At 72.6% G+C, this 56190-nt stretch carries 52 protein-coding genes (1 of these 52 only partly in view); 34 read left to right on the top strand and 18 right to left on the bottom strand.

Annotated elements, in window-relative coordinates:
- Positions 1 to 19: the 3' portion of an MFS transporter gene (locus ACZ4MU_RS26915; protein ID WP_467881492.1), read on the top strand. The gene continues 1484 nt to the left of window position 1, outside the view; the window shows 19 of its 1503 coding nt (coding positions 1485-1503); its start codon lies beyond the left edge, outside the window; the stop codon is at positions 17 to 19.
- 71 nt (positions 20 to 90) lie between these two features.
- Here ACZ4MU_RS26915 and ACZ4MU_RS26910 read toward each other — a convergent pair whose 3' ends face one another.
- Complete coding sequence (locus ACZ4MU_RS26910) at positions 91 to 1935, bottom strand: phosphatidylglycerol lysyltransferase domain-containing protein (RefSeq protein ID WP_467881490.1); 1845 nt, start codon at positions 1933 to 1935, stop codon at positions 91 to 93.
- 152 nt (positions 1936 to 2087) lie between these two features.
- Between ACZ4MU_RS26910 and ACZ4MU_RS26905 the strand changes: the two genes are divergently transcribed.
- Entirely contained in the window at positions 2088 to 3200 is a 1113-nt protein-coding gene (locus ACZ4MU_RS26905) for an alpha/beta hydrolase (protein WP_467881488.1), read from the top strand.
- Here ACZ4MU_RS26905 and ACZ4MU_RS26900 read toward each other — a convergent pair.
- Positions 3187 to 4338: an ABC transporter ATP-binding protein gene (locus ACZ4MU_RS26900; protein WP_467881487.1), complete on the bottom strand. Its 1152-nt coding sequence runs from the start codon at positions 4336 to 4338 to the stop codon at positions 3187 to 3189. The genes ACZ4MU_RS26905 and ACZ4MU_RS26900 overlap by 14 nt on opposite strands.
- 176 nt (positions 4339 to 4514) lie before the next feature.
- Here ACZ4MU_RS26900 and ACZ4MU_RS26895 point away from each other — a divergent pair, with 176 nt between their 5' ends.
- From ACZ4MU_RS26895 to ACZ4MU_RS26880, 4 genes are all read left to right on the top strand, one after another.
- The gene (locus ACZ4MU_RS26895; protein ID WP_467881486.1) at positions 4515 to 5201 is read left to right on the top strand and encodes an ABC transporter permease; all 687 of its coding nucleotides are present in this window, start codon (positions 4515 to 4517) and stop codon (positions 5199 to 5201) included.
- Positions 5201 to 5887, top strand: coding sequence for an ABC transporter permease (locus ACZ4MU_RS26890; protein WP_467881484.1), 687 nt, complete (start codon positions 5201 to 5203; stop codon positions 5885 to 5887). The genes ACZ4MU_RS26895 and ACZ4MU_RS26890 overlap by 1 nt, the downstream gene beginning before the upstream one ends.
- Before the next feature lie 64 nt (positions 5888 to 5951).
- On the top strand, positions 5952 to 6938 hold the full coding sequence (locus ACZ4MU_RS26885; protein WP_467881482.1) for an ABC transporter substrate-binding protein: 987 nt from the start codon (positions 5952 to 5954) through the stop codon (positions 6936 to 6938).
- 96 nt (positions 6939 to 7034) lie between these two features.
- Positions 7035 to 8045 carry a hypothetical protein gene (locus ACZ4MU_RS26880; protein WP_467881481.1) on the top strand — a complete coding sequence of 337 codons (1011 nt, stop codon included), beginning with the start codon at positions 7035 to 7037 and terminating at the stop codon, positions 8043 to 8045.
- Between the two features lie 111 nt (positions 8046 to 8156).
- Here ACZ4MU_RS26880 and ACZ4MU_RS26875 read toward each other — a convergent pair whose 3' ends face one another.
- Both ACZ4MU_RS26875 and ACZ4MU_RS26870 read right to left on the bottom strand, forming a co-directional pair.
- A complete protein-coding gene (locus tag ACZ4MU_RS26875; protein ID WP_467881479.1) occupies positions 8157 to 9299 on the bottom strand; it encodes an NADH-quinone oxidoreductase subunit D in 1143 nt (380 codons plus the stop codon).
- Positions 9300 to 9916: 617 nt separating this feature from the next.
- A complete protein-coding gene (locus ACZ4MU_RS26870) occupies positions 9917 to 10909 on the bottom strand; it encodes an SAM-dependent methyltransferase (RefSeq protein ID WP_467881477.1) in 993 nt (330 codons plus the stop codon).
- Positions 10910 to 11013: 104 nt separating this feature from the next.
- Here ACZ4MU_RS26870 and ACZ4MU_RS26865 point away from each other — a divergent pair, with 104 nt between their 5' ends.
- Together ACZ4MU_RS26865 and ACZ4MU_RS26860 are read left to right on the top strand one after the other, a co-directional pair.
- Complete coding sequence (locus ACZ4MU_RS26865) at positions 11014 to 12231, top strand: sensor histidine kinase (protein ID WP_467881475.1); 1218 nt, start codon at positions 11014 to 11016, stop codon at positions 12229 to 12231.
- Between the two features lie 65 nt (positions 12232 to 12296).
- Complete coding sequence (locus ACZ4MU_RS26860) at positions 12297 to 12968, top strand: response regulator transcription factor (protein WP_467881473.1); 672 nt, start codon at positions 12297 to 12299, stop codon at positions 12966 to 12968.
- Between the two features lie 23 nt (positions 12969 to 12991).
- On the opposite strand, the gene ACZ4MU_RS26855 is transcribed toward ACZ4MU_RS26860, so the two are convergent.
- Entirely contained in the window at positions 12992 to 13306 is a 315-nt protein-coding gene (locus ACZ4MU_RS26855; protein WP_467881471.1) for an ArsR/SmtB family transcription factor, read from the bottom strand.
- A gap of 121 nt (positions 13307 to 13427) precedes the next feature.
- On the opposite strand from ACZ4MU_RS26855, the gene ACZ4MU_RS26850 reads away from it, so the two are divergent.
- The gene (locus tag ACZ4MU_RS26850; protein ID WP_467881469.1) at positions 13428 to 14402 is read left to right on the top strand and encodes a quinone oxidoreductase family protein; all 975 of its coding nucleotides are present in this window, start codon (positions 13428 to 13430) and stop codon (positions 14400 to 14402) included.
- A 191-nt stretch (positions 14403 to 14593) separates the two neighbouring features.
- Positions 14594 to 14818: a hypothetical protein gene (locus ACZ4MU_RS26845; RefSeq protein WP_467881467.1), complete on the top strand. Its 225-nt coding sequence runs from the start codon at positions 14594 to 14596 to the stop codon at positions 14816 to 14818.
- A 15-nt stretch (positions 14819 to 14833) separates the two neighbouring features.
- On the opposite strand, the gene ACZ4MU_RS26840 is transcribed toward ACZ4MU_RS26845, so the two are convergent.
- Entirely contained in the window at positions 14834 to 16102 is a 1269-nt protein-coding gene (locus ACZ4MU_RS26840) for a threonine aldolase family protein (RefSeq protein ID WP_467881465.1), read from the bottom strand.
- A gap of 118 nt (positions 16103 to 16220) precedes the next feature.
- Here ACZ4MU_RS26840 and ACZ4MU_RS26835 point away from each other — a divergent pair, with 118 nt between their 5' ends.
- The 10 genes from ACZ4MU_RS26835 (at position 16221) to ACZ4MU_RS26790 (ending at position 24610) form a co-directional block, all read left to right on the top strand.
- Complete coding sequence (locus tag ACZ4MU_RS26835; RefSeq protein WP_467881463.1) at positions 16221 to 17120, top strand: Rossmann-like and DUF2520 domain-containing protein; 900 nt, start codon at positions 16221 to 16223, stop codon at positions 17118 to 17120.
- A complete protein-coding gene (panC, locus tag ACZ4MU_RS26830; protein ID WP_467881461.1) occupies positions 17117 to 18103 on the top strand; it encodes a pantoate--beta-alanine ligase in 987 nt (328 codons plus the stop codon). The genes ACZ4MU_RS26835 and panC overlap by 4 nt, the downstream gene beginning before the upstream one ends.
- A complete protein-coding gene (locus ACZ4MU_RS26825; protein WP_467881459.1) occupies positions 18100 to 19830 on the top strand; it encodes an L-aspartate oxidase in 1731 nt (576 codons plus the stop codon). Before panC ends, ACZ4MU_RS26825 begins: the two co-directional genes overlap by 4 nt.
- 2 nt (positions 19831 to 19832) lie before the next feature.
- Positions 19833 to 20843, top strand: a complete 1011-nt coding sequence (nadC, locus tag ACZ4MU_RS26820; RefSeq protein ID WP_467881457.1) for a carboxylating nicotinate-nucleotide diphosphorylase — start codon at positions 19833 to 19835, stop codon at positions 20841 to 20843.
- 3 nt (positions 20844 to 20846) lie between these two features.
- Entirely contained in the window at positions 20847 to 21653 is an 807-nt protein-coding gene (locus ACZ4MU_RS26815; protein WP_365100157.1) for a type III pantothenate kinase, read from the top strand.
- Positions 21654 to 22088: 435 nt separating this feature from the next.
- Positions 22089 to 22667, top strand: coding sequence for a hypothetical protein (locus ACZ4MU_RS26810; protein WP_467881455.1), 579 nt, complete (start codon positions 22089 to 22091; stop codon positions 22665 to 22667).
- A 14-nt stretch (positions 22668 to 22681) separates the two neighbouring features.
- A complete protein-coding gene (locus ACZ4MU_RS26805) occupies positions 22682 to 22861 on the top strand; it encodes a hypothetical protein (RefSeq protein ID WP_467881453.1) in 180 nt (59 codons plus the stop codon).
- Between the two features lie 159 nt (positions 22862 to 23020).
- A complete protein-coding gene (locus tag ACZ4MU_RS26800) occupies positions 23021 to 23590 on the top strand; it encodes a BlaI/MecI/CopY family transcriptional regulator (RefSeq protein WP_467881644.1) in 570 nt (189 codons plus the stop codon).
- A gap of 9 nt (positions 23591 to 23599) precedes the next feature.
- Positions 23600 to 24121, top strand: a complete 522-nt coding sequence (locus tag ACZ4MU_RS26795) for an amino-acid N-acetyltransferase (RefSeq protein WP_358832508.1) — start codon at positions 23600 to 23602, stop codon at positions 24119 to 24121.
- Between the two features lie 153 nt (positions 24122 to 24274).
- Positions 24275 to 24610 carry a histone-like nucleoid-structuring protein Lsr2 gene (locus ACZ4MU_RS26790; RefSeq protein ID WP_467881451.1) on the top strand — a complete coding sequence of 112 codons (336 nt, stop codon included), beginning with the start codon at positions 24275 to 24277 and terminating at the stop codon, positions 24608 to 24610.
- Here ACZ4MU_RS26790 and ACZ4MU_RS26785 read toward each other — a convergent pair.
- Positions 24589 to 25290: an SCO3374 family protein gene (locus ACZ4MU_RS26785; protein ID WP_467881449.1), complete on the bottom strand. Its 702-nt coding sequence runs from the start codon at positions 25288 to 25290 to the stop codon at positions 24589 to 24591. The two genes, ACZ4MU_RS26790 and ACZ4MU_RS26785, sit on opposite strands and share 22 nt — an antisense overlap.
- 450 nt (positions 25291 to 25740) lie before the next feature.
- On the opposite strand from ACZ4MU_RS26785, the gene ACZ4MU_RS26780 reads away from it, so the two are divergent.
- On the top strand, positions 25741 to 28266 hold the full coding sequence (locus ACZ4MU_RS26780; RefSeq protein WP_467881447.1) for an ATP-dependent Clp protease ATP-binding subunit: 2526 nt from the start codon (positions 25741 to 25743) through the stop codon (positions 28264 to 28266).
- Positions 28267 to 28742: 476 nt separating this feature from the next.
- A complete protein-coding gene (locus ACZ4MU_RS26775; RefSeq protein ID WP_467881445.1) occupies positions 28743 to 29393 on the top strand; it encodes a M23 family metallopeptidase in 651 nt (216 codons plus the stop codon).
- Here ACZ4MU_RS26775 and ACZ4MU_RS26770 read toward each other — a convergent pair.
- Positions 29383 to 29955, bottom strand: a complete 573-nt coding sequence (locus ACZ4MU_RS26770; protein ID WP_467881443.1) for a TetR/AcrR family transcriptional regulator — start codon at positions 29953 to 29955, stop codon at positions 29383 to 29385. The genes ACZ4MU_RS26775 and ACZ4MU_RS26770 overlap by 11 nt on opposite strands.
- A 108-nt stretch (positions 29956 to 30063) precedes the next feature.
- Between ACZ4MU_RS26770 and ACZ4MU_RS26765 the strand changes: the two genes are divergently transcribed.
- On the top strand, positions 30064 to 31638 hold the full coding sequence (locus tag ACZ4MU_RS26765) for an MDR family MFS transporter (RefSeq protein WP_467881441.1): 1575 nt from the start codon (positions 30064 to 30066) through the stop codon (positions 31636 to 31638).
- Between the two features lie 547 nt (positions 31639 to 32185).
- On the opposite strand, the gene cseC is transcribed toward ACZ4MU_RS26765, so the two are convergent.
- From cseC to ACZ4MU_RS26735, 6 genes are all read right to left on the bottom strand, one after another.
- The gene (gene cseC / locus ACZ4MU_RS26760; RefSeq protein ID WP_467881440.1) at positions 32186 to 33580 is read right to left on the bottom strand and encodes a two-component system sensor histidine kinase CseC; all 1395 of its coding nucleotides are present in this window, start codon (positions 33578 to 33580) and stop codon (positions 32186 to 32188) included.
- Positions 33581 to 33603: 23 nt separating this feature from the next.
- The gene (gene cseB, locus ACZ4MU_RS26755) at positions 33604 to 34308 is read right to left on the bottom strand and encodes a two-component system response regulator CseB (RefSeq protein ID WP_467881438.1); all 705 of its coding nucleotides are present in this window, start codon (positions 34306 to 34308) and stop codon (positions 33604 to 33606) included.
- Positions 34309 to 34400: 92 nt separating this feature from the next.
- Positions 34401 to 35000 carry a hypothetical protein gene (locus ACZ4MU_RS26750; RefSeq protein WP_467881436.1) on the bottom strand — a complete coding sequence of 200 codons (600 nt, stop codon included), beginning with the start codon at positions 34998 to 35000 and terminating at the stop codon, positions 34401 to 34403.
- 41 nt (positions 35001 to 35041) lie between these two features.
- Positions 35042 to 35650: a SigE family RNA polymerase sigma factor gene (locus tag ACZ4MU_RS26745; RefSeq protein ID WP_467881435.1), complete on the bottom strand. Its 609-nt coding sequence runs from the start codon at positions 35648 to 35650 to the stop codon at positions 35042 to 35044.
- Positions 35651 to 36006: 356 nt separating this feature from the next.
- Positions 36007 to 36918, bottom strand: coding sequence for an HhH-GPD family protein (locus tag ACZ4MU_RS26740; RefSeq protein ID WP_467881434.1), 912 nt, complete (start codon positions 36916 to 36918; stop codon positions 36007 to 36009).
- A gap of 52 nt (positions 36919 to 36970) precedes the next feature.
- Positions 36971 to 37585 carry a phosphatase PAP2 family protein gene (locus tag ACZ4MU_RS26735; protein ID WP_467881432.1) on the bottom strand — a complete coding sequence of 205 codons (615 nt, stop codon included), beginning with the start codon at positions 37583 to 37585 and terminating at the stop codon, positions 36971 to 36973.
- 112 nt (positions 37586 to 37697) lie between these two features.
- On the opposite strand from ACZ4MU_RS26735, the gene ACZ4MU_RS26730 reads away from it, so the two are divergent.
- A complete protein-coding gene (locus tag ACZ4MU_RS26730) occupies positions 37698 to 38576 on the top strand; it encodes a hypothetical protein (protein WP_467881430.1) in 879 nt (292 codons plus the stop codon).
- Positions 38577 to 38927: 351 nt separating this feature from the next.
- On the opposite strand, the gene disA is transcribed toward ACZ4MU_RS26730, so the two are convergent.
- Together disA and radA are read right to left on the bottom strand one after the other, a co-directional pair.
- Positions 38928 to 40052 carry a DNA integrity scanning diadenylate cyclase DisA gene (disA, locus tag ACZ4MU_RS26725; RefSeq protein WP_467881428.1) on the bottom strand — a complete coding sequence of 375 codons (1125 nt, stop codon included), beginning with the start codon at positions 40050 to 40052 and terminating at the stop codon, positions 38928 to 38930.
- Positions 40053 to 40088: 36 nt separating this feature from the next.
- Positions 40089 to 41498: a DNA repair protein RadA gene (radA, locus tag ACZ4MU_RS26720; RefSeq protein WP_358836337.1), complete on the bottom strand. Its 1410-nt coding sequence runs from the start codon at positions 41496 to 41498 to the stop codon at positions 40089 to 40091.
- A 239-nt stretch (positions 41499 to 41737) separates the two neighbouring features.
- Here radA and ACZ4MU_RS26715 point away from each other — a divergent pair, with 239 nt between their 5' ends.
- Positions 41738 to 43426: a BACON domain-containing protein gene (locus tag ACZ4MU_RS26715; RefSeq protein WP_467881426.1), complete on the top strand. Its 1689-nt coding sequence runs from the start codon at positions 41738 to 41740 to the stop codon at positions 43424 to 43426.
- A gap of 23 nt (positions 43427 to 43449) precedes the next feature.
- Here the strand turns inward: ACZ4MU_RS26715 and ACZ4MU_RS26710 are convergent, their stop codons facing one another.
- Positions 43450 to 44262, bottom strand: a complete 813-nt coding sequence (locus ACZ4MU_RS26710; RefSeq protein WP_467881424.1) for a DUF3109 family protein — start codon at positions 44260 to 44262, stop codon at positions 43450 to 43452.
- A gap of 40 nt (positions 44263 to 44302) precedes the next feature.
- On the opposite strand from ACZ4MU_RS26710, the gene ACZ4MU_RS26705 reads away from it, so the two are divergent.
- From ACZ4MU_RS26705 to ilvD, 4 genes are all read left to right on the top strand, one after another.
- On the top strand, positions 44303 to 45235 hold the full coding sequence (locus tag ACZ4MU_RS26705) for a Ppx/GppA family phosphatase (RefSeq protein WP_467881423.1): 933 nt from the start codon (positions 44303 to 44305) through the stop codon (positions 45233 to 45235).
- Positions 45236 to 45338: 103 nt separating this feature from the next.
- Complete coding sequence (locus ACZ4MU_RS26700; protein WP_467881421.1) at positions 45339 to 46154, top strand: sugar phosphate isomerase/epimerase family protein; 816 nt, start codon at positions 45339 to 45341, stop codon at positions 46152 to 46154.
- Complete coding sequence (locus ACZ4MU_RS26695) at positions 46151 to 46789, top strand: TetR/AcrR family transcriptional regulator (RefSeq protein WP_467881420.1); 639 nt, start codon at positions 46151 to 46153, stop codon at positions 46787 to 46789. Before ACZ4MU_RS26700 ends, ACZ4MU_RS26695 begins: the two co-directional genes overlap by 4 nt.
- Positions 46790 to 47121: 332 nt before the next feature.
- A complete protein-coding gene (ilvD, locus tag ACZ4MU_RS26690; protein WP_467881418.1) occupies positions 47122 to 48972 on the top strand; it encodes a dihydroxy-acid dehydratase in 1851 nt (616 codons plus the stop codon).
- 243 nt (positions 48973 to 49215) lie between these two features.
- Here ilvD and ACZ4MU_RS26685 read toward each other — a convergent pair whose 3' ends face one another.
- On the bottom strand, positions 49216 to 51468 hold the full coding sequence (locus ACZ4MU_RS26685; protein ID WP_467881416.1) for a protein kinase domain-containing protein: 2253 nt from the start codon (positions 51466 to 51468) through the stop codon (positions 49216 to 49218).
- 137 nt (positions 51469 to 51605) lie between these two features.
- Here ACZ4MU_RS26685 and ACZ4MU_RS26680 point away from each other — a divergent pair, with 137 nt between their 5' ends.
- From ACZ4MU_RS26680 to proC, 5 genes are all read left to right on the top strand, one after another.
- Entirely contained in the window at positions 51606 to 51905 is a 300-nt protein-coding gene (locus tag ACZ4MU_RS26680) for a peptidase (RefSeq protein WP_467881414.1), read from the top strand.
- 30 nt (positions 51906 to 51935) lie between these two features.
- Complete coding sequence (locus tag ACZ4MU_RS26675) at positions 51936 to 52415, top strand: hypothetical protein (protein WP_467881412.1); 480 nt, start codon at positions 51936 to 51938, stop codon at positions 52413 to 52415.
- Between the two features lie 751 nt (positions 52416 to 53166).
- Positions 53167 to 54003: an ABC transporter ATP-binding protein gene (locus tag ACZ4MU_RS26670; protein WP_467881411.1), complete on the top strand. Its 837-nt coding sequence runs from the start codon at positions 53167 to 53169 to the stop codon at positions 54001 to 54003.
- Positions 54000 to 54866, top strand: a complete 867-nt coding sequence (locus ACZ4MU_RS26665; protein WP_467881409.1) for an ABC transporter permease — start codon at positions 54000 to 54002, stop codon at positions 54864 to 54866. Before ACZ4MU_RS26670 ends, ACZ4MU_RS26665 begins: the two co-directional genes overlap by 4 nt.
- 158 nt (positions 54867 to 55024) lie before the next feature.
- Positions 55025 to 55834 (top strand): pyrroline-5-carboxylate reductase, encoded by an 810-nt coding sequence (gene proC / locus ACZ4MU_RS26660; RefSeq protein ID WP_467881407.1) that lies wholly within the window; start codon positions 55025 to 55027, stop codon positions 55832 to 55834.
- The last annotated feature ends 356 nt before the right edge of the window (positions 55835 to 56190 follow it).

Here is a 56190-nt window from a genome sequence, read left to right as displayed (position 1 = left end):
GGAGACCGCCTCCGCGTGAGCGAAGAGGGGCCCGGGGACACACGTCCCCGGGCCCCTCTTGCCGTTCTTTGGCCCGCGCCCCTCGGAGCGCTACAGCGCCGCTCCCACCGTCCGTTCCGCCTCCCGGTTCGCCAGGTGCGCGCACGGGCGCTGGCGGGTGCGGCTGAGGCGGGCGAAGGGGCGGGGCAGGCCCATGTTCACGAAGCCCTCGGCCTGCATCACCGCGAAGCCGATGCGGGGCAGGTCGCTGTGGGCGCGGTAGACCATGAAGCGAGGCTCCCAGCGGGGCTGGAACTTCGCGTTGAACTTGTACAGCGACTCGATCTGGAACCAGCGGGACAGAAAGACCAGCAGTCCGCGCCAGAGCCGCAGCACCGGGCCGGCGCCGATCTTCTCACCGCGCGCGAGGGCCGAGCGGAACATCGCGAAGTTGAGCGAGACGTGCTCGATGCCGATCTTCGGGGCCGCCTGGAGCGCGGCGACGATCAAAAGCTCGTTCATCCCGGGGTCGGCGGAGCGGTCGCGGCGCATGAGCTCCAGCGACATTCCGTCGGAACCCCAGGGGACGAAGTGAATCATGGCCTTGAGGTCGCCGTACGGCCCCGGCTCGCCCGGTCCGTCGTCGGCCTTGTGGGCGGTGGCGATCACGCAGTCGCCGTCGTCCGGGTCACCGATCCGTCCCAGCGCCATGGAGAAGCCGCGCTCGGTGTCGGTGCCGCGCCAGTCCTCGGCGGCCCGCCGGACCCGTTCCAGCTCACCTGCGGAGAGATCACGGACGCGCCGTACGCGGGTTTCGTAGCCATTGCGCTCGATGCGCTTGACCATCTGGCGTACGTTCCGCATGGCGCGCCCGGACAGGGAGAAATCCGCGGCGTCCACCACCGCCTCGTCGCCCAGTTCCAGCGCGTCGAGCCCGGTCTCGCGGGTCCACACCTCGCCGCCCGTCTCGGAGCAGCCGACCACGGCCGGGGTCCAGGAGTGGGCCTTGGCCTCGTCCATGAACCGCTCGATGGCGCCGGGCCACGCCTCGACGTCGCCGATCGGGTCGCCCGAGGCGAGCATCACCCCGGACACGACGCGGTAGGTGACCGCCGCCTTGCCGCTGGGGGAGAAGACCACCGCCTTGTCGCGCCGCAGCGCGAAGTGGCCGAGCGAGTCGCGGGCGCCGTGCTTGGCGAGCAGGTCGCGCAGCCGGCGCTCGTCGTCCTCGGTGAGCCGGGCGGCCGGGTGCTCGGGCCGGAAGGCCAGGTAGATGGTGGTGATCGCGGTCAGCAGGCCGAGCGCGCCCAGCGAGTAGGCGACGGTCCAGCTGGTGTCGCCCGCGTACTCGACGGGGCCCTCGAAGCCGAACAGGCCGTACATCACGTGCTGGATGCGGTCGGCGATCGAGGGGCTGCCGACGACCCGGCCCGGGTGGACCGAGACGATCACCAGACCGAGGCCCAGCGAGCCGGAGCCGAGCAGGATGAAGTTGGCCAGCGCCTTCCAGCGGCTGCGTGGGTCGGGCAGTGCGGTGAACTCGTCGCGGTGCCGTACCAGCAGCACCAGCAGCGCGATCGAGATCAGCACGCCGACGACCGAGTGCCGGTAGAGGAACTGGGCCACCGCGCCGATCGGCAGCAGGGCGACCGCGGCCCGCCACGCCCGCCGCTTGCGCCGCTTCAGGCCGTGCGCCAGGAGCAGCAGCAGGACGCCGGTGCTCAGGGCCAGGGCCGCCGCGAAGGGGCCCGTCGTACCGGGCAGGACCTCGGTCACCGCGTGCATACGGCTGGCGCGGAAGCGCGGGAAGATGCCGGCGGCGATGTTGAGCAGACCGACGAAGGCCGCGGCCTTGCCGACCAGTGAAGGAACCGAATCGGGGCGCGGTCCGCGGAGGACTTTGCGTGCGCCGGCCGGAACCGAACCCTTTTTGTCCCCATCTATCCTGACAGACATCGCTTCCCGTGACTCCGCGAGAGATTCTGTTGTCCGCACAGCAACAAGATCGACGCTGTGTTCCGGACAATTTGCGCCCTCTAGGACGGCACATCCCGGGGGCGGGTTCCCTCGGTCCCAGGAAAATCTCAGTCAGAAAGTTTCGACGACTCATGGGTCTCACGAGCAACAAGGTTCTGGCGCTCGCCGTCGTTCTGGCGGTGGCGCTGTTCGCGCTCACCATCTGGCTCTGGCCGAAGCTGGCCGGCCGCACCTGGCGGGCCGTCCTGGGCCGGATCGGCCTGCTCCTCGGCACTCAGCTGATGCTCTTCGCCTCGGTGGGCCTCGCGGCCAACAACTCCTTCCTCTTCTACGGCTCGTGGGCGGACCTGTTCGGCCAGGAGAACGGCATGGGCGTGGTCGTCGACCACTCGGCCGCGGCCAAGGACATCAAGGTCACCGGGAGGCAGAAGCCCGACACCCCCGGCGCCGGCAACCCCGCCGCGGGAGGGGAGATCCAGAAGGTGGTCGTGCAGGGCGAACGCTCCAAAATAGCCAGCCCCGCCTATGTCTACCTGCCTCCGGAGTACTTCCAGAAGAAGTACGAGAAGCAGAAGTTCCCGGCTGCTGTGGTGCTCACCGGCTACCCGGGCACCGCGGAGAATCTGATCAAGGGGCTGCGCTATCCGAAGACGGCATGGGCGCAGGTCAAGCAGAAGAAGGCGCAGCCCATGATCCTCGTGATGATGCGCCCGACGGTGGCACCGCCGCGTGACACCGAGTGCGTGGACGTCCCGGGCGGCCCGCAGACCGAGACCTTCTTCGCCAAGGACCTGCCCAAGGCCGTCTCCGAGACCTACCGGGTCGGCACCAAGCCGCAGAACTGGGGCTTCATCGGGAACTCGACCGGTGGCTACTGCGCCCTGAAGATCGGCATCCACCACCCGGAGACCTTCGGCGCCAGCGCGGGCCTCTCGGCGTACTACAAGGCCGCGAGCGATCCGACCACCGGGGATCTCTTCCATGGCGACAAAGCCGCGAAGAATCGTTCCAACCTGCTGTGGGCGCTCGACCACGTGGCGCCGGCCAAGTCCTCGTTCCTGGTCACCACCTCCAGGTCGGGTGAGGACAACCTCAAGCCGACGCTGAAGTTCATCGAGAAGGTGAAGGCGCCCGCGCGCGTCTCGTCGATCACGCTCGACAGCGGCGGGCACAACTTCAACACCTGGCGGCGGGAGATCCCGCCGGTCCTGGAGTGGATCAGCGGCCGCCTCAGCGCGAACTGATCGATTCCACTTCCACTTCCGTACGGGGCACGGCCTGGGCGTCCGCGTCGATCGAGCGGCGCAGCGCCTCGTGCAGCCGGGCCGGGGTGAGCACCCCGAGGAAGCGGCCCGTCCCCTCGTGGTCGATGACCGCGATCCACCCCGCGTCGTGCTGGAGCATCGTCGCGAACGCCTGCTTGAGCGAGGCGCCCAGCGGCAGCCAGGCCTCCATCCGCCGGGCGTGCTCGCGTACGGTGCCGCTCTTCGCGCGCGTGGCGCCGGCGGCGGAGATCCAGCCGTGCAGGTCGCCGGAGGCGTCCAGGACCACCGCCCAGGGGGCACCGAGGTCGCGGGGGAGCGGGTCGTCGAGCCGCACCACCGGCGGCTGCTCCAGGTCGCCCTCCTCGATGGGCGTCACCGAGAGCCGCTTCAGGCCCCGGTCGGCGCCGACGAAGTCCGCGACATAGGGCGTGGCGGGGGTGCCGAGCACCGCCGCCGGCGCGTCCAGCTGCTCGATGCGCCCCTGCCCGTACACCGCGATGCGGTCGCCGAGGCGGACCGCCTCCTCGATGTCGTGGGTGACGAACAGGACCGTCTTGCGGACCTGCGACTGGAGCTTGAGGAACTCGTTCTGCAGCCGCTCGCGCACCACCGGGTCGACCGCGCCGAACGGCTCGTCCATCAGCAGTACCGGCGGATCGGCCGCCAACGCCCGGGCCACCCCGACCCGCTGGCGCTGGCCGCCGGAGAGCTGCTCGGGGTAGCGCGCCCCGTGGACGCGGGGGTCGAGCCCGACCAGGTCGAGCAGTTCGGCCGCCCGCTCACGCGCCTTGGCGCGCTTGACGCCGAGCAGGTGCGGGACGGTCGCGGTGTTCTCCAGGACCGTCTTGTGCGGGAAGAGCCCGACCTGCTGGATGACATAGCCGATACGGCGCCGCAGTTGGACCGGATCGACGGTGGATATGTCCTCGCCGTCCAGGAATATCCGGCCCTCGGTCGGCTCGATCAGCCGGTTCACCATCTTCATGGTGGTGGTCTTGCCGCAGCCGGACGGCCCGACGAGCGTGACCAGTTCCCCCTCGGCCACCTCGAAGGAGAGGTCGTCGACGGCGGTGGTGCCATCGGCGTACCGCTTGGTGACGTGCTCGAATCGGATCATGGTTCCCCATTGTGGCCGGTGGCGGGCGTGGCTGTGTGAACCCCATGTTGCCGCCCTGTGTTCGATCCGGGGATCGGCCCACCGCCCCTCGGTGATTGTCAGTGGCGGGGGTTAGGGTCGCCAGACAGACGTTCGGTCGGGGACCGAAGGGGAGCCTGCGGGGGAGGTGGGGGACGGTGGTCGCGCGGAACTGCCTGGTGCGCAACGACTGGATCTGCTGGGAGTACGTGAGCTCCCGCAGCCAGGAGCTGACCGACGCCACGGTCCAGCACATCTGGATCACGGCGGCCTCGGTGCTGATCGGGCTGCTGATCGCCTTTCCGCTGGCGCTGCTCGCGCGCGGCCGCAGATCGGTGGCGGGCGCGGTCCTGACCCTGACGACCGTGCTCTACACGGTCCCGTCGCTGGCGATGTTCTCGCTGCTGCTGCCGGTGTTCGGCCTCTCCGCCTCACTGGTCGTCACCGGCCTGGTGCTCTACTCGCTGACGATCCTCGTACGGAACATCCTGGCCGGCCTCGAAGCCGTCCCCTCCGACGTGCGCGAGGCGGCCCGGGGGATGGGGTACGGGAGGATACGGCTGCTGTTCGAGGTGGAGCTGCCGCTGGCGCTGCCCGCGCTGCTGGCCGGTGTGCGCATCGCCACGGTGTCGACGGTGGCGCTGACCACGGTCGGCTCGGTGGTCGGCAAGGGCGGCCTCGGCAACCTCATAGGCGACGGCGTGCAGTCCACGTTCAAGGCGCAGGTGCTCACCGCCTCGGTGCTGTGCGTGCTGCTCGCGCTCGTGGCGGACCTGCTGCTGCTCGGCCTCCAGCGCCTGCTCACGCCCTGGACACGGATACGGACGAGGGCGGGGGTGCGCTGATGGGGGTCATGGCCGACGCCTGGACCTGGCTGACGACGGGGTCCAACTGGTCCGGCGAGGACGGCGCCTGGCACCGCCTGGCCGAGCACGCGTACGTGAGCGGGGTCTCGCTCCTGGTGGCGTGCGCGATCGCGCTGCCCCTGGCGCTGTGGCTCGGGCACATCGGGCGGGGCGGGGTGCTCGCGGTCAACATCTCCAACGTGGGCCGCGCGGTACCGGTGTTCGCGGTGCTCGGCCTGCTGATGCTCACCCCCCTCCGCAAGGAGGGGTACGCGCCGACCATCATCGCGCTGGTGCTCTTCGCGGTACCGCCGCTGCTGACCAACGCGTATGTGGGCATGCGCGAGGTGGACCGGTCGGTGGTGGAGGCCGCGCGCGGGATGGGGATGTCGGGCGGCCAGCTCTTCGCCCGGGTGGAGCTGCCGCTCGCGTACCCGCTGATCATGATCGGGGTGCGGTCGGCCGCGGTGCAGGTGGTGGCGACGGCGACGATCGCCTCCATGGTGGGCCTCGGCGGCCTCGGCCGGATCATCACGGCCGGGTTCGCCACGTACAACACACCGCAGGTGGTCGCGGGGGCGATCCTCGCCGCGCTGCTCGCGTTGCTGGTCGAGGGCGTGCTGGTGCTGGCAGACCGGCTCTTCAGCCCGCTGCGGGCGGCGCGCGGGCGGAGCACGGCACCGTGACACCCCCCGGCCCGCGCCGGACCCGGACACGTCGGACCTACGAACTCTCGGATGGTGAACGTTCATGAGCAAGATCCTGCGCACGGCCGGTGCGGTGCTGGGCACGCTGGCGCTGGCGGGCTCGCTGGCCGCGTGCGGCGGCGACAGCCTGGAGAAGGACAAGGACAAGGGAAGCGGCGGCGGGGCGAGTAGTGGCGGGGGCGGCAAGAAGGGCTCGCTCACTGTCGGTGCCGCCGGCTTCACCGAGTCCGCCGTCCTCGCCGAGCTCTACGCCCAGGTCCTGCGCGACGCCGGATACAGCACCTCGGTCACCACGGTGAAGAACCGCGAGCTGTACGAACCGGCGCTGGAGAACGGCGAGATCGACGTCGTTCCGGAATACGCGGCTACGCTTACCGAATTCCTCAACGCCAAGGTCAACGGCGAGAAGGCGAAGGACAAGCCGCTCGCCTCCAGCGACACCGCGGCGACGGTCGCCGAGCTCACCAAGCTCGCCACCCCGCGGGGTCTGAAGGTGCTCCCGGCGGGCGCGGCGGTCGACCAGAACGCGTTCGCGGTGACCAAGGAATTCGCCACCAAGAACAGCCTCAAGTCACTTTCCGATCTGGGAAAGTCGAAGGTCCAGGTCAAGGTCGCGGCGGGTGACGAGTGCTCCGTGCGCCCGTTCTGCGCCCCGGGCCTGAAGGCGAAGTACGGCATCGAGGTCGGCGGCATCGACCCCAAGGGGGTCGGCACCCCGCAGTCCAAGCAGGCCGTCAAGGACGGCGTCGACCAACTGGTGCTCACCACCACGACCGACGCCACCCTGGACCAGTACGGCCTGGTGCTCCTCGAGGACGACAAGAAGCTCCAGAACGCGGACAACGTCCTTCCCGTGGTCAATGCCAAGGACGCGGGCGGCCAGGAGATAGCCGACGCGCTGGCCAAGCTCACCAAGGCGCTGACGACCGGTGATCTCGTCGATCTGAACCGCAAGGTGGACGCCGAGCGGGCCAAGCCGGCCGATGTCGCCAAGGACTATCTCCAGTCGAAGGGACTGATCCGGAAGTAACGAAAGCCGGGGCCCGGAGAAGACGGTTGGGAGAAGATTCGGAAGATTGGCGGGCTGGGGCTCCATTGGGCGTCTACGCACGGTAAATTTCAGGCCATGCCACGTGGACGCCACCGCCATTCCCCTCCTCTGCACAGGCTCCTCCCCCCGTCGGCCGTCGCCGGCGCCGCGGTCTTCTGCGCCGGTGGCGCCTGGCTGTTCGATCAGCCCCTGGCCCTGCGCGGCCTGGCCGCGGCCGCCGCGGTGGCCGCCGTCACCGGCTCCGTGCTGATGCGCGGCTGGGACCGGGCCGCCGGGCGCCGGGTCGCCGAGCTGACCCGCTCGCGCGCGGCCGACCAGTGGCGCACCGAGGAGCGGATCGCCGAACTGGAGGCGGAGCTGGAGGAGTCGCGCGAGCTGCGTGGCCGTCTGGACGCCAAGCTCCGCGCCAAGCGCATGGAGCTGGCCAAGCTGCGCGGCGAACACGCGGCCCTGCTGCGGCGGTACGCGACGGCGGAGACCGAGCGCGCCAGCGCCCTGGAGGGCCGCCGCAGGCTCGCCCTGGAGGCCGGCGCCCCCAAGGCGCTGCCCGCCGCTGCCGGTACGCCGACGCCCGAGGCCTACGCGGCGGCCTCCAAGGCGCTGGAGAACCTGCCGTACGCGCGCCGCGCCCAGGAGGCGCGGGCGGCGGTGCTGCCGCCCGCCCGCCTGCCCGAGGACGGGGAGGCGCGGGGCTCGCGCGAGCCTCGGGAGGTCCAGGAGCCGCAGGGGAAGCGCGCGGCGGCCGAGGGGAGCGGCGAGCACGTCCGCCCGTCGTCCGCCGCCCTTCCCGCGCTGCCCGCCGCGCCGAAGCCGGTCGCGGCGGCGGTGATTCCGTATGTCGCGCGTCGCGCGGTGCGGCCCGAGGGCAGTTTCGACTTCTTCGGCACGGCCGCGGAGAAGGAGGCCGTCGAGGCCGCGATAGAGGCCGCCGCGGAGGAGGACCTGGCCGACGTGGTCGGCGAGGAGGTCCTGGCCGAGCGGCCGCACACCGGCCCCGAGCGGGTGGTGGGCAAGGTCATCGACCTGACGGCGCACGACGAGACGGAGCAGCTGGACGTGATGGGGCTGCGGACGGCGATCTCGTGAGTCCGGGGCAGCTGAGCGGCTGAGCGATTCGCTGGCCGGACAGGGGAAAAAGGGGGCCCGGCGCCGACGCGCCGGGCCCCTTCCCGTAGCTGGTTTCCGTTCCCCGCTCGCCTACTTGTCGATGTCACCGACGACGAAGAAGAGTGAGCCGAGGATGGCGACCATGTCGGCGACCAGGGTGCCCGGGAGGAGTTCGGCGAGGGCCTGGATGTTGTTGTACGAGGCCGAGCGGAGCTTGAGCCGGTACGGGGTCTTCTCGCCCTTGCTGACGAGGTAGTACCCGTTGATGCCCAGCGGGTTCTCGGTCCAGGCGTAGGTGTGGCCCTCCGGGGCCTTCAGGACCTTCGGCAGACGCTGGTTGATCGGCCCGGGCGGCAGCTCGGCGAGCCGGTCGAGGCAGGCGGCGGCCAGCTCCAGGGCGTTGTGGGTCTGGTCGAGCAGCACCTCGAAGCGGGCCAGGCAGTCGCCCTCGGTGCGGGTGACGACCCTCAGGGTGTCCTGGAGTTCGCCGTACGCCAGGTACGGCTCGTCGCGGCGCAGGTCGAAGTCGACGCCGGAGCCGCGGGCGATGGGGCCGCTGACGCCGTACGCGTGCACGGCCTCCTGGGACAGTACGCCGACGCCGCGGGTGCGGCCCCGGAAGATCTCGTTGCCGAGGACGAGCCGGTCGTACACGTCCATCCGCGAGGTGGCGGCGGCGACGGCGTCCCGGGCGCGGCCGAGCCAGCCGAGCGGGAGGTCCTCCTTGAGGCCGCCGACGCGGTTGAACATGTAGTGCATGCGCCCGCCGGAGACCTCCTCCATGACGTGCTGGAGCTCTTCGCGCTCGCGGAAGGCGTGGAAGATCGGGGTGATACCGCCCAGTTCGAGGGGGTACGAGCCGAGGAACATCAGGTGGTTGAGCGCGCGGTTCAGCTCGGCGAGGAGGGTGCGGGTCCAGACGGCGCGCTCGGGGACCTCCATGCCGAGCATGCGCTCCACGGCCATGACGACGCCGAGTTCGTTGGAGAACGCGGAGAGCCAGTCGTGGCGGTTGGCGAGCATGACGATCTGCCGGTAGTCGCGCGCCTCGAAGAGCTTCTCGGCGCCGCGGTGCATATAGCCGACGACAGGTTCGGCGTGCTGGATGCGCTCGCCGTCGAGGACGAGGCGGAGGCGGAGCACGCCGTGGGTGGAGGGGTGCTGGGGGCCGATGTTGAGCACCATGTCGGTGCTCTCCGCCGCGCCGCCGATGCCGACCGTGGTCTCCGTCATGGGCGACAGTATCCCCGGCCGGGGGTGGATTCCCCCACCCCGCCCCTCCCCGAAACCCTCCGGGGGAACCGACCCCCCCTCGGACCACGCCCCGTCGCGGCCGCCCACGGGAGGGGGACGGCTGCTCGCGCCGTTCCCCGCGCCCCTTATCGGGCCGGGATTTCGTGTGCAGGCCGTCTTGGGTTGCTCGCGCAGTTCCCCGCGCCCCTCAAGGGGTCTGGGCTTCGCCCCGCCCCCCGCTCCTCAAACGCCGGAGGGGCTGAATCGCCACGACCCGGCGGTCTGAATGCGCGGCGCCAGGAGGTGCCTGAAGGGGCGCGGGGAACGGCGCGAGCACCCCGAGCCGGTTCGCGCCCGACATCCGGGCCGACCAGGGGCGCGGGGAACTGCGCGACCAGCCCACCACCGGGCCCGCAGATGAAAACGAACCCCTTCAGGGGCGCGGGGAACGGCGCGACCAGCCCACCACCGGGCCGCAGACACACGACGGCCCTCAAGGGGCGCGGGGAACTGCGCGACCAGCCCCCACCGGGCCCGCAGATGAAACGAACCCCTCAAGGGGCGCGGGGAACCGCGCGACCAGCCACAGACGGCCCGCAGACGAAGGCCGGGCACCTTCACACCCACTGCCGCACCCACCAGAAGTCCCCCAACCCTCCCCTCCCCACCAGCTCCGCCCCCTCCCCCGCCCCCGCCAGCGCCCTCACATACCCCGCGGGGTCCGTCGTCGCCAGGGACAGGGGCGGGCGCGTGCCGGAGACGCCCAGGGCCGTGAGCGCCTCGCGCTGGGAGACGAGCTCCGCCCGGGGGCCCGCGCAGGCGTCCACCGCCACGTGGGACGTGATGTCGCACGTGCCGTCGGGCACGGGCACGACCTCCCGGCCGCCCCGGAACCCCGTGAGCGAGCCGTACCGCGGCCGCGCGGACGCCACATGCCCGTAGTCCACCGCCACCGCGAGCCCCTCCGCCAGCGTCGCCACCGCCGCCGCCCACGCCTCGTCCCGGGGACGCCCCACCTCCGCCCGCGCCCCGGGCTCCCGCAGCGGCCACCACCGCTCCAGCCAGCGCGCGTCCGCGCCGGAGACGGGCGCGCCGAGGCGTTCGGTGCCGTCGGGACGGACCAGGACCTCGCGCGGGATCCCGTCGGCGTCGGCCTCGGCCACGTCCACCGGCACGTTGTCCAGCCACTCGTTGGCGAACAGCAGTCCCCGGACGCCGGACGGCGGCTCCGCCAGCCAGGTGATCCGCCCGTCGAGCCCGGGCGGACGCGCCGCGCGCTCCACGGCGTACGCCCGTAGGGGGAATCCGGCGGGCAGCGCCGCCAGTACGCCGGTGACGAGCTCCCCGCGCCCCGCCGCCATGTCGACGAACGCCACCTCGCCGCCCCCGAGCTCCCCGGCCACCTCCTCAAGGAGGCGCGCCACGGCCCGGGCGAAGAGCGGTGAGGCGTGGACGGAGGTGCGGAAGTGACCCGCGGGGCCCTCGGGGCGCAGATAGAAGCCGCCGGGGCCGTACAGGGCCCGCTCGGTCGCCGCCCGCCAGCCGGACCAGCCGCCCTCCGGACCGCCGTCCCACCCGCCACCGCCGCCGTCGCCCGCCTCATGATTCACAGCAGAAGGCTAGGCGCCCTCCACCTTGGGGAGTACGCCCCGGCGACCCGGATCGACCCTCCGGTTGACCCTTGCACCGATCCGGCATCCCTACGCTGGGTTACGTGCAGCGCCTCTACGACTTCATCCGCAGGCACCCGACCGCGGTCGACACCCTCTGGGCCGTCGTCCTCCTCGGGATCTCCGGCATGTCGTTCGTGTCCGGAGGGGTCGGTCATGGCTCGACCCCGGTGGCCCTGCTCATCGCCGTCGGCCTGAGCGCCGTCGTGGCGCTGCGCCGACGGGCGCCCGAGAAGACGATCGTGCTCGCGGCCGGGCTGGGCCTGGCCCAGCTGGCGCTGGACGTCGGTCCGAACGTGTCGGACTTCGCCATGCTGGTCTCCATCTACACCGCCGCCGCCATCGGCGAGCGCTGGGCCTCGCGGCTGGCCCTGGCGGGCTCGCTGCTCGCGGCCGTGATCGCGATGGTGCGCTGGCCCGACTACAACGACAGCGGCGCGGACGGCGGGGCGAGCCCGGGCCAGACCGTGTTCTTCGCCGTGGTGATGACGGTCCCGTTCCTCCTCGCCTGGGTCCTGGGCGACTCCATGCGCACCCGCCGGGCCTACTTCGCCCAGCTGGAGGAGCGCGCCGCCCGCCTGGAGAAGGAGCGGGAGGCGCAGGCCAAGGTCGCGGTCGCCGCCGAGCGCGCCCGGATCGCCCGCGAGCTGCACGACGTCGTCGCCCACAACGTCTCGGTGATGGTGGTCCAGGCGGACGGCGCCGCGTATGTGATGGACAGCGCGCCCGACCAGGCGAAGATCGCCCTGGAGACCATCTCGATGACCGGCCGCCAGGCGCTCGCCGAGATGCGCCGCCTGCTGGGCGTGCTGCGCACCGGCGAGCACCGGGAGGCGGGGGAGTACGTGCCGCAGCCCGACGTCGAGCAGATCGAGGAGCTGGTCGAGCAGGTGCGCACGGCCGGGCTCACCGTGGACTTCAAGATCGAGGGGACTCCGCGCCCCCTGCCCAGCGGCGTCGAGCTCACGGCGTACCGGATCGTGCAGGAGGCGCTGACCAACACGCGCAAGCACGGCGGCCCGGAGGCGGGCGCCAGCGTCCGCCTGGTCTACTTCGACGACGGGCTCGGCCTGCTGGTCGAGGACGACGGCCGGGGGGCGGCGCACGAGATGTACGAGGACGGCGGCGCCGACGGCCAGGGGCACGGTCTGATCGGCATGCGCGAGCGCGTCGGCATGGTGGGGGGCACCCTGGACGCGGGCCCGCGCCCGGGCGGCGGCTTCCGCATCAGCGCCCTGCTGCCGCTGCGGCCCGCCACGTAGTTTGCGTACGCCCCGAGGGGTGCCGTACGCCGAAGACCCCGTACGCCGTGATGGAGAGGGACCCGATGACGATCCGAGTCATGCTCGTCGACGACCAGGTGCTGCTGCGCACCGGCTTCCGGATGGTGCTCGCCGCCCAGCCGGACATGGAGGTCGTCGCGGAGGCGGGCGACGGCGCGGAGGCGATCGAGATCCTCCGCGCGACGGCCGTGGACGTGGTGCTGATGGACGTGCGCATGCCGCGTCTGGACGGGGTGGAGGCGACGCGCCGGATCTGCGCGGCAGAGACACCCCCCAAGGTGCTGATCCTGACCACGTTCGACCTCGACGAGTACGCGTTCTCCGGGCTCAAGGCGGGCGCCAGCGGCTTCATGCTGAAGGACGTGCCACCGGCCGAACTGCTCGGCGCCATCCGCTCGGTGCACAGCGGCGACGCGGTCGTGGCGCCCTCCACCACCCGGCGCCTGCTCGACCGGTTCGCCCCGATGCTGCCCTCGACCGGCAAGGCGAAGGGTCCCGGCGGCGCCATGGACAAGCTGACCGAGCGCGAGCGCGAGGTCATGCTGCTGGTCGCGCAGGGCCTCTCGAATGGCGAGATCGCGGCGCGTCTGGTGCTCTCGGAGGCCACCGTGAAGACCCATGTCGGCCGGATCCTGACGAAGCTGGGCCTGCGGGACCGGGTCCAGGTGGTCGTCCTCGCGTACGAGTCGGGGCTGGTGCGGGCCGGCGGCCTCTGAGGCGACGGCTGGCCCGCCCGCCGTCAGTCGACGCTGAGGACCAGTTCGAGCAGCCCCGGGAAGCGCTGGTCGAACTCCTCGCGGCGCAGCCGGTTCACCCGCTTGGGCCCGTCGTCGCGCTGCTCGACGAGACCGGCCGCGCGCAGCACCGAGAAGTGGTGGCTCAGCGCCGCCTTGCGCACCGGGACGTCGAAGGAGCCGCAGCTGCGCGTCCACTCCTTCGACCCGGCCAGCTCGCGCACGAGCTGGAGACGGACCGGGTCGCCGAGCGCGTCCAGCGCCGTGATCAGGGGAACCTTGTCGGGGTGGGTGTGTTCGGGCGCCGCGCGATGGGTCATCGGTGTCCTTCCTCCCGGGGCGGAGTCGGCGGTCCGCCCTTGCCCAGTGTTCGACGATCGTCGTACACTCCTGGTGTTCGACATTCATTGAACACTTTAGGTGCCGAGGGGGCCCCGCGTCATGCGTGCGATTCAGGTCAGCGAGCTGGGTGGTCCGGAAGTGCTGCGGCTGGTGGAGACGGAGGCACCCCGGCCCGGCCCCGGCGAGGTCGCCGTCGACGTCGTCTGGGCGGGGGTCAACTTCGCCGAGGTGAAGGCCCGTTCGGAGGGGTACCGGGTCACGTCCCTGCCGTTCGTGCCGGGACTGGAGGTCTCCGGGCGCGTACGGGAGCTGGGCGAGGGCGTCGAGGGGTTCGCGGTCGGGCAGGAAGTGGCGGCGATGTCCGGGGGCGGCGGCTACGCGGAGGTCGCCGTCGTCCCGGCCGCCACCGTCTTCCCCGTGCCCGAGGGCGTCGGGCTGCGCGCCGCCGCCACGCTCCCCACCGTCCTGCCGACCGCGCACGCGCTGGTCCACGAGGTGGGGCGGCTGCGGGCCGGTGAGAGCGTCCTGGTCCAGGGCGCGGCGGGCGGCGTCGGCACGGCGGTCGGCCAGGTCGCCCGCCTCGCGGGCGCGGGCGCCGTCTACGGCGTGGTCTCCAGCGAGGCCAAGGCCGCGTACGCGCGCGAGCACGGCTACGACGACGTGTTCCTCACCGGCTCCTTCGCCGAGGACGTGCGCCGGGCGACCGGAGGCCGGGGCGTGGACCTGGTCCTCGACCCGGTCGGCGGCGAGACCCTGCGCCGGGGCCTGGAGGCGCTGGCCCTGTTCGGGCGCCTGGTCTCGTACGGGAACGCGGGCGGTGAGGAACCCTGGCAGGTCGGGCAGCCCGACCTCTACCCGGCCGCCCGCTCGGTCGCCGGCTTCTCGGTCCTGGGCCTGGCGTCCGGCGCCCCAAAGGCCCTGCGCGATCTGGCTACGCGCGCGTTCGCCCTGGTGGCGGACGGACGTGTGCGCCTCCCGGTGACGGCGGAGTTCCCCCTGTCCGAGGCGGCACAGGCCCACCGCCTGATGGAAAGCCGCACGTCCACGGGGAAGCTGCTGCTGCGCGTGGGGTGACCTCCGGGGCCGGGGGCGCGGGGTGCGGAAACCACCAGGGGCGCCGGGCACTGCGCGACCAGCCACAGACGGCCCGCAGCCACAGCGCGACCCGCACCCCAGCCCCCACCCCGCCCGCACCAAACCGCACTCATTTGACGCCCCTGGTCAATCGACGCGACGGACGGCCGCGACAGGCGCAGCCTGGACGCATGGACGCCATTCAGCAGCACATGCTCGACACCTACCGCGCCGCCCGCCTCGACCAGGCCCCGCCCCCGCTGCCGGGCACGCACGACGTACGCACCCTGCGCGAACTGCGGGACTACCGGCGCTTCGAGGCGGTCCTCTCCGGCCACCTCGCCCACGGCCGCCTGCGCGCCGCCCTCGCCCGCCTCCTGCCCTCGCCCCGCCCCCGCACCCCCGCCTGCCACTGAGCGTCCTTGCGCCGCCTACGCCAGCCTCCGCACGAACTCCGCCGCCGCGTCCCGTACGTCCTCCTGCGACCACGAAAGACCCGGCTCCGTCACCGTCACTTCGGTGTACGCGACCCCGGGCGGACCGGCGGACGCCGGGAACCAGCGGCGGAAGAGCGTCACGCCCGTCTCCTCGGACTGGCCGAGCCCGGCCTCGTCCAGGGCGTCCGCCTCGTAGGGGAGCCACACCTGGAACTGGTGGGTGTGCGGCACCGCCGGGCTGATCCGGAACCACGGCACGCCCGCCTTGGCGAAGCCGTCCGCCAGCCCCTCGGCCACTACGCGCGCGTGGGCGACGTACGAGGGGAGCTTCGGCAGCACCCGGTCGAGGCCGACCAGCGCCGACAGGGCCGCCGGATACTGCTGGAAGAGCTGGCCCCCGTACCGGTGGCGCCAGGTGCGGGCCTCGTCGACCAGCGACCGCGGTCCGACGAGGGCGGCGCCCGACAGGCCCTCCAGGGTCTTGTAGTACGACACGTAGACGCTGTCCGCGAGACGCGCGATCTCCTCCAGCGGGCGGTCGAAGTGCACGGCGCACTCCCACAACCGCGCGCCGTCGAAGTGCACCACCGCATCACGTTCCCGGGCCGCCTCGACCACGTCGGTCAGCTCCTGCCAGGTGGGCAGGACGAACCCGGCGTCCCGCAGCGGCAGTTCCAGCATCAGCGTGCCGAACGGCTCCTCGAAGTCCCGGATCTCCTCCGCCGTGGGCAGCCGGGGCGCGGTCGTGGGGTGGACCGTGCGCAGCCCGCTGACCGTGCCGAAGGCACGCCGCTCGTGCACCTCGGGATGGGCGAGGGGGTGCAGCGCCACCGTGGCGTTGCCGGTGCGCCCGGCCCAGGCGCGCAACGCGGCCTGCTGGGCCATGGTGCCGGTCGGGAAGAAGGCCGCCGCCGGGAAGCCGAGCAGGCCGGCGGTGCGCCGCTCCAGCTCGGCGACCGGGCCGTCGCCGTAGAAGTCCGGCATCTCGCCGGTGTCGTACACCGCGCGCGCGTCGGCGGCGAGAGCCGTCAGCCGCTCGCCCATGCCGAACTCGCCCGGCATCCGGCACAGGGTCCGCTCCGAGGCGCGCCAGGCGGCGGCCCTGCGCCGACGCGCGTCGTGCCCGGAGCCGGCGCCGGAGCCGGTGCGGCTGTCGTCCGCGCCGCTGTCGTCCGGGCCGCTGTCGTCCGGGCCGCTCCCGCCGGGGCCGTCCCCGATCCGGGGCCGGCCGTGCCGGTCTTCCCCGCCTTGCTGATCTTCCATGGTCCGATCATCACCCACAGCCTGTGGACAGTCACGGGGGCCGGTCGAAACCTGGGCGTAGCATGACGGGGAAATCGTCCGGTACCCCTCGCGGACTGGAACGGAAGGCCCCCACCGCGTGAACGCACAACCAGAGACCCGCCCAGCCCGCCTCACCGTCGGCGTCGTCGGTGCCGGCCGGGTCGGACCCGCCCTCGCCGCCTCGCTGAAGCTCGCCGGGCACCGCCCGGTGGCCGTCTCCGGCGTGTCGGACGCCTCGGTGCGCCGCGCCGCCGCCCTGCTGCCGGACGTGCCGCTGGTGCCGCCCGCCGAGGTGCTGGCCGCCGCCGACCTGGTGCTGCTCACCGTCCCCGACGACGCCCTGCCGGGCCTGGTGGAGGGCCTCGCCGAGACCGGCGCCGTCCGCCCCGGCCAGCTCCTGGTGCACACCTCCGGGCGGTACGGGACGGACGTGCTGGCGCCCGCCACGCGCGCGGGGGCGCTCCCGCTGGCCCTGCACCCCGCGATGACGTTCACCGGGACCGGCGTCGACGTCCAGCGCCTGGCCGGTTGCTCCTTCGGCGTCACCGCGCCCGAGGAGCTGCGCCTGGCCGCCGAGGCGCTGGTCATCGAGATGGGCGGCGAGCCCGAGTGGATCGAGGAGCACAGCCGCCCGCTCTACCACGCGGCCCTCGCCCTCGGCGCCAACCACCTGGTCACCCTGGTGGCCCAGTCCATGGAGCTGCTGCGCCTGGCCGGGGTCACCGCCCCCGACCGGATGCTCGGCCCGCTCCTGGGAGCAGCGCTGGACAACGCGCTGCGCTCCGGCGACGCGGCCCTGACCGGCCCCGTCGCGCGCGGCGACGCGGGCACGGTCGCGGCGCACGTCGCCGAGCTGCGCAAGCACGCCCCCGGCGCCGTCGCCGGATACCTCGCCATGGCCCGTACGACCGCCGACCGGGCGCTCGCCCACGGCCTGCTGAAGCCCGAGCTCGCCGAGGACCTGCTGGGCGTCCTCGCGGACGGAGAGAACCGATGACCCTTCTGGTCCGCACCGCCGCGGAGCTGGCCGCCCTGGAGCGCACCGGCCGCCGCGCCGTCGTCATGACCATGGGCGCCCTGCACGAGGGGCACGCGACGCTGGTGCGCACCGCGCGCGAGAGCGTCGGCCCCGGCGGCCAGGTCGTCGTCACCGTCTTCGTGAACCCGCTGCAGTTCGGCGCGGGCGAGGACCTCGACCGCTACCCGCGCACCCTGGACGCCGACATCGAACTGGCTGGGCAGGCGGGCGCCGACGCCGTGTTCGCCCCCGCCGTGGACGAGGTCTACCCCGGCGGCGAGCCGCAGGTGCGCATCTCCGCGGGCCCCATGGGCGCGCGCCTCGAAGGCGCCTCCCGGCCCGGCCACTTCGACGGCATGCTCACCGTCGTCGCCAAGCTGCTCCACCTCACCGCCCCCGACCTCGCGCTGTTCGGGCAGAAGGACGCCCAGCAGCTGGCCCTGATCCGCCGCATGGCCCGGGACCTGAACTTCCCCGTGGAGATCGCCGGGGTGCCCACCGTGCGCGAGGCGGACGGGCTCGCCCTCTCCAGCCGCAACCGCTACCTCTCGCCCGAGGAGCGCACCACCGCGCTCGCCCTGTCGCGCGCGCTGTTCGCGGCCCGCGACCGGCTGACGGCCGAGCACGCGCTCCACGCGCGCGCCGCCGCCACCCACGCCTCCTCCGGGCGCTCCCTTGCCCTGTCCCGGCTCGGCGAGGCCCGCGCCGCCGCCGACGCGTACGCGGTGGAGGCGGCCGGCCCGTCCCCCGCGGTGGTGCGCGCCGCCGCCCAGGGCGTCCTGGACGAGGCCGCCAAGGCGGACCCCCCGCTGGCCGTGGACTACCTGGCGCTGGTCGACCCGGCGACGTTCGACGACGCCGGCGACGGCTTCGCCGGGGAGGCGGTCCTCGCGGTCGCCGCGCGCGTCGGCACCACCCGCCTGATCGACAACATCCCGCTGAACTTCGGAGCCCCCGCATGACCAGGACGACCGACGGCCCGGCCCGGACCGGCATACGACTGGACGCACCCGCCGCCGGCTGGGCCATCGAGGCGGACGTGGTGGTCGTCGGCTCGGGCGTGGCGGGCCTGACCGCGGCCCTGCGCTGCACCGCCGCCGGGCTCGCCACCGTGGTGGTGACCAAGGCACGGCTCGACGACGGCTCGACCCGCTGGGCACAGGGCGGCATCGCCGCCGCCCTCGGCGAGGGGGACACCCCCGAACAGCACCTGGACGACACGCTGGTGGCGGGTGTGGGCCTGTGCGACGAGCACGCGGTGCGCGCCCTGGTCACCGAGGGTCCGGACGCGGTGCGGCGCCTCATCGCCACCGGCGCCCACTTCGACACCGACGACTCCGGCGCCATCTCGCTGACCCGCGAGGGCGGCCACCACCGCCGCCGCATCGCCCACGCGGGCGGCGACGCCACGGGCGCGGAGATCTCGCGCGCGCTGGTCGAAGCCGTCCGTGAACAGGCCGTGCGCACCATCGAGAACGCGCTCGTCCTGGACCTCCTGCGCGACGAGGACGGCCGCACCGCGGGCATCACCCTGCACGTCATGGGCGAGGGCCAGCACGACGGCGTGGGCGCCGTCCACGCCCCCGCCGTGGTGCTCGCCACCGGCGGCATGGGGCAGGTCTTCTCGGCCACCACCAACCCCGCGGTCTCCACCGGCGACGGCGTCGCCCTGGCGCTGCGCGCCGGCGCCGAGATCTCCGACCTGGAGTTCGTCCAGTTCCACCCCACCGTGCTCTTCCTCGGCGCCGACTCCGAGGGTCAGCAGCCGCTGGTCTCCGAGGCGGTACGGGGAGAGGGCGCCCACCTCGTCGACGCCTCCGGGACCCGCTTCATGCTGGGGCAGCACGAGCTTGCCGAGCTCGCCCCGCGCGACATCGTCGCCAAGGCCATCACCCGCCAGATGCAGGCCCAGGGCACCGAGCACATGTACCTGGACGCACGGCACTTCGGCGCCGAGATGTGGGAGCAGCGCTTCCCCACCATCCTCGCCGCCTGCCGCGCCCACGGCATCGACCCGGTCACCGAGCCGATCCCGGTCGCCCCGGCCGCCCACTACGCCTCCGGGGGCGTCCGCACCGACCTGCACGGCCGCACCACGGTCCCCGGGCTCTACGCGTGCGGCGAGGTCGCCTGCACCGGCGTCCACGGCGCCAACCGGCTCGCCTCCAACTCTCTGCTCGAAGGCCTGGTGTTCGCCGAGCGCATCGCGGCCGACATCGCCGCGGGCGGCCCCGCGCGCGTGGCCGGCGTCGCCCGGGGCGCGGGGGCCGGCGAGGACGCGCCCGTCTGCCCGCTGCTCGCCCCCGAGGCCCGTATCCAGATCCAGCGGACCATGACCAACGGCGCCGGCGTGCTGCGCTCCGCCGACAGCCTCGCCGGGGCCGCCGCCCGCCTGGAGGCCATCCGGTCCGACGCCGACGGGCCCGACGCCCGCAAGGCCGCCGAGCCCGGCGTGGACGCGTGGGAGACCACCAACCTGCTGCTCGTCGCGCGCGTCCTGGTCGCGGCGGCCGCCGCCCGCGAGGAGACCCGCGGCTGCCACTGGCGCGAGGACCGGCCCGACCGGGACGACGCGGACTGGCGCCGCCACCTCGTCGTCCGGGTGACCCCGGACCGTACGCTCGACGTCCGCCGTACCGATTCCGCAGACTTCCCCCCGACAGTCGCCGACGCCCCCAGGGAGCCGTAACCGTGAGCACCCCCGACGAACACCGTCCCGAGCCGGTGGACGTACCGCTGATCCAGATCGGCGTCCCCGCGAGCGGAGGCGGCTGCGGCGACGACTGCGGCTGCGGCGACGAGGACGTGTACGAGTGCGGCCTGGACCCCACGCTGGCCGCGCTGCTGGCCGAGTCGGGCCTGGACCCCGTCCAGGTCGAGGACATCGCGCACGTCGCCATCGAGGAGGACCTGGACGGCGGCGTGGACGTGACGACCGCGGCGACCGTCCCCGAGGACGCCGTCGCCACCGGCGACTTCACCGCGCGCGAGGCCGGTACGGTCGCGGGCCTGCGGGTCGCCGAGGCGATCCTGTCGATCGTGTGCACCGAGGAGTTCGAGGTCGAGCGGCACGTCGCGGACGGCGACCGGGTGGAGGCGGGCCAGAAGCTGCTCAGCGTCACCACGCGCACCCGCGACCTGCTCACCGGCGAGCGCAGCGCGCTGAACATCCTGTGCCGCCTGTCCGGCATCGCCACCGCCACGCGCGCGTGGGCGGACGCCCTGGAGGGCACGCGCGCGAAGGTGCGCGACACCCGCAAGACGACGCCGGGGCTGCGCGCCCTGGAGAAGTACGCGGTGCGCTGCGGCGGCGGCGTCAACCACCGGATGTCGCTGTCCGACGCGGCGCTGGTCAAGGACAACCACGTGGTGGCCGCGGGCGGTGTCGCCCAGGCGTTCAAGGCCGTACGGGAGATGTTCCCGGAGGTTCCGATCGAGGTCGAGGTCGACACGCTCGACCAGGTCGGGGAGGTCCTTCAGGCGGGCGCGGACCTGATCCTGCTGGACAACTTCACCCCCCAGGAGACCGCCCGGGCCGTCGAACTCGTCGCCGGGCGCGCCTTCCTGGAGTCCTCCGGCCGCCTCACGCTGGAGAACGCGGCGGCGTACGCGGCGACGGGCGTCGACTACCTCGCGGTCGGCGCGCTCACCCACTCCTCCCCGATCCTCGACATCGGCCTCGATCTGCGCGAGGCGGAGTAACCGATGCTGCTGACGATCGACGTAGGCAACACGCACACGGTCCTCGGCCTGTTCGACGGCGAGGAGGTCGTCGAGCACTGGCGCATCTCCACCGACCCCCGGCGTACCGCCGACGAGATGGCGGTCCTGCTCAACGGCCTCATGGGCATGCACCCGCTGCTGGGGGCGGAGCTGGGCGACAACATCGAGGGCATCGCGATCTGTTCGACGGTGCCGTCGGTGCTGCACGAACTGCGCGAGGTGACCCGCCGCTACTACGGCGACGTCCCGGCGGTCCTGGTCGAGCCCGGCATCAAGACCGGCGTGCCGATCCTGATGGACAACCCCAAGGAGGTCGGCGCGGACCGCATCATCAACGCGGTCGCGGCGGTCGAGCTGTACGGGGGGCCCGCGATCGTCGTCGACTTCGGCACGGCGACGACGTTCGACGCGGTCAGCGCGCGCGGGGAGTACGCGGGCGGGGTGATCGCCCCCGGCATCGAGATCTCCGTCGAGGCGCTCGGCGTCAAGGGCGCGCAGCTCCGCAAGATCGAACTGGCCCGGCCGCGCGCGGTGATCGGCAAGAACACGGTCGAGGCGATGCAGGCGGGGATCGTGTACGGGTTCGCCGGGCAGGTCGACGGGGTCGTGACCCGGATGGCCCGTGAGCTGGTGGGGCCCGGGGGCGACCCCTCCGACGTGACGGTGATCGCGACGGGAGGGCTGGCGCCGATGGTGCTGGGTGAGGCGCATGTGATCGACGAGCACGAGCCGTGGCTGACGCTGATCGGGCTCCGGCTGGTGTACGAACGCAACATCTCCCGCATGTGACCATCCCCCACCCCGCCCGTTCCCCCAAACCCTCCGGGGGCGGGTGGGGGTGAAGGACAAGCATTTCCCCCCGGGCTCCGCCCCGGCCCCCCTGGCGGGGCTCCGCCCCCGCACCCCGGCTGGCCGGGGCTGCGCCCCGGTCCGCTGGAAGGCCGGGACTTCGTCCGCGGACCGTGCTGGCTTGCTCGCGCGGTTCCCCGCGCCCCTGAACACCGCGGGGCTGCGCCCCAGCGCCCCGGGTCCTGAAGGGGCGCGGGGAACCGCGCAGCCCGCCCCCACCCCACCCGCAGGGAACCCCCGGCCGCCCGGCGAGGGCTTTCGGGAAGGGGCGGGGTGGGGAAAAGGCAACTCGCCCACCAACCCCCATTAAACGGATTTTGTCCCTTTCCGAAGTATTGTCGGTTCATGCCCACGCCTTACGGATCCCGCGGCGGAATGGCGTTCAGCGCAGACGAGCTGCGTGTGCTCCGACGCGCCCTCGCCGTCGCCCTCCACCCTGCCCCCCTAGCGGACGCGGACGTCCTGGACTGCCTGCGGCTGGCCGGCTCCGTGGACGAGGCCGTACGCGAGGCGGACCGGCTGCGCGCCTTTCTGCTGGCCGACCTCGCCCGCTACCGCACCGCCCTGCCCGGCTCCGCCCCCGGCTATCTGGAGCTGCTCCAGGACGCGCTGGCGGCCGGCTACGACCCCACCCCGGACGACCTCGCCGCACTGCGCGCGCTGCGCGCCCTGCCGGTGGCGGCGGCGCTGCTCGAACGGTGCCGGCGGCTCGCCGAGCACTCCGTACGGGCGCGGCTCGCCGCCGTCACCCCCGGACCCCGCACCCGCCTGCTCGCCCTGCCGGGCGGCCGCGCCGCCGCGGCGGATCCGAAGCCGAGGCCCGCCCCGGCGTCGGAGCCCGCACGGCCGCAGCCCAAGGACCCGCGCCCGGAGCGGCCCATCCCCACACCCGGTGAGGTGTTCCCGCCACGCCGCAAGCCGCTGCCCCCGCCCGCCGCCCGGGCCGCCGGGTAGCTACCCTGGACGGCATGGACTACGTTTCCGCGCTCGTTCCCCCCGTGGTGATGGCCGTCTTCTTCATCGGGCTCATCGTGACCATCGTCAAGAGCCAGGGCGGCCCCAACAAGGGCAAGGAGGACGCGGCCGTGGACGCCGCGCTCGCCCGCGCCGAGGCGGCCCGGCAGCGCCCCACCACCGGCGAGGCCTGACCGCACCCCTGCGCGCTTCCCGCGTCAAGGGCGCGCGACCCCCTTTCGGGGGCGCGCGCCCTTTTTGCTGTTCACCACCGTAAATAACCAGCCATTCGGGACATCTCCCACTATGGTGCAGATGTGCCTCGCCAATTGGGAGAGCTGGAAGACGCCGTCATGACGCGCGTCTGGCAGTGGAACCGTCCGGTGACCGTCCGGGAAGTCCTGGAAGACCTTCAGCAGGAACGGTCCATCGCGTACACGACCGTGATGACCGTAATGGACAATCTCCATCAGAAGGGCTGGGTGCGCCGGGAAGTCGACGGCCGTGCCTATCGATATACCGCGGTCTCCACCCGGGCCGCCTACGCGGCCGCACTGATGAACGAAGCGTGGTCGCAGAGCGACAACCCCGCCGCCGCACTGGTCGCCTTCTTCGGCATGATGTCGCCCGAGCAGCGCGAGTCGCTGCGCGATGCCGTACGGATGGTCGGACCGCCCGAGGACAACCCCGATACCTTCGATCCGGCCGATCAGGCAGATCAGGGCGCGTCGCGGGAAGAGGACCCGGAAGGCCACGGGGAAGAGCCTCGGGAAGGCCGCCCGGAAGAGCCTCTGGAAGGCGGCCCGCAAGGCCCCCGGGAAGGCGGACCGGAACAGGGTTCGCCGGAGCGCCCGCCGGAGCAGCCGCCGGAGCGCCCGCAAGCCGCGGAACCCGATGGGGTCACGGGCGGCTCGGGGCGATAGCGTCCGGTCATGTCTTATGCCCCCGCAAATGCCGTCACCGTCCGCCGGGCCAGGACCAGCGATGTCGCGGCGGTCCGCCGTCTTCTCGACGCCTACGTCGGCGCGGGCATCCTGCTCGACAAAGCGACCGTGACGCTTTACGAGGACATCCAGGAGTTCTGGGTCGCGGAACGCGACTCGGACGCCCGGGTGGTCGGCTGCGGCGCACTGCACGTGATGTGGGAAGACCTGGCCGAAGTGCGCACTCTCGCGGTGGATCGGGAGTTCAAGGGCGGCGGAGTCGGGCATCTGGTACTCGACAAGCTGCTCCAGACCGCCCGCTGGCTCGGGGTCCGCAGGGTTTTCTGCCTCACCTTCGAAGTGGAGTTCTTCGCGAAGCACGGCTTCACCGAGATCGGGGAGACTCCGGTCGACACAGATGTCTACAGCGAGCTGTTGCGCTCGTATGACGAGGGTGTCGCCGAGTTCCTGGGTCTCGAACGAGTGAAGCCGAACACCTTGGGCAACAGCCGGATGCTTCTGCACCTGTGATCGCGGGAACCGGCGGAAGCCGGGAGAACCCTATGTCCGAATCGCGCACGTTTCCCGCTGCGCAAGCCCCCTGAACCTCTGCCGGGGGTTTGTGTTTTGCAGGCAAAAGCGGTTTCCTTTCCGCGTACTGCATTTTCGATGAAAGGAAATCCGGTGGCACAGAAGGTTCAGGTCCTTCTTGTCGATGACCTCGACGGCGGCGAGGCGGACGAGACCGTGACGTTCGCTCTCGACGGCAAGACCTACGAGATCGACCTCACCACCGCCAACGCGGACAAGCTCCGGGGTCTGCTCGACCCGTACACCAAGAGCGGACGGCGCACCGGTGGCCGCGCCGCCGGGGGCCGGGGCAAGGCCCGCGGCGCCGCTCCGGCGGGTCAGGACACCGCCCAGATCCGCAAGTGGGCCAAGGAGCAGGGCTACAACGTGAACGACCGCGGACGCGTCCCGGCCGAGATCCGTGAGGCCTACGAGAAGGCGAACGGCTGAGTTCCCGCGCCACCCGACGTTCCCGCGTCACCCGGCCTCTTCGCCTCGGCCCGGTACGGGGCGGGCGCGGAGCCGGTCACCGCGTGCGCCGGGAACAGACGGGCCCGGTGGCATTCCGTGGCCGCCGCGTCCACCAGCCGGACGAGGTCGGGGGTGTCCGCACCGCCCCCGCCGCCCTTCGGTCCGGCGAATCCGGCGAAAGCCGGAAGGGTCGCCTCGACCTCGCACCCCGGCTCGGGAGGCCGCAGCCACACGGCGGTCTCCCGCGAGCCGTCCCGGGCGGACGGCAGGCGCCGGCCGGGCGGTGGGGGAGCGGTGATCCGGCCGTCGGCGCCGACGGCCGACAGGTCGAGACCGACACCGCCCCACTCCAGCCAGTCGAGCAGTCCGGGCAGTTCCTCGGCGCTGCCCGCGGCCACCAGGAACCGCATCCGGCGCCCCGCCAGGGCGACCGGGCCGGTCCGCGCGAAGCGGCCCAGCAGGGCGGCGCCCGCGACCGCCGGGACGTCCAGCACGTCGAAGCGCAGCCCCGTCAGGAGGCGCACCGGCGGTCCCGCCACGACGGCCCAGCCGAGCTCGCGCTCGTACCAGTGGACGAGCGAGGGTCCCGGCGGGGAGCGCGGCGGGGGCACCTGCCCGGTCGGGGCCGAGAGCTCGGGGGAGGGCACGGTGAGGGCCATGACCGGAGCAACTCCTGAAACGGCCTGGAGTTACGCACAGTTTCCGGACGGATGCGTTCCGTTGAGGATTCGGGGGCGCGCGGAGGCATTCGGCGGCGCAAGTGTGTTCGCCCGTAGCTGAGGGAACCGGGGCGCGCCGCATGGACTGTCAGTCCTTACGGGTAAGACATTCCTAGTGGGGAGGGGCGTGGAGCCCGCCGGGCCGTCTCGCGTTCGCCATCGGCGTAGTGGAGACAGGGGTATCTGCTTGGCCTGCGGGAACATCGTCTCGCACCATCGAGTTGGAGCAGTTGTCGGCTGTTCGGCAGCAACTTTCCCCGCCTGGGCGGGGGTGATCGGGTCGGATGTCGGCAGTTGGAATGAGCTGTCCCGTCCCACGGGACTAGCATGCGGAAGGACAGGGAGGGGACCGACCCCTTACTGCCCGACCGCTCTGAGGAGCGATTAACGATGTTCGAGAGGTTCACCGACCGCGCGCGGCGGGTTGTCGTCCTGGCTCAGGAAGAAGCCCGGATGCTCAACCACAACTACATCGGCACCGAGCACATTCTCCTGGGCCTGATCCACGAGGGTGAGGGTGTCGCCGCTAAGGCCCTGGAGAGCCTCGGGATTTCTCTTGAGGCGGTCCGTCAGCAGGTGGAGGAGATCATCGGTCAGGGCCAGCAGGCCCCGTCCGGTCACATCCCCTTCACCCCGCGTGCCAAGAAGGTCCTGGAGCTGTCGCTCCGCGAGGCCCTCCAGCTCGGCCACAACTACATCGGCACCGAGCACATCCTGCTCGGCCTGATCCGCGAGGGCGAGGGCGTCGCCGCCCAGGTCCTCGTGAAGCTGGGCGCCGATCTCAACCGGGTGCGGCAGCAGGTCATCCAGCTGCTCTCCGGCTACCAGGGCAAGGAAGCCGCCACCGCGGGCGGCCCGGCCGAGGGCACGCCTTCGACCTCCCTCGTCCTCGACCAGTTCGGCCGGAACCTCACCCAGGCCGCTCGTGAGTCCAAGCTCGACCCGGTCATCGGGCGCGAGAAGGAGATCGAGCGGGTCATGCAGGTGCTGTCCCGCCGTACCAAGAACAACCCGGTGCTCATCGGCGAGCCCGGCGTCGGCAAGACCGCCGTCGTCGAGGGCCTGGCGCAGGCCATCGTCAAGGGCGAGGTGCCCGAGACCCTCAAGGACAAGCACCTCTACACCCTGGACCTGGGCGCGCTGGTCGCCGGCTCGCGCTACCGCGGTGACTTCGAGGAGCGCCTGAAGAAGGTCCTCAAGGAGATCCGCACCCGCGGCGACATCATCCTGTTCATCGACGAGCTCCACACCCTCGTGGGTGCGGGCGCCGCCGAGGGTGCCATCGACGCCGCGTCGATCCTGAAGCCGATGCTGGCCCGCGGTGAGCTCCAGACCATCGGTGCCACCACGCTCGACGAGTACCGCAAGCACCTGGAGAAGGACGCCGCTCTCGAGCGCCGCTTCCAGCCCATCCAGGTCGCCGAGCCGTCGCTGCCGCACACCATCGAGATCCTCAAGGGTCTGCGCGACCGGTACGAGGCGCACCACCGGGTGTCCATCACGGACGAGGCGCTGGTCCAGGCCGCGACCCTGGCCGACCGGTACATCTCGGACCGCTTCCTGCCGGACAAGGCGATCGACCTGATCGACGAGGCCGGCTCCCGGATGCGCATCCGCCGGATGACCGCGCCGCCGGACCTCCGCGAGTTCGACGAGAAGATCGCGGGCGTGCGCCGCGACAAGGAGTCGGCCATCGACTCCCAGGACTTCGAGAAGGCGGCCTCTCTCCGCGACAAGGAGAAGCAGCTGCTCGCCGCGAAGGCCAAGCGCGAGAAGGAGTGGAAGGCCGGCGACATGGACGTCGTCGCCGAGGTCGACGGCGAGCTCATCGCCGAGGTCCTCGCGACCGCGACCGGCATTCCCGTCTTCAAGCTGACGGAGGAGGAGTCCTCCCGTCTGCTGCGCATGGAGGACGAGCTGCACAAGCGCGTCATCGGCCAGAAGGACGCCATCAAGGCGCTCTCCCAGGCGATCCGGCGCACCCGTGCGGGTCTGAAGGACCCCAAGCGCCCCGGTGGCTCGTTCATCTTCGCCGGTCCGTCCGGTGTCGGTAAGACCGAGCTCTCCAAGACGCTCGCCGAATTCCTCTTCGGTGACGAGGACGCGCTGATCTCCCTCGACATGTCGGAGTTCAGCGAGAAGCACACGGTCTCGCGTCTCTTCGGCTCCCCGCCCGGATACGTGGGTTACGAAGAGGGCGGCCAGCTGACCGAGAAGGTCCGCCGCAAGCCCTTCTCCGTCGTCCTCTTCGACGAGGTCGAAAAGGCCCACCCGGACATCTTCAATTCCCTGCTCCAGATCCTGGAAGACGGTCGTCTGACCGACTCCCAGGGACGGGTCGTCGACTTCAAGAACACGGTCATCATCATGACCACGAACCTCGGCACCCGGGACATCTCCAAGGGCTTCAACCTGGGCTTCGCCGCCCAGGGCGATGTGAAGACCGGTTACGAGCGGATGAAGGCCAAGGTCAACGAGGAGCTGAAGCAGCACTTCCGCCCCGAGTTCCTCAACCGTGTCGACGACACGGTGGTCTTCCACCAGCTCACCGAGGAAGACATCATCCAGATCGTCGACCTCATGGTCGCCAAGGTGGACGAGCGTCTGAAGGACCGCGACATGGGCATCGAGCTCAGCGCGGAAGCCAAGTCGCTCCTGGCGAAGAAGGGCTACGACCCGATCATGGGCGCCCGGCCGCTGCGCCGGACGATCCAGCGCGAGATCGAGGACATCCTCTCCGAGAAGATCCTCTTCGGTGAGCTGCGCCCCGGTCACATCGTGGTCGTGGACACCGAGGGCGAGGGCGAGGCGAAGAGCTTCACCTTCCGCGGCGAGGAGAAGTCGGCGTTGCCCGACGTTCCGCCGATCGAGCAGGCGGCAGGCGGCGCCGGCCCGAACCTGAGCAAGGAGGCGTAGCCTCCAGGGGCTCGTTTCACGGGGCTGCCCCGGCTGTGCGGACGCGATAGTCCGTACGGGCCGGGGCAGCCCTTTTTCGCGCCTACGGCCGTCATCGCGCCACCGGCCATCACGTCCACGCCCTGCGTCGGCCGCCCGACGGCGGCGGCGGCTTTCGCGGTGAGCGGTCCGGTTTCCACGACGCACCGGCGCGGCCGCGCACCCGGGTTCTCGCTTCCGGAAGGGAAGGACTTCGGTCCGCCGGGAGGCGTCCCGCGGTGACAAGCCGCACAGGCCCCCGCGCCGCTACTACGGCCGGTAGCAGGCGTTGGCCCATGCCCCGGCCGCATTCCCGGCGTGATCGATACGGCTTTCGGTAGTAGATGGGCGTTTTGAGTTGGAACGGGGGTTCGGGTTACCAAGGGATGCAGCCCGGCGCGCCGCTCGTGTGCCGGGCCTGTTCCTGCCCCAGTCGTCCATCCGGAGGATGTCCCCGCATGTCCCAGCGCCCCGCTTCCCGCACCGCCCGTCCGACCGCCCTGCGTCTGTGCGCCGCCGCCGTGGGCGCGGGCCTGGGAGTGACGGCCCTGCTGGGTGCCGGGACGGCCGTCGCCGCCGACAAGGCGGGGGTCCCGGCGCGCGCCGGCGCCGCCGCGTCCGTCGCCGCGCAGGCCGACGCGCTGGCCAAGGCGGCCAAGCAGGCCAAGCAGGCGGCGGCGAAGAAGGCCGCCGCGTGGGTGGACCCGGTGGACACGTACAAGCTCAGCGCCACCTTCGGCACCGGCGGCTCGATGTGGGCGCACAAGCACTCCGGCCAGGACTTCGCGGTGCCGGTCGGCACCCCGGTCAAGGCCGTGCACGCGGGCACCGTGGTCAAGGCGGGCCCCAACGGCGGCGGCGACGGCCCGGCGTACGGCAACGCCATCGTGATCCGGCACGCCGACAACACGTACTCGCAGTACGCGCACCTCTCGCGGATCGACGTCCGTATCGGGCAGGCGATCTCCACCGACCAGCGGATCGCGCTCTCCGGCAACACCGGCAACAGCAGCGGCCCGCACCTGCACTTCGAGATCCGTAAGACGGCGAACTACGGCTCGGCCGTGAACCCGGTCGCCTTCCTGCGCACGGCGGGCGTCAGGGTCTGACGGACCCGCCCCCTCCGTGGGCCTGCGTCACCAGATCGATGGCGACTTCGAGGATGGCCTTGCGCTTCTCCTCGGGGTCGCCTTCGAGGTCCTTGAGGGCGTACATGCCGACGTGCATGGAGAACAGCGCGGTGAAGCAGCGGATCTGGTCGGGGAGCGGGGCGCCCGGGTCCTTCAGGAGCTCGACCATCGCCAGGACGCGGTCCTTGAAGTTCTCCCCGATGGACAGCTCGCGGACGGTGGCCTGGTTCTCCTGCATGAAGCGGAAGAGGGGGGCCGCGCCGGTCAGGGTGTCGCTGTAGCGGCGCAGGATCTCGATCTTCGATTCCAAGGTCTGCGGCTGCGTCCGGCCCCATTCCAGCAGCTCGTCCATCGGCCCGGTGAGATCCTGAAAGAGGCTCACCAGGATGTCTTCCTTGGTCTTGAAGTGGTAGTACAGCGCCGCCTTGGTGACGTCCAGCCGCTCCGCGATCTCGCGCAGCGAGGTCTTCTCGTACCCCTGCTCGCCGAAGAGCTCCAGGGCCACATCCTGGATGCGCTGGCGGGTGTTGCCTCTGGCCATCGAGCTCTCCTGAAAACTTACTTGACGCCCGGCTAGTAGGGGGTCTACTTTCCCCGAGTGTAGTAACTAGCCGGGCGGCAAGTAAGTGTGGGGCAGGGAGTGGGAGAGATGGCACAACAGATTCAGCCGGAGGCCGGCGGGGCCGCGGCTCCGGAGACGGGACCCAAGCAGCGCAGCGTCCGCGTGGTCCTGCTGGCCCTGATGATCGCGATGCTCCTCGCGATGCTCGACAACATGATCGTCGGCACCGCGATGCCCACCATCGTCGGTGACCTGGGCGGGATGGCCCATCTGTCCTGGGTCGTCACCGCCTACACCCTGGCCACCGCGGCCTCCACGCCCATCTGGGGCAAGCTCGGCGACATGTACGGGCGCAAGGGCGCCTTCCTCGCCTCCATAGTCGTCTTCCTCGCGGGTTCCGCGCTCAGCGGCATGGCCCAGGGGATGGGCCAGCTGATCGGCTTCCGGGCGATCCAGGGCCTCGGCGCCGGCGGCCTGATCGTCGGGGTCATGGCGATCATCGGTGAGCTGATACCGCCACGGGAGCGGGGCAAGTACCAGGGCATGATGGCCGGTGTCATGGGCATCGCCATGATCGGCGGCCCGCTGGTCGGCGGCTCCATCACCGACCACCTCGGCTGGCGCTGGTCCTTCTACATCAACCTGCCGCTCGGCGCGGTCGCGCTCGCGATGGTCACCGCTGTCCTCCACCTCCCGAAGAAGACGTCCAAGCCGAAGATCGACTACCTCGGTACGGTGCTGCTGACCGTCGGCATCACCGCGATCGTGCTGGTCACCACGTGGGGCGGGACGGAGTACGCCTGGGGCTCGGCCCGGATCATGGAGCTGATCGCGCTCGGCGTGGCGTCCCTGGTCGGCTTCTTCTTCGTCGAGACCAAGGCGGCCGAGCCCATCGTGCCGCTGCACATCTTCCGCAGCCGCAACTTCTCGCTGATGGCGACGATCGCCTTCATCACCGGCTTCGTGATGTTCGGCGCGGTCCTCTTCCTCCCGCTCTACCAGCAGTCGGTGCAGGGCGCGTCCGCGACCAACTCGGGTCTGCTGCTGCTCCCGATGCTGATGTCGATGACGGTCGTCTCGCTCTTCGCGGGCCGCGTCACGACGTCGACCGGCCGCTACAAGGCGTTCCCGATCGTCGGCAGCATCCTGATGGTGGCGGGCCTCTACCTCCTGTCCACCATGGACACCGGCACCACCCGCCTCACCTCCGGCCTGTACATGGCGGTGCTCGGCGCGGGCATGGGCTGCCTGCTCCAGATCACCATGCTGGTCGCGCAGAACAGCGTCGAGATGAAGGACATCGGCGTCGGCTCCTCCACGAGCACGCTGGCCCGTACGCTCGGGTCCTCCTTCGGCGTGGCGATCATGGGCGCGCTCTTCAACAGCCGGGTCCAGGACGAGATGTCGGCGCGGGGCGGGGCCGGGGTCACCCAGCAGTCCGCCCAGCTCGACGCGGCGAGCCTGGCGAAGCTGCCGGCGCCGCTGCGGGAGGCGTACCAGCACGCGGTGTCCTCCGGGACGCACGGGGCGTTCGTCCTCGGGGCGGCTGTGGCGCTGGGGGCGGTGGTGGCTTCTCTGTTCGTGAAGGAGGTGCCGTTGCGGGGGGCGGGGCCGGATGCGGCTTCTGTCCCGGCTGCGGTGCCGGTGCGCGAGCGGGTGTGACCCTGACGGCCCCCGGAGCACGCCCTCCGGGGGCCGTCGTGTTGCCACGGGCGGATTCCCCCACCCCGCCCCTTCCCTAAACCCTCCGGGGGCGGGCTGCGCCCCGGCCCCCCTCCCGGGGGTGCGGTGTCTGTCTGCGAGCCGCGGAGGGCTGGTCGCGCAGTTCCCCGCGCCCCTTGGGCGACTGGGGGTTCGGGGATGCCTCCGGGGTCCTTGTGGGCCCGCTGTTCATGTCCGCGTCCCCTGCTCGCGTACGCCATCGGGGCTGCGGCCTTTCGGGTCGCTCGGCTCAGGGTCGCTGGCACGGCCGTGGGTGGGGGCGTGGAGGGGTGTCCCCGCAAGGAGGAGCGCATCAGTGGGTGTCGTCGGCGTGGAGGCCGCGCGCGCGACGAGAGAGGAGATACCCCTCCACGCCCCCACCCACCCCACCACCGGGCGGGCGCCACCCCCACCGAAGCCGCTGTTGCGCCGCAGGCACCCACCCACCGGGCCGGGCGCAAACCCACCGGACCCCAGCCCGCAGCCCCCACCAGACCCGCCCCGCCACCTACCCCTGCGGCGGCAGCACCGGAAAGCTCCCCGTCCCCGTGGGCGCGTGTTCCGGGAGCCAGAGGACCGCGATCGCGCCTCCTGCCGCGCCCGCACCCGCACCCGAACCCGCGCCCGCACCCGCCCCCGGACCGGAACCGTAACCGGAACCGGGGCGGGGGCCGGAAACGGCCCCGCCCCCCACCCCCTCCGGCGCCGCGTTCCGAAACGTCAGCCGCGCCCCCAGCACCCGCGCCTGTCCCGCCGCGATCGTCAGCCCCAGGCCGTGCCCGTGCCCAGCCCGGTCGCTGCTGCCCGTACGGAACCGGCTCGGGCCCTCCCGCAGCAGGGCCTCCGGGAACCCGGGCCCGTGGTCGCGGACCCGTACCACCCGGCCCTCCACTGTGACCTCCACCGGCCCCCGCCCATGCTTCGCCGCGTTCCCCAGCAGATTCCCCAGGATCCGCTCCAGCCGCCGGGGATCGGTGTTGACCCACGACTCGTGGACGACCCGGACCGTCACATCGGGGTCCAGCAGCGCGACCCGGCGGCTCACGAAGTCGCCCAGCGCGATCTCCTGGAGCTCCGCCCGCTCCGACGCGCTGTCCAGCCGCGCCACCTCCAGCACGTCCTCCACCAGCGTCCGCATCGCCTGGGCCCGGTTGCGTACGAGCTCGGTCGGGCGGCCGGGCGGCAGCAGCTCGGCGGCCGTCAGCAGCCCCGTCACCGGCGTACGCAACTCGTGCGCGATGTCCGCCGTCACCCGGCGCTCCGCCTCCAGCCGCTCCTGGAGCGCGTCCGTCAGCGCGTCCACCGCCCGCGCCAGCTCATCGGTCTCGTCCCGGACGACCCCGCCGATGGCGTCCCGTACGCGTACGTCCGTATGCCCCTCGGCCACCTTCGTCGCCGCCGCTGCGGCCTTCCGCAGCCGCCGCGAGATCTGCCCCCCGATCAGGATGCCGAGCGCGCACCCCCCGAACACCACCGCCACCGATCCGATCACCAGCGCCCGGTCGAGGTCGGAGATGACGTTGGAACTGCGGTCGGTGAACGTGCTGTGCAGCGACAGGACGTCACCGTTGCCGACCGGCACGGCCGCCCAGATGTCCGGCACCCCGCTCTTCGGCTCCTGCACGGACGTGGCCTTGCGGCCCCGGTCGGTCTTGGCCTTCAGATCGGCCGGCAGCGCCGGGTCGTTGAGCTTCGCGCCGAACCGGGTCTGCTTGCTCGTCTCGTAGATGCGCTGCGCGAACAGCACCCGGTCGAGCTGGAGGTCGCGCGCGTTGTCGAGCATCGAGACCCGCGCCGCGTTGTGCACCACGAGGCTGAGCGCCATCACGGTCAGCGCCCCGACGGCGGTGATGGCGATACTGATCTTCCAGCGGACGCCGGTCCGCAGAGCGGGCCGCCTCACTCGCCCCTCATGCCTTCCGCCCCTCACGCCTTCAGTTTGTAGCCGAAGCCACGCACGGTCTCGATCCGGTCCTGGCCGATCTTCGTGCGCAGCCGCTGCACATGGACGTCGACCACCCGTGTGTCACCGCCCCAGCCGTAGTCCCACACCCGCTCCAGGAGCTTGTCGCGGGAGAGCACGGTACCGGGAGCCGAGGAGAACTCCAGGAGCAGCCGCATCTCGGTCGGGGTCAGGGCGACGGTCTCACCACCCCTGCGGACCTCCATGCCCTCGGTGTCGACCTCCAGGTCGCCGAAGGCGAGGACCCCGCCGTCGACGGACCCGTCCGCCTCGGCCGCGCCCGCACCGGCCCCGCCCGCGTGCCCGAAGCGCCGCAGCACGGCACGGATACGGGCGACGAGCACGGCCCCGTCGAACGGCTTGGTCACGTAGTCGTCGGCGCCGGCCTCCAGGCCGAGCACCACGTCGATGGAGTCCGCGCGCGCGGACAGCATGATCACCGGCACGGTCGACTCGTCGCGGATGCGGCGGCACAGGCTCACCCCGTCCAGCCCCGGCAGCATCACGTCCAGCAGGGCGATGTCGGGCTGGTCGGCGCGGAAGGCCTCCAGGCCGGAGAGCCCGTCGGGCATGGCGGTCACGGTGAAGCCGTCGCGCTCCAGCGCGAGCTGGGTGGCTTCACGGATGACGTCGTCGTCCTCGACGAACAGGACATGGGTCTCGGCCATCGTGCTGCTCTCAGTTCCTCGACTTGCGCTTGCGCTGGTGCTGGTGCCTCGGCGGGCGGACGGTCAAACCCAACCACACCGGACCGCCCGGGTCAGGGCGAGGCCGGCATCGGCGCCTCGGTCCCCTCGTCGTTGCCGACGGCCTTGCTGAAGTCGTTCTCCACCTGGTCGTGCTTGGCGAACTTCGTCCCCGCCCAGCGGTAGGTCGTCACGATCTCGCTGGAGGCGAAGGCCGGCTTGTCGCCCTTGGCGTACATCTGCCGGGTCACCACCAGATCCCCCCGGTCGATCTCCGCGTAGACGGGCGCCTCTTCCGAGGTGAAGACATTGTCGTACGAGGACCCCTCCTCGCGGTACACATAGGAGCCGAGCCCCACCGCGTCCCCGCAGGTCATCACGTTGACGACCACGTCCTGGCCGACGGCGCCGGTGACGTGCCCGTAGCTGACGTCGATCGGGTACTCGTCCTTCACGCAGGGCTTCAGATCCGCCTTCACGCGCTCGCTGACCTTGGGGTCGGCCTTGAGCAGCCGTACGGCGTTGACCTTCTTGAAGGGCGCCTCGGTCGTGGCCTTGGGCGTCGGGGTGGCGTGGCTGACCTTGTCGGTGCGCGCCTCGCCCTCGTCGCGCGTGCCCGTGCCCCCGGTCGAGCAGCCCGCCGTGAGCAGGCCGAAGGCGGCGAGCCCGGCCATCGCCGTGGTTCCCGCCGCCAGTACGCCCCCTCTGCCTGTGCCTAGGCCGCGCACCGCTCCCGCCCCTTTTCGTCGTGCTCGCCCCGGCCGACCCGGCGGTCGGCCTGCCGGCCCACCCGGCCGACACGTCCATCAGCGTTGCCCAGAGCGTGGAAGTCAAGCTCGCGGCTCTCCAGCTCCTGACGGAGCCGGGCCAGCGCCCGGTGCAGCGTGCTCTTGACGGTACCCGCCGACATCCCGAGGGCCGCGGCGGTCTCCTCCGTGCTCATCTGCTCCCAGTGTCGCAGCACCACGACGCTGCGCTGCTTGGGCGCCAGGACCTTCAGTACGTCCATGAGGAGGGCGCGGTCGGCGCGCTGCTCGGAGCCGTCCTCGATGCGCGCGTCCGGCAGCTGCTCGGTGGGCACCTCCTCCAGCTTGCGGGCGCGCCACCACTCGGTCCGCGTATTGATCATCACGCGGCGCAGGTACGCGTCGGCGAGCGCCTTGTCGGCGATGCCGTCCCAGCGGCCGTAAGTGCGGGCCAGGGCGGTCTGGAGCAGGTCCTGCGCGTCGACCGGGTCCGGAACGAGCCGCCGGGCGCTGCGCAGCAGGGCCTCCTGCCGGGTGCGTACGTACTCTTCGAACTCGAGCACCTCGCCGTGCGCCATACCCAACCGCCTCCGTCCCCGTGACTTTCCCCGCTGGTCCTGCTTGCCCGACTGAACCTACGGAGCCGTTGTCACGGGCCTGTGCGGAGCAGCCGTCGGGGGACGCACGGTGAGCCATCGGTTGTGTAACAACGAAGGTTTGGGCTGTGTTTGCGCGGGGTAAGCGCGTGTTCCCGCGGTGACGGAGAGCTATCCCGCACAGGGTTTCTCCCCGGTCAACAGGCCCTGCCTGACCTGGAGTTCCGTCTCCGTGACACTCCGTCGGGAGCGGGGCTGGCCCGTCGCACACGACTGGGGCCCGGCCGTGACAAAGGCCGGACCGGCACCCGCCGTTCCGACCCGGCCGCCAGGCCGGATCAGGTCAGCGGCAGCCGGTACACGCCGTCCGCGAGCGGCTCCACGAGCCCGTCCGCGACCAGCCCGTCGAGCGCCCGGGCCCGCTGCACCGGCTCGTGCCACACCGCGTCCAGCGCCGCCTGCGGTACGGGATCGATCGCCTCGCGCAGCACGGCCAGCAGCTTGCCGCGCACCTGGCGGTCGGTCCCGGCGTACGTCTGGCCGCGGCGCGGGGGACCGTCGTGCGCGGGCTTGCCGGCCAGGCGCCAGGCGCAGCTCGCGGCGATCGGACAGCGCCCGCAGTCCTCGTTGCGGGCCGTGCACACCAGCGCGCCCAGCTCCATCGAGGCCGCCGCCCAGCGGGCCGCGCGGGCCTCGTCGTCGGGCAGCAGCGCACGGGCCAGGCGCCGCTCGGCGGCGGTGGTGGCGGTCGGCGGGTACTGCACGCCCGTCACGGCCCGCGCGAAGACCCGGCGGACGTTGGTGTCCAGGACCGGGTGGCGCTGTCCGTACGCGAAGGAGGCGACCGCGGCGGCCGTGTACTCGCCGATGCCGGGCAGCGCCAGCAGCTGCCCGTGGTCGCGCGGCACGTCACCGCCGTGCCGTTCCGTTATCGCCACCGCGGCCCCGTGCAGGCGCAGCGCGCGGCGCGGGTAGCCCAGGCGGCCCCAGGCGCGGACGGCCTCGCCCGGGGCGTCGGCGGCGAGGTCGGCGGGGCGCGGCCAGCGGGCCATCCACTGCTCGTACACCGGGAGCACCCGGCTCACGGGCGTCTGCTGGAGCATGAACTCGCTGACCATCACCCCCCAGGCACCGGCTTCGGGGCGGCGCCAGGGCAGGTCGCGCGCGTGCTGGTCGAACCACCCGAGGACGGGGGTGTGGAGAGCGTCGGGGGAGACCGTGTCGGGGTCGGTCGTCGGCATCGTCGTCATGGCACCCCCGATCCTGGCACGGAACGGGGGTGCGGCGGGTACGGCGGGCCGCTCAGCGGCGGGCGTGCAGCGGCGCGCCCGGCCCGGACAGCCACAGCGCGGCGCCGTTGCCGCTCGCCCGCATCGACTCGACGAGGGAGCGCACCGGGCGCGTACCGGCCTTGGCGAAGAGGACCGCGACGGCCGTACCGAGCAGCAGGCCGACCGCCACGTCGTGCGGGTAGTGCACGCCGACGTACACCCGCGAGAAGGCCATCGCCAGCGCCATCGGCACCGTCAGCGCCCAGATGCGCGGCCAGGCCAGCGCGAGGGCCACGGCCGCCCCGCCCGCGATGGTGGCGTGGTTGGACGGGAAGGACCAGTCGCCGTTGACCGGGCAGGTGATGAGGGAGGTGGCGGCGCCCTTGACCGCGCGGCAGGGGCGCTCCTCGACGACCAGCGTCTTGATCACCTCGCTGGAGATGTACGCGACAGCCGTCGCCAGCGGGGCGAGCAGCGCCAGCGCCATCGCCGTCGGGTCCGCCCGGCGTGCCCGCCACCAGCAGGCGACGAACAGCACGCCGAACAGGACCAGTCCCACCTCCGTCCAGAGCTCGACGAAGTGCTGCATCCACGAGGGCGTGTCGTGGGCGAAGTCGGTGATGTCGCGGTAGAGATCGCTATCCATGGTGACGGACAGTATGGAACATCGGCTTCCGGGATGATGATCCGGAAAAGTTGCGGAGGGCGAGCGGCGGGTGGGGCGGGAGTTGGGGCGGAACTCTCGTAGAGTTTCGCCCGTGGGATCTCTGCGCAATCCGGTCGGGCCGCTTCCCTCCTCCATCTACTGGCGACGGAGGGCAGTCGCGCTGTCCCTGCTCGCGCTGCTCGTGGTGGTGATCCTATGGGCCGTCAGTTCTGGTGGCGGGGGCGGCGGCAAGGGCGGCGGCAACGACAAGGGCGCCCACCCGGCCCCCTCGATCACGCCGGGGCCGGGCAGTTCGGGGCCGGCGATCAGTACGGCGCCGGGCGGCCGGGACGAGACCCCGGGCGCCTCCTCCTCGGGCGCGTCCGGCGGTTCCTCCTCCGCGGGCTCCTCCTCCGGCTCCGGCGGTACGGCGGGTTCTTCAGCCGACGGCGGCGGCAACGGGGGCGCGGACGGCGGGGGTTCGGGCTCCGGGGGCGGCGCGGGCGCCGTGGGCGGCGGCTCGTCGGGCGGTGGCGGTGGTGGCGGTGGCGGCGGTGGTACGGCGCGGCAGGTGCCCGCCGGGTCCTCGCTGCCGGTCTGCGCGCCGGGGCAGCTGAGGCTGACGGTCCACAGCCTGAAGAACGCCTACGCGCCCGGGGAGAAGCCGCAGGTCGTCATCTCCGTCGAGAACACGGCCGACTCCACCTGCAAGGCGGACCTCGGTCCCAAGGGGGCGGTCCTGGTGGTGACGGACTCCGGCGACGACAAGGTGTGGGCGTCGGACGACTGTGTCGGCGGGGCGGGGAGCGAGCTGTTCCAGGTGCCGGGGAAGGCTACGGTGACGCGGGTGGTGGCGTGGGACCGGACGCGGAGCGCGGCGCGCTGCGCGACCCCGGCGCCGGGGTCGCCCGCTCCCGGCACGTACCTGTTCGAGGTCCAGGCCACAGGCCTCCCGGTGGCCCGGGCCCCCTTCTCCCTCTCCAAGGACTGAGAAGCGGCCGGGCGGGGGCCGGCGGTCGGACGCGGACCGTGCTGGGTTACTCGCGCAGTTCCCCGCGCCCCTAGGGGGTTGGGGGCGCGGGGAACTGCGGGCTCAGCCACCCACGACCCGCAGTCGACGTCCGGGCCCTGAAGGGGCGCGGGGAACCGCGCGAGCAACCCCCACCGGCCCGCAGTCGAGGTCCCGGCCCACAAGGGGCGCGGGGAACTGCGCGGCCAGCCCGCCACCGGCCCCGCGGTCAGAGTCCCGGCCCTGGGCCGAAGCCCCGGCCGCCCGCCAGAGGGCTTTCGGGAAGGGGCGGGGTGGGGGAATCCGCCCCGGCCCCACCCCACCGCCCCCCACCTACACGTACCGCTCCAGAATCGAGGACTCCGCCAACCGCGACAGCCCCTCCCGCACGCTCCGCGCCCGAGCCTCCCCGACCCCGTCCACGGTCTGAAGGTCATCCACGGACGCCGCCAGCAGCTTCTGAAGCCCCCCGAAGTGCTCCACCAGACGCTCGATGATCGCCCCGGGCAGCCGGGGAACCTTGGCCAGGAGGCGGTACCCGCGGGGCGAGACCGCGGAGTCCAGCGTCTCGGGCGAGCCGCTGTAGCCCAACGCCCGCGCCACTATGGGCAGTTCGAGCAGCTCCGCGTGGGTGAGATCGTTCAGCTCCGTCAGCGCCTCCGCCACCGTCCGCGAGCGCTTCGCCGTCGGCTCGGGCACATAGTCCCGGACCACCAGCTCCCGCTCGGGCTCGACGCCCGCGATCAGCTCGTCCAGCTGGAGCGAGAGCAGCCGCCCGTCGGTGCCCAACTCCACCACGTACTCGGCGATTTCCGTGGCGATCCGGCGGACCATCTCCAGGCGCTGGGCGACCGCCGTGACGTCCCGGACCGTCACCAGGTCCTCGATCTCCAGGGCCGACAGCGTGCCGGCCACCTCGTCCAGGCGCAGCTTGTACCGCTCCAGCGTCGCCAGCGCCTGGTTGGCCCGCGAGAGGATCGCCGCCGACTCCTCCAGGACCCGGCGCTCCCCGTTCACGTACAGCGCGATCAGGCGCATGGACTGGGAGACCGAGACCACGGGGAAGTTGCACTGCTTGGAGACCCGGTCCGCCGTGCGGTGGCGGGTGCCCGTCTCCTCGGTGGGGATGCCCGCGTCGGGGACCAGCTGGACCCCGGCACGGTGGATCTTGGTGATGTCCTTGTCGAGGACCAGCGCCCCGTCCAGCTTGCACAGCTCGCGCAGCCGCGTCGCGGCGAACTCCACGTCCAGGACGAAGCCGCCCGTGCACATCGAGTCGACGGTCTTGTCGAGCCCGAGCACGATCAGACCGCCCGTGTTGCCCCGCAGGATGCGCTCCAGGCCGTCACGGAGTGCGGTGCCGGGCGCGACCGCGCTCAGCGCGGCCCGCATCAGCGCTTCGTTGCCGGAGCCTGTGCCGGACTTTCCGGATCCCGCTGCCCGGTCGTTGGCTGCCACTGCACTCCTCCGGTCGCAGACGTTCGACGGCAAAGTCTACCGGCGCTCCTCCTCCGCCCGTGGGGCCTCGGCCCGACGCCCGCGCGGCAGCACCCGCAGGGCGTCCCCCATGTCGGCGACTTCCGTGACCTTCATACCGGCCGGGACCTTCCCCGGGTCGGACGGCACCAGCGCGTGCGTGAAGCCCAGGCGGTGGGCCTCGGCCAGTCGGCGCTGGACGCCCGTGACCCTTCTGACCTCGCCCGCGAGCCCCACCTCACCGATCGCGACCAGGTTCTTCGGCAGCGGGGTGTCGCTCGCGGCCGACGCCAGCGCGAGGGCGATCGCCAGGTCCGCCGCGGGTTCGGAGAGCTTCACGCCGCCGACCGTGGCGCTGTAGATGTCGCGCTTGCCCAGCGCGGTGATCCGCCCGCGCTGCTCCAGGACCGCCAGCATCATCGAGACCCGGGAGGTCTCCAGGCCGGACGTGGTGCGCCGGGGCGAGGGGATCTGGGAGTCCACGGTCAGCGCCTGGACCTCGGCCACCAGGGGCCTGCGGCCCTCCAGGGTCACCGTCAGGCACGTACCCGGAACGGGCTCGTCCCGGCGGGTGAGGAAGAGGCCCGAGGGGTCGGTCAGGCCCGTGATGCCCTCGTCGTGCAGCTCGAAGCAGCCCACCTCGTCCGTCGCCCCGTACCGGTTCTTCACGCCGCGCACCAGGCGCAGGCGCGCGTGCCGGTCGCCCTCGAAGGAGAGCACCACGTCCACCAGGTGTTCGAGCAGACGCGGGCCCGCGATCGCCCCGTCCTTGGTCACATGGCCGACCAGGAGCGTCGCCATCCCGCGCTCCTTGGAGGCGCGGATCAGCGCGCCCGCCACCTCGCGCACCTGTGCCATGCCGCCGGGCGCTCCGTCGATCTCCGGAGAGGCCACGGTCTGTACGGAGTCGAGGACGAGCAGGGACGGCTTGACCGCGTCCAGATGGCCCAGGACCGCGGAGAGGTCCGTCTCGGCCGCGAGGTACAGATGGTCGTTGAGGGCGTTGATCCGGTCGGCCCGCAGCCGGACCTGGCTCGCGGACTCCTCGCCCGTCACGTAGAGCGTGGGGTGCTCCTCCCGGGCCGCCTTGGCGGCGACGTCGAGCAGCAGCGTGGACTTGCCGACCCCCGGCTCCCCGGCAAGCAGCACCACCGCGCCCGGCACGAGCCCGCCACCCAGGACGCGGTCCAGCTCGGCGACGCCGGTCGAGCGGGCGGTGGCCTGGCGGGCGTCCACCTGGCCGATCGGCAGGGCGGCGGTGGAGACCCGGCCCGCCGCCGTCGTCCGCACGGCGGGCGCGCCGTACTCCTCGACCGTCCCCCAGGCCTGGCACTCGGGGCAGCGGCCGAGCCACTTGGCGGTCGTCCAGCCGCATTCGGTGCAGCGGTAGGACGGCCGGTCCTTGGCGGATTTCGTACGGGTAGCCATGACGTCACCGTAGCGGCGCCCACTGACAGTCCCGACGGGTGGCGGTACCGCGCGGCCCGCGTCCACCGCCGAAGAGCGTTCCCCCGCAAGGGGGAAGGCAACGTTCCGCACCGGGGAAGGCAAGCCTCCGCGATGGAGGACACGGTTCCTGTCCCCTTTTGAGGGATACCTTCACCCGTAAGGAGTAAATGTGCTGAAGCGGCACCAAGGAGGCGGGATCCTGCGCCTACCTTCACCGGGTGAAGAGCAGCGGTCTGGATCACCCCACGCACACCACCGGCGCACACCGGGCGCAGCGCCGCGCGTCCCGGACGTTGACCCAGCGCCCGCCGGCGCGCTACGAGGCGTATCTCGACGGCCTGTTCACCTACTGCCTGTCCGTGCTCTGCGACCACGACGAGGCCGTCCACGTCCTCGGTGACGTCCTCGCCGTCTCCGAGCGCCAGCACGCGCGCTGCCCCGACACCGAGGCCGAGCGCAAGGCGTGGCTGTACGCGCTGGCGCGCTGGTCCTGTCTGCGCAAGCTCGCCGAGCGCAAACGGACCCGCAAGGGTGCCCACACCGGCCGCCCGCAGCCGTCCGAGCCCGATGCCGCCGCCTCCGTATCGCCCGAGGAGGCCGAGCGCCGGCGCCGCGAACTGGCGCTCCTCGCCTGGCCCGAGGCCGCCGGCACCACGCCCGAGCAGCGCGAGGCCCTGGAGCTCGCCGTCCGCCACCGGCTGGGCCCGCGCGAGGTCGCCTCCGTCCTCGGCATGAGCTACCCGGCCGCCCGCGAGCTGCTCGCGGCCGGCGCCTGCGAGGTCGAGCGGACCCGGGCCGCCCTCGCCGTCGTCGAGACCGGCGGCTGCCCCACCGTGGCCCGGCTCACCGGCGACCACCAGGTGCTGCTCTCGGCGGCCCTGCGTCGCGAGCTGGTCCGGCACGTCGACGACTGCCCGCGCTGCCGCCGCGCCGCCGAGCGCGCGGGCGCCGCCGGGCCCTGGCCAGGCTCCTCCGTCACCCCGGCCGCGCTGCCGCTGGCCGAGGCCCCGCGCGCGGCGGCGTACACGGCGATGCTCCACGTCCCCAGGACCCGCGGCGGCGCCCCCCGCTTCGACCGGTCCGGCTTCCCCATGGACCCCAAGGACCGGGCGGCCCGCCGGGACCGGCTGCGCGCGCGTGCCGTGACGACCACGGTGGTGGCCACCGTGGTGGCCGCGCCCGCCTTCGCGCTCTGGGCCGCCTACCGGGGCGCCCCCGCGACCGGCGAGTCCCCCGACGGCGCCAAGGTCACCGCCAGCGAGGCCGACAGCTCCGGCGGCCTGGAGGGCCTGCCGTACGAGCGCTACGAGAACGCGGGCAACGCCCGCACCGACTCCGACCCCCGCGCCGAACCCGGCAGCCGTCCCCCCGCCGACGTCTCCGTGGAGGTCGTCAGCCCCGGCTCCGCCAGCCCCACCGGGCCGGGCGAGCTCACCGTCTCGGCCCGCTCGCAGGGCGGCGTCACGGTCCTCACGCTCACCGCCAGCGGCGACGCCCCGGTGGACTGGTCGCTGTGGACGGACGCCCCCTGGCTCGTCTTCAGCGGCACCCGCGGGACGCTGGAGCCGGGCACAAGCGTCTCGGTGTACGTGTCGGTCGACCACGCGCGCGAACCGCGCGGCCACTGGTCGGCCCAGGTCGGCGTGCGGCCCTCGGGCGCGGTCGTCAGGATCACCGGCGTGGGACCCGGCACCCGGGCCATCCCGCCCGCCTCGCCCGACCCCGACCCCGACCCCGACCCCGGCACCCCGTCCGAGCCGGACCCGACCCCGCCGACGACGCCGCCCGACTCCCCGACGCCGACCAGCCCCTCGCCCACCCCGACCTCGCCGTCACCGACGCCGACGGCACCCACCACACCGCCGGACACCCCCGGCGGCACCGCGTCCCCGCCGCAGCCCTCGTGAGGCCGGGGCCGGGAGCGCGGCCCTCAACGGGCCGGGTCAGCCGGGTGCGGTGCCACCAGCGGCAGCGCGGAGGCGAGCCGCGCCTCGCACAGCCCCACCAGCACCTCGTACGCCTCCTTGCCCATCAGCTCGGTCAGCTCCGGCCGGTAGGTCACATAGACCGGCTCGCCCGCGCCGTGCGCCGAGGTCGCCGAGGTGCACCACCAGTGCAGGTCGTGGCCGCCAGGACCCCAGCCCCGCCGGTCGTACTCCCCGATGGAGATCTGGAGCACACGCGTCTCGTCCGGCCGGTCGATCCAGTCGTAGGTGCGGCGCACCGGCAGCTGCCAGCAGACGTCCGGCTTGGTCTCCAGCGGCTCCTTGCCCTCGCGCAGCGCCAGGATGTGCAGCGAACAGCCCGCGCCGCCCGCGAACCCGGGCCGGTTCTGGAAGATGCAGGAACCTTCCCACCTGCGGGTCTGCCGCTCGCCGTCGTCGTCGAGCTGGACCCAGCCGCTCTGCGTGCCCTCGTCGTGGAACTGCCACAGCTCCGGCGTGAGCCGCGCCACGTGCGCCGCCACGCGCTTCTCGTCGTCCTCGTCCGAGAAGTGCGCGCCGAGCGTGCAGCAGCCGTCGTCCGCGCGGCCCGCCTGGATGCCCTGGCAGCCGCTGCCGAACACACACGTCCACCGCGAGGTCAGCCACGTCAGATCGCAGCGGAAGACCTGTTCGTCGTCGGCGGGGTCGGGGAACTCCACCCACGCGCGCGGGAAGTCGACCCCCTGCTCGTCCGTCTGCTGTCCGGGAGTCCTGGGGGGCTTGGCTTTGCCCGGCTTCGCCTTTTTCGTCTTTGGCACGGGACAAGCGTATGTCCGCGACCGCAGTAGCGTTCAGCTCATGAGACTCGGAGTCCTCGATGTGGGGTCGAACACGGTTCACCTGCTGGTGGTGGACGCGCACGCCGGTGCCGCGCCGCTGCCCGCGTACTCGCACAAGGCCGAGCTGAGGCTCGCCGAACTCCTCGACGAGGACGGGGCGATCGGACCGGAGGGCGTCGACCGGCTGGTGGCCACGGTCAGCACCGCGCTGATCGCGGCCGAGGACAAGGGCGTCGAGGAGATGCTCCCCTTCGCCACCTCGGCGGTGCGCGAGGCCAGCAACGCCGACCTGGTGATCGGCCGGGTCAAGGAGGAGACCGGGGTCGACCTCGGCGTCCTGTCCGGCGAGGAGGAGGCCCGCCTCACCTTCCTGGCGGCCCGCCGCTGGTACGGCTGGTCGGCCGGGAAACTGCTGCTCCTGGACATCGGCGGCGGCTCCCTGGAGGTCGCGTACGGGATCGACGAGGAGCCGGTCGCGGCCGTGTCGCTGCCCCTGGGCGCCGGCCGGCTCACCGCCGCCTGGCTGCCCGGCGACCCGCCCGACCCCTCCGACGTACGGGCCCTGCGCCGCCACGTCCGCGCGCAGATCGCCCGCACGGTCGGCGAGTTCGCCCGCACCGGCTCCCCGGACCACGTGGTCGCCACCTCCAAGACCTTCAAACAGCTCGCCCGGATCGCCGGCTCCGCCCGCTCCACCGAGGGCGTGTACGTCCAGCGCACCCTGAGCCGCAGGTCGCTGGAGGAGTGGGTGCCCAAGCTCGCCGCGATGACCACCGAGCAGCGCACCAGGCTGCCGGGCGTCTCCGAGGGCCGGGCGCGCCAGCTGCTCGCGGGGGCGCTGGTGGCCGAGGGGGCGATGGACCTGTTCGGCGTGGAGGAGCTGGAGATCTGCCCGTGGGCGCTGCGCGAGGGCGTGATCCTGCGCCACCTCGACCAGCTGCCGGTGGGATGACGCAGGGGGCGGCAGGGGCGTGGGAGGCGGCGCGGGCATCGGGTTCCGGCCGGGTGGACGGTCCGCCCGCGGCCCTTCCCACGGGTGCCCGTAGGCTGTCTCCGTGGCAGAACCAGTAGTGCGCATCCCGGATGCGAAGGTCGCCCTGTCGACGGCTTCGGTCTATCCGGAGTCGACGGCGACGGCCTTCGAGATCGCCGCACGCCTGGGGTACGACGGCGTCGAGGTCATGGTCTGGACCGACCCGGTCAGCCAGGACGTCGACGCCCTGCGACGGCTCTCGGACTACCACCAGGTGCCGATCCTGGCCGTGCACGCCCCCTGTCTGCTGATCACCCAGCGGGTCTGGTCGACCGACCCGTGGGTGAAGCTCCAGCGGGCGAGAGCCGCGGCCGAGAAGCTGGGCGCCTCCACCGTGGTGGTGCACCCGCCGTTCCGCTGGCAGCGCCAGTACGCCCGTGACTTCGTCACCGGCATCTGGCGGATGGCCGACGAGACGGACGTACGGTTCGCCGTCGAGAACATGTACCCGTGGCGCTACCGCGACCGCGAGATGCTCGCGTACGCACCCGACTGGGACGTCACCAAGGACGACTACCGGCACTTCACGGTCGACCTCTCGCACGCCGCGACCGCCCGCACCGACGCGATGGCGCTCGTCGACCGCATGGGCGACCGGCTCGCCCACGTCCACCTCGCCGACGGCAAGGGCTCCGCCAAGGACGAGCACCTCGTCCCGGGCCGGGGCAGCCAGCCGTGCGCCGAGCTCCTCGAAGGGCTCGCCCGCACCGGCTTCGGCGGGCACGTCGTCATCGAGGTCAACACCCGCCGGGCCATGTCCGCGGCCGAACGCGAGGCGGACCTCGCGGAGGCGCTCGCCTTCACCCGGCTGCACCTGGCGTCCAAGGTGCGCCGGTGACCGGATCCGCCCCCGCGTCCGCCTCCGCCCCGCGCCGCCGGGGCCGCCCCCCGCGCGCGGAGGCCGACAGCGGCCCCGGCACGCGCCAGCGCATCCTGGAGGCGGCCCGCGCCGAGTTCGCCGAGCGCGGCTACGACAAGACGTCGGTCCGCGGCATCGCCAAGGCGGCCGGGGTGGACGCGGCACTGGTCCACCACTACTTCGGCACCAAGGACGAGGTGTTCGAGGCGGCGGTGGAGATGACCCTGGAGCCGGTCCAGCTCGCGCCCGCGGTGGTCGGCGCCGGGGACTCCCTCGACGGCGTCGGCGAACGCATGGCCCGCTACTTCATCGAGGTCTGGGAGAACCCCGCCACGCGCGCGCAGCTCCTGGCGGTCTTCCGCTCGGCCCTCACCCACGAGGCGGCGGCGAAGGTCCTGCGCACCCTCGTCCTGCGTCGCGTCCTGGAGCGCGTCGCGGCGGAGCTGAAGGTCCCCGACCCCCGCTTCCGCGCGGAACTGGCGGCCTCCCACATGGTGGGGATCGCCGTCCTGCGCTACGTGATCAAGGTGGAACCGCTGGCGTCCACGGACCCGGAGGAGATCGTACGGATGGTGGCGCCGACGTTGCAGAGGTATTTGACGGACCCGGGGTGAGAGGGACGGGGCAGGGGCGCGGGCCTGTTCAGGGGTGCCGGGGCGCGGGGGCGCAGCCCCGCTGGGGGTGCGGGGGGCGAAGCCCCGCCCGGGGTCCGAGCGCGCAGCCCCCGGGAAACCCCCTCACCCCTTACCCCTCACCCCACCCCCGGAGGGTTTCCGGAAGGGGCGGGTAGGGGATCGCCCGCCGCAGGCGCCCCCCACCCGCAGGTGCCCGTATGCCGAACTGGCGTCCCGGCATCCGGACGAGCTGTCCGGATCCTGGAGTCGAGGCGTACGCTCGAAGCAGCCCGATCCGGCTTTCTGCCACTGGATGCTGAGGAGCGACCGCAATGCCCGAGCTGAGGTCCCGCACCGTCACCCACGGCCGCAACATGGCCGGCGCCCGCGCCCTGATGCGCGCCTCGGGCGTAGCCGGCGCGGACATCGGCAAGCCGATCATCGCCGTGGCGAACAGCTTCACCGAGTTCGTGCCCGGGCACACCCACCTCGCCCCGGTCGGCCGCATCGTCTCCGACGCGATCCTGGCCGCCGGCGCCGTCCCCCGCGAGTTCAACACCATCGCGGTCGACGACGGCATCGCGATGGGTCACGGCGGCATGCTCTACAGCCTCCCCTCCCGCGACCTGATCGCGGACAGCGTGGAGTACATGGTCGAGGCGCACTGCGCGGACGCGCTCATCTGCATCTCCAACTGCGACAAGATCACCCCGGGCATGCTGATGGCCGCGATGCGCCTCAACATCCCCACCGTCTTCGTCTCCGGTGGCCCGATGGAGGCCGGTCAGGCCACCCTCGTCGACGGGACCGTCCGCAAGCTCGACCTGATCGACGCCATGGTCGACGCCGCCAACGAGAAGATCTCCGACGCGGACGTCCTGCGCATCGAGGAGAACGCCTGCCCCACCTGCGGCAGCTGTTCGGGCATGTTCACCGCCAACTCGATGAACTGCCTCACCGAGGCCATCGGCCTGAGCCTGCCCGGCAACGGCTCGGTCCTCGCCACCCATACCGCCCGCCGCGCCCTGTACGAGAACGCGGCCCGCACGGTCGTCGACATCACCAAGCGGTACTACGAGGAGGACGACGCCTCCGTCCTGCCCCGCTCCATCGCCACGCGCGCGGCGTTCGAGAACGCCATGGCCCTCGACATCGCCATGGGCGGCTCCACCAACACGATCCTGCACCTGCTCGCCGCCGCGCAGGAGGCCGACCTCGCGTACGACCTCAAGGACATCGACGCCGTCTCGCGCCGCGTCCCCTGCCTGGCCAAGGTCGCGCCCAACCTGGCGCCCACGACCACGTACTACATGGAGGACGTGCACCGCGCCGGCGGCATCCCCGCCATCCTGGGCGAGCTCTACCGCGCGGGGCTGCTGAACGAGGACGTCCACACCGTCCACTCCCGCTCCATCAAGGAGTGGCTGGACGCCTGGGACGTGCGCGGCGGCTCGGCGACGCCGGAGGCCGTCGAGCTGTGGCACGCCGCTCCCGGCTGCGAGCGCTCGGCGACCGCGTTCTCCCAGTCCAAGCGGTGGGAGACGCTCGACACCGACGCGGCCAACGGCTGCATCCGCGACGCCGCCCACGCGTACTCCAAGGACGGCGGCCTCGCGGTCCTGCGCGGCAACCTGGCCGAGGACGGCTGCGTCGTGAAGACGGCCGGTGTCGACGAGTCCATCTGGACGTTCGAGGGCCCGGCCGTGGTCTGCGAGTCCCAGGACGAGGCGGTCGACAAGATCCTCCGTAAGGAGGTGAAGGAGGGCGACGTCGTCGTCATCCGGTACGAGGGCCCCAAGGGCGGCCCGGGCATGCAGGAGATGCTCTACCCGACGTCGTTCCTGAAGGGGCGGGGCCTCGGCAAGTCCTGCGCGCTGGTCACCGACGGCCGCTTCTCCGGCGGTACGTCGGGTCTGTCCATCGGCCACGCCTCGCCCGAGGCGGCGTCCGGCGGCACGATCGCCCTGGTCGAGGACGGCGACCGCATCCGCATCGACATCCCCAGCCGTACGATCGAACTCCTTGTCCCCGAGGCGGAACTGACGGAGCGACGGGCGGTGCTGGGCGGGGTGTACGCGCCGAGGTCCCGCGAACGCAAGGTGTCGGCGGCGCTGCGGGCGTATGCGGCGATGGCGACGAGTGCGGACCGGGGAGCGGTCCGGGACGTCACGAAGCTCCCCTGACCCCGCCCCCGCCGACGAAGCCCCCCCCTCCACAGCCCCCAAGCGGGGCTGTCCCCGGCCCAGGGTCAGGAGCCTTCGGCCCCACCCCCCCTGTTTGTCTGCGGACCGTGGTGGGTTGCTCGCGCAGTTCCCCGCGCCCCTAGGCAGCTAGGGGCGCGGGGAACTGCGCGCTCAGCCACCCACAACCCGCAGACGAACGCCACGGGTGGGCACAGCGGCACCCCGGCCGGGCGGGCCGCCCCCTCACCCCCCGCCCAGCGACCCCGCCCGCACCCCGAACACCACCCCGTCCGGTGCGCTCCCGTACACCACGGCACCCGCACCTGGACCGGCACCCACCCCCGCACCCGCACCAGCCCCCACACCCCGCAACACCGGCGCCGGCAGACTGGCCGCGAAGGTGTCGCGCCCCGAAGCCATCCGCGGCCCGGTCTGCCCCACCAGCACCCCCCGCCCCGCATCCACCCCCAGCAACCGCCCGTCCGACGCCGCCACATACACCCGGCCACCTCCCACCACCGGCCGGGACGCCCGCGCGGCCCCCGTCTCCAGGCGCCACAGCTGCGCACCCCGCCGGGTGTCCACCGCCAGCAGCGCCCCGCCCGCCCCGAACACGTACACGGTGTCCCCGTCGACCGCCGCCTGCGCCTGGTCGACGGGGGCGGGCAGCGGGGTTCGGCGGACCGGCCGGGCCGCGCTCGCGGTGTCCAGGCGTACGACCGCCGTCGTGAAGCTGTCCGCGTCCACCGCCAGCAGCGTGAGCGCGCCCCCGCTCGCCCCCACCGCCCCCAGCGAACCCGGCAGCCGCTTGGTCCACAGCACCTTCCCGGTGTCCGGCGCGACCGCGGTGACCAGGGAGGTCGCCCCGTCCTCGGCCACCGACACCGCGTACAGCGCGGCACCACCGGGCGCCGCTCCCACCATCCACTGCGCGTTCGCGGCGGCGGGCCGCCCCCGCCAGCGCTCCCGGCCGCTCGCGCTGTCGAGGCAGCGCACCTCACCGCCGCCGGTGGTGAACAGGACGGCCGTGTCACCGAAGGCGAGGGCCCCGTGCGCCGGGACCGGACGGGTCCAGCGCCTGGCGCCGGTCGCCGGGTCGAGGGCGTCGATCCGCCCCGCGCCCGGCGGCGCCACGAGGACGAGCCCGCCGGAGACCCGCGGCCGTCCGTCGTCCGCCACCCGCCCCGCCGCGCCCGTGGCCTTCACCGACCACAGCACCCGCCCGCTCGCCGGATCGAGCCGCGCCGCGGTGACCCCGGGAGCGGCGCAGTACAGCGCCCCGCCGCCGAGGGAACAGGCCGGCATACGGTTCCCGCTCCCGCGCCCGGCGAGCGGCACGGCCCACGGCGTGAACGCCCGCCCCGCCCCAGCCGTCGGCGCCACCTTCCGCGGCCGCCCGCCGTCCCCACCGTCCCCGCCCCCGGCCATCCGTACGCCCACCACCGCACCCGCGGCCACCGCCACCAGCGCGGCACCGGCGGCGGCCCACCGCAGCCGCCGGCGCGCCGCCCGCAGGGGAGCGGCCGAGGACGCCCCGGCGGCCTCCCGCCGATGGGTCGGCACGTCGCAGCCGTCCCGCTCCCCGTCCGGCCATGGCCGCCCCGGCACCTTCTCCACCGGGTTGCTGAAGCGCTGGGTCGGGATGAAGGCCTCGGTCCCGTACGCCGCCGAGCGCAGCTCCGCCATCAGCTCGTCCGGTGTGGGCCGGTCCTCGGGCTTCTTGGCGAGACAAGCGCTCAGCACCGGAACGAGGTCATCGGGAACCCCGCTCAGATCGGGCTCGTTGTGAACGACCTGGTACGCCACGATGTAATGGCTCTCGGAGTCGAACGGCCCGTTCCCCGTCGCCGCGTGCACCAGCACCGCGCCCATCGCGAAGACATCGGCGGCCGGACCGACCTCGCGCGGCGCCTGGAACTGCTCCGGCGCCATGAACGGCGGCGTGCCGATCAGCTTCCCGGTCTCGGTGCGCAGATCGCTGTCGTACGGGCGCGAGATGCCGAAGTCGATGACCTTCGGCCCGTCGGCGGCGAGCAGCACATTGCTCGGCTTGAGGTCGCGGTGGACGACCCCGGCCCGGTGGATGTCCCGCAGCGCCTCGGCGAGCCCGGCGCCCAGCCGCCGTACCCGCGCGGCATCGAGCGGCCCGTTCCGCTTCACTTCCTCGGCGAGGGTGGGCCCGGGGATGTAGAGGGTGGCCATCCAGGGCCGCGCGGCCGCCGTGTCGGCGTCGACGACGGACGCGGTGAACGCACCGCTCACCCGCCGCGCGGCCGACACCTCCTGCCGGAACCGCGCCCTGAACTCCGGGTCCTTGGCGTGCTCGGCGTGGACGACCTTGACGGCCAGCCGCAGGCCGGAGGCGGACGTGGCCAGATGGACCACACCCATGCCGCCGGAACCGAGCGTCGACTCCAGCAGATACTGCCCGGCGTACTCCGGTACCCCCGGACGTTCCGCTTCCGGGCCCGGCCCCGTGCTGCGCAACGGCGGCATCCCCCACCCCCGTGTGTTCGTCCCCGAGCGCGACGCTCGGAGCCTAGTCGATGATGCGTGCGAGACCCGAGGGGCTTGCTAGCCTGCGGGTCGCGTGCGTGGCGTACGCGGAGTGACGGTGACGGGGGAGGCCAGACATGGCTACGGACGAGCTCGCGGGCGTGCAGAGTGAGCAGAGCGAGACGACGACGAAGCGGTACCCGGTGGCGCCGGGCGTACAGCTGAACGTCCGCAGCGGCCCCGGCACCGGGTACCCGGTGGTCAAGGTGCTCCCCACGGGGGTGAGCGTCCCGATCAACTGCCAGTGCCCCGGAACGACGGTCTCCGGTCCGTACGGCACGACGAACATCTGGGACAACATCGCCAACGGGCAGTACGTGTCCGACGCGTACGTACGGACGGGCAGCGTCGGATACGTGGCGGTCCGCTGCGGCTAGCCGCCCCCCGAGACCAGGGATAATCGAGCCATGAGCGACCAGAACGCCGGCGGTACGGGCGCGAGCGGCCCCGAGCCCGAGCCCATCCGCTTCTTCGGCACGACGTGGGTCGACCACGACGGCGGCTACGGTCTGCGCCGCGCCGGGGTGGCGCTCGGCGCCCTGGTGGCGGCGGTGGCGGCGTGCTTCGTCCTGCGCTTCGCGTACGAGGGCCTCCAGATCGCCGACACCGGCGCCTTCGTGACCGTCCTGGTCGTGGTGATGTTCGCGCTGTGCAGCGCGATGGCGTTCCGCAAGACGTGGGAGGGCTTCTCGGCCCGCCCCACCGACCCCGAACGCGAACGATCCCTCCAGGGCCTGAAGGCCATCGGCTTCGTAGGCTCCCTCCTGGCCTACGCCTTCCGAGCCCTGACCGAGGCCCCCGGCGAGTCCCTGCACCGCAGGGAGTACGAGGAGTCCCTGAAGCGCCACGAACGCAGGAGGGCCAAGAAAAGGCCGAAGAGGGGCTAGCCCCCTCCCCGACCACCCCCGACCCGGCCCCGCGCCCACACGCCACTACGGGTACGGGCCCACGCCCCGGCACGGGCCCACACCCCAGTACACATACCGGTACGGGCCCGCGCCCCGGTACGGAACCGCCCCGGCACCGGGAGTGCACCTCTACCCCCGGTGACTCGCCACTGGGCAAGGCTTACCCCATGCCCAGAACCTGCGGCCCGCCCGGCCCAACTCCGGGACCGCGCCCCCGAGCCCGCATCCACAGCCTGTGGACGACCTCCGAGAAGGTCCGCCGGGCCAGCCTTCCTTCGTCTGCGGGTTGTGCCGGGTTGCTCGCGCAGTTCCCCGCGCCCCAGAAGTGCCCGGTCTTCGTCTGCGGCTGGCCGCGGCTTGCTCGCGCGGTTCCCCGCGCCCTTGTCGGGTCGGGACTTTGTCTGCGGGTGGTGGTGGGCTGGTCGCGCAGTTCCCCGCACCCCCTCCGCCCTCCCCGGAGCAGCAGGGCACAGGGCCGCAGGCCCGTGCCTTCAGGGGCGCGGGGAACTGCGCGACCAGCCCCCACCGGCCCGCAGGTCACCACCGAGCGGGGCGCAGGGGCCGCAGGCCCCGCCAAGCCCCCGGGGACACAGCCCGGCAGCAACCCCACCCCCGGCCGCCCGCCCAGGGCTTTCGGGAAGGGGCGGGGCGGGGAGACCCCCACACCCCAGCCCCCACCAACGCCCACCCCTCCTTGACTCCCACCCCCACTCTCCGCAATATTCAGCACATGATGAATTACACCGCAGAGCCGAGCCCGACCCCGAACCACCCCACCCGTCCCCCCACCCCCACCCCCGCCCTAACCGCCCACTCCCTAACAGTCACCCGAGGCCCCCACCAGGTCCTGCAAAACCTCCACTTCACCACCCCCCAAGGCCGCATCACCGGCCTCCTCGGCCCCTCCGGCTGCGGAAAGTCGACCCTGATGCGGTCCATCGTCGGCACCCAGGCCAACGTCACCGGCACCCTCACCGTCCTCGGCCACCCCGCAGGCTCCCCGGCCCTGCGCCCCCGGATCGGGTACGTCACCCAATCCCCCTCCGTCTACGACGACCTGACGGTACGTCAGAACCTGGAGTACTTCGCCGCCGTACTCCACCCCGGCCACCCCCACCGCAAAACCCGCACCACCGCCGTGGACCGCGCCCTCACGGACGTCGCCCTCACCACCCACGCCGACACCCTCGCGGGCCGCCTCTCCGGCGGCCAGCGCAGCCGCGTCTCGCTCGCGGTCGCCCTGCTCGGCACCCCCGAGCTGCTCGTCCTCGACGAACCGACCGTCGGCCTCGACCCCGTCCTGCGCCGCGACCTCTGGAACCTCTTCCACGCCATCGCCGCCGACCGGGGCACCACGATCCTGGTCTCCTCCCACGTCATGGACGAGGCCGAGCGCTGCCATCACCTGCTCCTGATGCGCGACGGCCAAATCCTGGCCGAGGACACCCCCGAAGCCCTCCGCACCCGCACCGGCACGGCCACCGTCGAGGAGGCCTTCCTGACCCTCGTGGACGAGGCGGACCTCGACGCCCGCACCCCGCGCCCCCAGAAGGAGGCAGCCCGATGACGACCCCAACGCCAACCCCAACGCCGCCCCCGTCCCCCACAAGCACCACCACCCCCACAAGCACCACCACCCCCACCCGGCCGACAGCCCCCACCCCCCGACCCACCAAACCCCGAACCATCACGCCCACCCCCGCCCGCACCCTCGCCACCACCGCCCGAGTCCTCCGCCAGCTCCGCCACGACCCCCGCACCATCGCGCTCCTGGTCCTCGTCCCGGTCGCGATGATCACCCTGCTGCGGTACGTGTTCGACGCCTCGCCCCGCACCTTCGACGACATCGGCGCGTCCCTGCTCGGGATCTTCCCGCTGATCACGATGTTCCTGGTGACCTCGATCGCCACCCTGCGCGAACGCACCTCCGGCACCCTCGAACGCCTCCTCGCCATGCCGCTCGCCAAGGGCGACCTCATCGCGGGCTACGCCCTCGCCTTCGGCCTGCTCGCCGTCGTCCAGTCCGCCCTCGCCACCGGCGTCTCCCTGTGGATCCTGGGCCTGGACGTCCTCGGCTCCCCGTGGCTCCTCCTGCTGGTGGCCCTGCTCGACGCCCTCCTGGGCACGGCCCTCGGCCTCTTCGTCTCGGCCTTCGCGGCCTCCGAATACCAGGCGGTGCAGTTCATGCCGGCCGTGATCTTCCCGCAGCTGCTGCTCTGCGGCCTGCTCACCCCGCGCGACTCCATGCAGCCCGCCCTGCACGCCGTCTCCAACGCCCTGCCCATGTCGTACGCGGTCGACGCGATGACCCAGATCGTCCACCACCCCGACCCGACCACGACGTTCGCACGGGACATCCTGATCGTCGCCGCCTGCGCCCTGCTGGTCCTGGCCCTGGGCGCCGCGACCCTGCGCCGCCGCACCTCCTGAAGCGCGTACGGAACACGGCACCCCACCCCGTACCGCCCCTCGGACACCCCGCCCCCCACACCCCGCGCGGTGCGAGGATGACGAGGCCAGACCCGTACCAAGGAGAGCCAGAGCCTCCGCACCACGGAGAGACCCCGCACCACCCGGAGGGTGACCGCATGACCCACACCGTCGCAGTCCTCGGCACCGGCAAGATCGGCGAAGCCCTCCTGAGCGGGATGATCCGCGCCGGCTGGAACCCCGCGAACCTCCTGGTCACGGCCCGCCGCCCGGAACGCGCCGAGGAACTGCGCACCCGTTACGGCGTCGACTCCGTCAGCAACGCCGACGCCGCCAAGCGCGCCGACACCCTGATCCTCACCGTGAAACCCCAGGACATGGGCCGCCTCCTGGACGAGCTCACCCCGCACGTCGCCCCCGACCGCCTGGTCATCAGCGCCGCCGCCGGCATCCCCACCGCGTTCATCGAGGAACGGCTCGCGCCGAACACCCCGGTCGTCCGCGTCATGCCGAACACCCCCGTCCTCGTGGACGAGGGCATGTCCGTCATCAGCGCGGGCAGCCACGCGACCCCGACCCACCTCGCCCATACGGAGGAGATCTTCGGCGGCGTCGGCAAGACCCTGCGCGTCCCGGAGTCCCAGCAGGACGCCGCCACGGCACTCTCCGGCTCCGGCCCCGCGTACTTCTACTACCTGGTCGAGGCCATGACGGACGCGGGGATCCTGCTCGGCCTGCCGCGCGCCCAGGCCCACGACCTCATCGTGCAGGCCGCCATCGGCGCCGCCGTGATGCTCCGCGACAGCGGCGAACACCCGGTCAAGCTCCGCGAGGCGGTCACCTCACCGGCGGGCACCACGATCAGCGCGATCCGCGAACTGGAGAACCACGGCGTACGGGCCGCCCTGATCGCAGCCCTGGAAGCCGCCCGCGACCGCAGCCGCGAGCTGGCCTCGGGCAACGGCTGAGGCCTCCGCCCCGGACCACCCGTACGGCCCCCGGGCCGGGGTTGACACGTACTTGGCCCGTACGTAGTGTTCTCCGAGTTGTCCGACGTGAGCGCCGACTCCGGTCGGTCCCCGGACAGCCATTCCGCACCAACCACTTGATCCGCACGGCGGTCATCGCCGTTTCGTTTTTCGTGCGCTTTTGCGAAATGAGGAATCCGCGTTCGATAAGGACGCGGCCCCGATTGGCATCGGGGGCCGGGATTCCGCTAAAGTCTCACTCGTCGGAACGGCCCAACAGCCGGGAAGACAAACCGACTTGACCCGGGAGACCGGAAATCAGGCCCGAAAGGATCTGATAGAGTCGGAACCGCCGG

Source organism: Streptomyces sp. NPDC026377, from assembly GCF_055567715.1.
The sequence above is the reverse complement of the archived record's forward strand: the minus strand, read 5'-3'. Positions and strand labels throughout refer to the sequence as shown.

Excerpts from the sequence above, each read along its gene's own strand:
- ACZ4MU_RS26670 (WP_467881411.1), top strand. The coding sequence starts at position 53,167 with ATGATGAATTACACCGCAGAGCCGAGCCCGACCCCGAACCACCCCACC.
- ACZ4MU_RS26770 (WP_467881443.1), bottom strand. The coding sequence starts at position 29,955 with ATGGCCAGAGGCAACACCCGCCAGCGCATCCAGGATGTGGCCCTGGAG.
- ACZ4MU_RS26910 (WP_467881490.1), bottom strand. The coding sequence starts at position 1,935 with ATGTCTGTCAGGATAGATGGGGACAAAAAGGGTTCGGTTCCGGCCGGC.
- ACZ4MU_RS26845 (WP_467881467.1), top strand. The coding sequence starts at position 14,594 with ATGGACGCCATTCAGCAGCACATGCTCGACACCTACCGCGCCGCCCGC.
- ACZ4MU_RS26800 (WP_467881644.1), top strand. The coding sequence starts at position 23,021 with ATGACGCGCGTCTGGCAGTGGAACCGTCCGGTGACCGTCCGGGAAGTC.
- proC (WP_467881407.1), top strand. The coding sequence starts at position 55,025 with ATGACCCACACCGTCGCAGTCCTCGGCACCGGCAAGATCGGCGAAGCC.
- ACZ4MU_RS26850 (WP_467881469.1), top strand. The coding sequence starts at position 13,428 with ATGCGTGCGATTCAGGTCAGCGAGCTGGGTGGTCCGGAAGTGCTGCGG.
- ACZ4MU_RS26905 (WP_467881488.1), top strand. The coding sequence starts at position 2,088 with ATGGGTCTCACGAGCAACAAGGTTCTGGCGCTCGCCGTCGTTCTGGCG.
- ACZ4MU_RS26860 (WP_467881473.1), top strand. The coding sequence starts at position 12,297 with ATGACGATCCGAGTCATGCTCGTCGACGACCAGGTGCTGCTGCGCACC.
- ACZ4MU_RS26810 (WP_467881455.1), top strand. The coding sequence starts at position 22,089 with ATGGCGTTCAGCGCAGACGAGCTGCGTGTGCTCCGACGCGCCCTCGCC.
- ACZ4MU_RS26665 (WP_467881409.1), top strand. The coding sequence starts at position 54,000 with ATGACGACCCCAACGCCAACCCCAACGCCGCCCCCGTCCCCCACAAGC.
- ACZ4MU_RS26745 (WP_467881435.1), bottom strand. The coding sequence starts at position 35,650 with ATGGCGCACGGCGAGGTGCTCGAGTTCGAAGAGTACGTACGCACCCGG.
- ACZ4MU_RS26735 (WP_467881432.1), bottom strand. The coding sequence starts at position 37,585 with ATGGATAGCGATCTCTACCGCGACATCACCGACTTCGCCCACGACACG.
- radA (WP_358836337.1), bottom strand. The coding sequence starts at position 41,498 with ATGGCTACCCGTACGAAATCCGCCAAGGACCGGCCGTCCTACCGCTGC.
- cseB (WP_467881438.1), bottom strand. The coding sequence starts at position 34,308 with ATGGCCGAGACCCATGTCCTGTTCGTCGAGGACGACGACGTCATCCGT.
- ACZ4MU_RS26750 (WP_467881436.1), bottom strand. The coding sequence starts at position 35,000 with ATGGCCGGGCTCGCCGCCTTCGGCCTGCTCACGGCGGGCTGCTCGACC.
- ACZ4MU_RS26815 (WP_365100157.1), top strand. The coding sequence starts at position 20,847 with ATGCTGCTGACGATCGACGTAGGCAACACGCACACGGTCCTCGGCCTG.
- ACZ4MU_RS26885 (WP_467881482.1), top strand. The coding sequence starts at position 5,952 with ATGAGCAAGATCCTGCGCACGGCCGGTGCGGTGCTGGGCACGCTGGCG.
- ACZ4MU_RS26675 (WP_467881412.1), top strand. The coding sequence starts at position 51,936 with ATGAGCGACCAGAACGCCGGCGGTACGGGCGCGAGCGGCCCCGAGCCC.
- ACZ4MU_RS26840 (WP_467881465.1), bottom strand. The coding sequence starts at position 16,102 with ATGGAAGATCAGCAAGGCGGGGAAGACCGGCACGGCCGGCCCCGGATC.
- ACZ4MU_RS26780 (WP_467881447.1), top strand. The coding sequence starts at position 25,741 with ATGTTCGAGAGGTTCACCGACCGCGCGCGGCGGGTTGTCGTCCTGGCT.
- ACZ4MU_RS26875 (WP_467881479.1), bottom strand. The coding sequence starts at position 9,299 with ATGACGGAGACCACGGTCGGCATCGGCGGCGCGGCGGAGAGCACCGAC.
- ACZ4MU_RS26805 (WP_467881453.1), top strand. The coding sequence starts at position 22,682 with ATGGACTACGTTTCCGCGCTCGTTCCCCCCGTGGTGATGGCCGTCTTC.
- ACZ4MU_RS26680 (WP_467881414.1), top strand. The coding sequence starts at position 51,606 with ATGGCTACGGACGAGCTCGCGGGCGTGCAGAGTGAGCAGAGCGAGACG.
- ACZ4MU_RS26890 (WP_467881484.1), top strand. The coding sequence starts at position 5,201 with ATGGGGGTCATGGCCGACGCCTGGACCTGGCTGACGACGGGGTCCAAC.
- ACZ4MU_RS26795 (WP_358832508.1), top strand. The coding sequence starts at position 23,600 with ATGTCTTATGCCCCCGCAAATGCCGTCACCGTCCGCCGGGCCAGGACC.
- ilvD (WP_467881418.1), top strand. The coding sequence starts at position 47,122 with ATGCCCGAGCTGAGGTCCCGCACCGTCACCCACGGCCGCAACATGGCC.
- ACZ4MU_RS26900 (WP_467881487.1), bottom strand. The coding sequence starts at position 4,338 with ATGATCCGATTCGAGCACGTCACCAAGCGGTACGCCGATGGCACCACC.
- ACZ4MU_RS26740 (WP_467881434.1), bottom strand. The coding sequence starts at position 36,918 with ATGACGACGATGCCGACGACCGACCCCGACACGGTCTCCCCCGACGCT.
- ACZ4MU_RS26775 (WP_467881445.1), top strand. The coding sequence starts at position 28,743 with ATGTCCCAGCGCCCCGCTTCCCGCACCGCCCGTCCGACCGCCCTGCGT.
- ACZ4MU_RS26880 (WP_467881481.1), top strand. The coding sequence starts at position 7,035 with ATGCCACGTGGACGCCACCGCCATTCCCCTCCTCTGCACAGGCTCCTC.
- ACZ4MU_RS26765 (WP_467881441.1), top strand. The coding sequence starts at position 30,064 with ATGGCACAACAGATTCAGCCGGAGGCCGGCGGGGCCGCGGCTCCGGAG.
- ACZ4MU_RS26825 (WP_467881459.1), top strand. The coding sequence starts at position 18,100 with ATGACCAGGACGACCGACGGCCCGGCCCGGACCGGCATACGACTGGAC.
- ACZ4MU_RS26705 (WP_467881423.1), top strand. The coding sequence starts at position 44,303 with ATGAGACTCGGAGTCCTCGATGTGGGGTCGAACACGGTTCACCTGCTG.
- panC (WP_467881461.1), top strand. The coding sequence starts at position 17,117 with ATGACCCTTCTGGTCCGCACCGCCGCGGAGCTGGCCGCCCTGGAGCGC.
- ACZ4MU_RS26785 (WP_467881449.1), bottom strand. The coding sequence starts at position 25,290 with ATGGCCCTCACCGTGCCCTCCCCCGAGCTCTCGGCCCCGACCGGGCAG.
- ACZ4MU_RS26855 (WP_467881471.1), bottom strand. The coding sequence starts at position 13,306 with ATGACCCATCGCGCGGCGCCCGAACACACCCACCCCGACAAGGTTCCC.
- ACZ4MU_RS26685 (WP_467881416.1), bottom strand. The coding sequence starts at position 51,468 with ATGCCGCCGTTGCGCAGCACGGGGCCGGGCCCGGAAGCGGAACGTCCG.